This window comes from Paraburkholderia antibiotica (assembly GCF_012927125.1).
GTDB classification, from domain to species: domain Bacteria; phylum Pseudomonadota; class Gammaproteobacteria; order Burkholderiales; family Burkholderiaceae; genus Paraburkholderia; species Paraburkholderia antibiotica.
Genome location: NZ_JABBFZ010000028.1, coordinates 1 through 57,671, shown reverse-complemented (window position 1 = coordinate 57,671; position 57,671 = coordinate 1). Strand labels below are relative to the sequence as shown.

43 protein-coding genes are annotated in these 57,671 nt (G+C 64.1%); 33 read left to right on the top strand and 10 right to left on the bottom strand.

Annotated features, from left to right (window positions below):
- Positions 1-251 precede the first annotated feature (251 nt).
- The 11 genes from HHL14_RS29850 to HHL14_RS29800 all read left to right on the top strand — a co-directional run bounded on the left by HHL14_RS29850 (position 252) and on the right by HHL14_RS29800 (position 11,811).
- Positions 252-1,157 carry an SDR family NAD(P)-dependent oxidoreductase gene (locus tag HHL14_RS29850; RefSeq protein WP_169501216.1) on the top strand — a complete coding sequence of 302 codons (906 nt, stop codon included), beginning with the start codon at positions 252-254 and terminating at the stop codon, positions 1,155-1,157.
- Between the two features lie 14 nt (positions 1,158-1,171).
- Positions 1,172-2,350 carry a phenylacetate--CoA ligase family protein gene (locus HHL14_RS29845; protein WP_169501200.1) on the top strand — a complete coding sequence of 393 codons (1,179 nt, stop codon included), beginning with the start codon at positions 1,172-1,174 and terminating at the stop codon, positions 2,348-2,350.
- Entirely contained in the window at positions 2,347-3,489 is a 1,143-nt protein-coding gene (locus HHL14_RS29840; protein WP_169501199.1) for a lipoate--protein ligase family protein, read from the top strand. Before HHL14_RS29845 ends, HHL14_RS29840 begins: the two co-directional genes overlap by 4 nt.
- A complete protein-coding gene (locus tag HHL14_RS29835; protein WP_169501198.1) occupies positions 3,486-4,277 on the top strand; it encodes an enoyl-CoA hydratase/isomerase family protein in 792 nt (263 codons plus the stop codon). Before HHL14_RS29840 ends, HHL14_RS29835 begins: the two co-directional genes overlap by 4 nt.
- Before the next feature lie 7 nt (positions 4,278-4,284).
- Complete coding sequence (locus HHL14_RS29830; protein WP_169501197.1) at positions 4,285-5,154, top strand: MaoC/PaaZ C-terminal domain-containing protein; 870 nt, start codon at positions 4,285-4,287, stop codon at positions 5,152-5,154.
- 147 nt (positions 5,155-5,301) lie between these two features.
- The gene (locus HHL14_RS29825) at positions 5,302-6,093 is read left to right on the top strand and encodes a citryl-CoA lyase (protein ID WP_169501196.1); all 792 of its coding nucleotides are present in this window, start codon (positions 5,302-5,304) and stop codon (positions 6,091-6,093) included.
- A gap of 165 nt (positions 6,094-6,258) precedes the next feature.
- Positions 6,259-7,101 carry an FAS1-like dehydratase domain-containing protein gene (locus tag HHL14_RS29820; RefSeq protein ID WP_169501195.1) on the top strand — a complete coding sequence of 281 codons (843 nt, stop codon included), beginning with the start codon at positions 6,259-6,261 and terminating at the stop codon, positions 7,099-7,101.
- Between the two features lie 18 nt (positions 7,102-7,119).
- The gene (locus tag HHL14_RS29815; protein WP_169501194.1) at positions 7,120-8,283 is read left to right on the top strand and encodes an acyl-CoA dehydrogenase family protein; all 1,164 of its coding nucleotides are present in this window, start codon (positions 7,120-7,122) and stop codon (positions 8,281-8,283) included.
- Positions 8,284-8,296: 13 nt separating this feature from the next.
- Positions 8,297-9,475, top strand: coding sequence for a CaiB/BaiF CoA transferase family protein (locus HHL14_RS29810; RefSeq protein ID WP_169501193.1), 1,179 nt, complete (start codon positions 8,297-8,299; stop codon positions 9,473-9,475).
- Positions 9,476-9,595: 120 nt separating this feature from the next.
- Positions 9,596-11,002: an MmgE/PrpD family protein gene (locus tag HHL14_RS29805; protein WP_169501192.1), complete on the top strand. Its 1,407-nt coding sequence runs from the start codon at positions 9,596-9,598 to the stop codon at positions 11,000-11,002.
- On the top strand, positions 10,999-11,811 hold the full coding sequence (locus tag HHL14_RS29800) for an HpcH/HpaI aldolase/citrate lyase family protein (protein WP_169501191.1): 813 nt from the start codon (positions 10,999-11,001) through the stop codon (positions 11,809-11,811). The genes HHL14_RS29805 and HHL14_RS29800 overlap by 4 nt, the downstream gene beginning before the upstream one ends.
- A gap of 204 nt (positions 11,812-12,015) precedes the next feature.
- Here the strand turns inward: HHL14_RS29800 and HHL14_RS29795 are convergent, their stop codons facing one another.
- Complete coding sequence (locus HHL14_RS29795; RefSeq protein WP_169501190.1) at positions 12,016-13,749, bottom strand: SulP family inorganic anion transporter; 1,734 nt, start codon at positions 13,747-13,749, stop codon at positions 12,016-12,018.
- Positions 13,750-14,057: 308 nt separating this feature from the next.
- Positions 14,058-15,098 carry a sigma-54 interaction domain-containing protein gene (locus tag HHL14_RS29790; protein WP_230413269.1) on the bottom strand — a complete coding sequence of 347 codons (1,041 nt, stop codon included), beginning with the start codon at positions 15,096-15,098 and terminating at the stop codon, positions 14,058-14,060.
- A 553-nt stretch (positions 15,099-15,651) separates the two neighbouring features.
- Between HHL14_RS29790 and msuE the strand changes: the two genes are divergently transcribed.
- Both msuE and sfnG read left to right on the top strand, forming a co-directional pair.
- Positions 15,652-16,233, top strand: coding sequence for an FMN reductase (msuE, locus tag HHL14_RS29785; RefSeq protein WP_169501188.1), 582 nt, complete (start codon positions 15,652-15,654; stop codon positions 16,231-16,233).
- 36 nt (positions 16,234-16,269) lie between these two features.
- Positions 16,270-17,373, top strand: coding sequence for a dimethylsulfone monooxygenase SfnG (gene sfnG / locus HHL14_RS29780; RefSeq protein WP_169501187.1), 1,104 nt, complete (start codon positions 16,270-16,272; stop codon positions 17,371-17,373).
- A 116-nt stretch (positions 17,374-17,489) separates the two neighbouring features.
- Here the strand turns inward: sfnG and HHL14_RS29775 are convergent, their stop codons facing one another.
- Positions 17,490-17,954 carry a hypothetical protein gene (locus tag HHL14_RS29775; protein WP_169501186.1) on the bottom strand — a complete coding sequence of 155 codons (465 nt, stop codon included), beginning with the start codon at positions 17,952-17,954 and terminating at the stop codon, positions 17,490-17,492.
- A 578-nt stretch (positions 17,955-18,532) separates the two neighbouring features.
- Positions 18,533-20,104, bottom strand: coding sequence for a DUF262 domain-containing protein (locus HHL14_RS29770; protein WP_169501185.1), 1,572 nt, complete (start codon positions 20,102-20,104; stop codon positions 18,533-18,535).
- Positions 20,105-20,931: 827 nt separating this feature from the next.
- On the opposite strand from HHL14_RS29770, the gene HHL14_RS29765 reads away from it, so the two are divergent.
- The gene (locus tag HHL14_RS29765) at positions 20,932-22,311 is read left to right on the top strand and encodes an MFS transporter (protein ID WP_169501184.1); all 1,380 of its coding nucleotides are present in this window, start codon (positions 20,932-20,934) and stop codon (positions 22,309-22,311) included.
- A 260-nt stretch (positions 22,312-22,571) separates the two neighbouring features.
- Here the strand turns inward: HHL14_RS29765 and ppk2 are convergent, their stop codons facing one another.
- Both ppk2 and HHL14_RS29755 read right to left on the bottom strand, forming a co-directional pair.
- Entirely contained in the window at positions 22,572-23,405 is an 834-nt protein-coding gene (ppk2, locus tag HHL14_RS29760; protein WP_169501183.1) for a polyphosphate kinase 2, read from the bottom strand.
- A 5-nt stretch (positions 23,406-23,410) separates the two neighbouring features.
- Positions 23,411-23,830: a hypothetical protein gene (locus tag HHL14_RS29755; RefSeq protein ID WP_169501182.1), complete on the bottom strand. Its 420-nt coding sequence runs from the start codon at positions 23,828-23,830 to the stop codon at positions 23,411-23,413.
- Here HHL14_RS29755 and HHL14_RS29750 point away from each other — a divergent pair.
- Positions 23,829-24,740 carry a LysR family transcriptional regulator gene (locus HHL14_RS29750; protein ID WP_169501181.1) on the top strand — a complete coding sequence of 304 codons (912 nt, stop codon included), beginning with the start codon at positions 23,829-23,831 and terminating at the stop codon, positions 24,738-24,740. The two genes, HHL14_RS29755 and HHL14_RS29750, sit on opposite strands and share 2 nt — an antisense overlap.
- A 466-nt stretch (positions 24,741-25,206) precedes the next feature.
- Here the strand turns inward: HHL14_RS29750 and HHL14_RS29745 are convergent, their stop codons facing one another.
- Positions 25,207-26,313, bottom strand: a complete 1,107-nt coding sequence (locus HHL14_RS29745) for a LacI family DNA-binding transcriptional regulator (protein WP_169501180.1) — start codon at positions 26,311-26,313, stop codon at positions 25,207-25,209.
- A gap of 232 nt (positions 26,314-26,545) precedes the next feature.
- Here HHL14_RS29745 and HHL14_RS29740 point away from each other — a divergent pair, with 232 nt between their 5' ends.
- From HHL14_RS29740 to HHL14_RS29670, 15 genes are all read left to right on the top strand, one after another.
- On the top strand, positions 26,546-27,454 hold the full coding sequence (locus tag HHL14_RS29740) for an SMP-30/gluconolactonase/LRE family protein (RefSeq protein WP_169501179.1): 909 nt from the start codon (positions 26,546-26,548) through the stop codon (positions 27,452-27,454).
- A 69-nt stretch (positions 27,455-27,523) separates the two neighbouring features.
- Positions 27,524-29,332, top strand: coding sequence for a solute:sodium symporter family transporter (locus HHL14_RS29735; RefSeq protein ID WP_329601754.1), 1,809 nt, complete (start codon positions 27,524-27,526; stop codon positions 29,330-29,332).
- Between the two features lie 32 nt (positions 29,333-29,364).
- A complete protein-coding gene (locus HHL14_RS29730; RefSeq protein ID WP_169501178.1) occupies positions 29,365-31,401 on the top strand; it encodes an alpha-glucosidase in 2,037 nt (678 codons plus the stop codon).
- Positions 31,401-32,198 carry a sulfite exporter TauE/SafE family protein gene (locus HHL14_RS29725; RefSeq protein ID WP_169501177.1) on the top strand — a complete coding sequence of 266 codons (798 nt, stop codon included), beginning with the start codon at positions 31,401-31,403 and terminating at the stop codon, positions 32,196-32,198. Before HHL14_RS29730 ends, HHL14_RS29725 begins: the two co-directional genes overlap by 1 nt.
- A 19-nt stretch (positions 32,199-32,217) precedes the next feature.
- On the top strand, positions 32,218-33,969 hold the full coding sequence (locus HHL14_RS29720; RefSeq protein ID WP_329601753.1) for an IlvD/Edd family dehydratase: 1,752 nt from the start codon (positions 32,218-32,220) through the stop codon (positions 33,967-33,969).
- A gap of 25 nt (positions 33,970-33,994) precedes the next feature.
- The gene (locus tag HHL14_RS29715; protein ID WP_230413264.1) at positions 33,995-34,831 is read left to right on the top strand and encodes an HpcH/HpaI aldolase family protein; all 837 of its coding nucleotides are present in this window, start codon (positions 33,995-33,997) and stop codon (positions 34,829-34,831) included.
- Position 34,832: 1 nt separating this feature from the next.
- Entirely contained in the window at positions 34,833-35,726 is an 894-nt protein-coding gene (locus HHL14_RS29710) for an aldose 1-epimerase (protein ID WP_169501175.1), read from the top strand.
- A complete protein-coding gene (locus tag HHL14_RS29705) occupies positions 35,723-36,526 on the top strand; it encodes an SDR family NAD(P)-dependent oxidoreductase (protein ID WP_169501174.1) in 804 nt (267 codons plus the stop codon). Before HHL14_RS29710 ends, HHL14_RS29705 begins: the two co-directional genes overlap by 4 nt.
- Before the next feature lie 99 nt (positions 36,527-36,625).
- Positions 36,626-37,798, top strand: coding sequence for a porin (locus HHL14_RS29700; protein ID WP_169501173.1), 1,173 nt, complete (start codon positions 36,626-36,628; stop codon positions 37,796-37,798).
- A 198-nt stretch (positions 37,799-37,996) separates the two neighbouring features.
- Positions 37,997-39,496: an L-piperidine-6-carboxylate dehydrogenase gene (gene amaB, locus HHL14_RS29695; RefSeq protein WP_169501172.1), complete on the top strand. Its 1,500-nt coding sequence runs from the start codon at positions 37,997-37,999 to the stop codon at positions 39,494-39,496.
- A 216-nt stretch (positions 39,497-39,712) separates the two neighbouring features.
- Positions 39,713-40,885: an NAD(P)/FAD-dependent oxidoreductase gene (locus tag HHL14_RS29690; RefSeq protein ID WP_169501171.1), complete on the top strand. Its 1,173-nt coding sequence runs from the start codon at positions 39,713-39,715 to the stop codon at positions 40,883-40,885.
- Between the two features lie 160 nt (positions 40,886-41,045).
- Positions 41,046-42,245, top strand: a complete 1,200-nt coding sequence (locus tag HHL14_RS29685) for an aminotransferase-like domain-containing protein (protein ID WP_169501170.1) — start codon at positions 41,046-41,048, stop codon at positions 42,243-42,245.
- Between the two features lie 443 nt (positions 42,246-42,688).
- On the top strand, positions 42,689-44,521 hold the full coding sequence (locus HHL14_RS29680; protein WP_169501169.1) for a DUF2138 domain-containing protein: 1,833 nt from the start codon (positions 42,689-42,691) through the stop codon (positions 44,519-44,521).
- A 79-nt stretch (positions 44,522-44,600) separates the two neighbouring features.
- Positions 44,601-45,362: a DUF1175 domain-containing protein gene (locus HHL14_RS29675; RefSeq protein ID WP_169501168.1), complete on the top strand. Its 762-nt coding sequence runs from the start codon at positions 44,601-44,603 to the stop codon at positions 45,360-45,362.
- Complete coding sequence (locus HHL14_RS29670) at positions 45,359-50,290, top strand: alpha-2-macroglobulin family protein (RefSeq protein WP_407945319.1); 4,932 nt, start codon at positions 45,359-45,361, stop codon at positions 50,288-50,290. Before HHL14_RS29675 ends, HHL14_RS29670 begins: the two co-directional genes overlap by 4 nt.
- Positions 50,291-50,397: 107 nt before the next feature.
- On the opposite strand, the gene HHL14_RS29665 is transcribed toward HHL14_RS29670, so the two are convergent.
- On the bottom strand, positions 50,398-50,724 hold the full coding sequence (locus tag HHL14_RS29665; protein ID WP_169501167.1) for a hypothetical protein: 327 nt from the start codon (positions 50,722-50,724) through the stop codon (positions 50,398-50,400).
- Here HHL14_RS29665 and HHL14_RS29660 point away from each other — a divergent pair.
- The 3 genes from HHL14_RS29660 (at position 50,696) to HHL14_RS29650 (ending at position 54,765) form a co-directional block, all read left to right on the top strand.
- Positions 50,696-52,396 carry a DUF2300 domain-containing protein gene (locus tag HHL14_RS29660; protein ID WP_169501166.1) on the top strand — a complete coding sequence of 567 codons (1,701 nt, stop codon included), beginning with the start codon at positions 50,696-50,698 and terminating at the stop codon, positions 52,394-52,396. The genes HHL14_RS29665 and HHL14_RS29660 overlap by 29 nt on opposite strands.
- A 146-nt stretch (positions 52,397-52,542) precedes the next feature.
- Positions 52,543-53,271, top strand: a complete 729-nt coding sequence (locus HHL14_RS29655; protein ID WP_230413265.1) for a YfaP family protein — start codon at positions 52,543-52,545, stop codon at positions 53,269-53,271.
- 390 nt (positions 53,272-53,661) lie between these two features.
- Positions 53,662-54,765, top strand: coding sequence for a YjgN family protein (locus HHL14_RS29650; RefSeq protein ID WP_169501164.1), 1,104 nt, complete (start codon positions 53,662-53,664; stop codon positions 54,763-54,765).
- Between the two features lie 367 nt (positions 54,766-55,132).
- On the opposite strand, the gene rpoD is transcribed toward HHL14_RS29650, so the two are convergent.
- Positions 55,133-57,130, bottom strand: coding sequence for an RNA polymerase sigma factor RpoD (rpoD, locus tag HHL14_RS29645; protein WP_169501163.1), 1,998 nt, complete (start codon positions 57,128-57,130; stop codon positions 55,133-55,135).
- A 173-nt stretch (positions 57,131-57,303) separates the two neighbouring features.
- Positions 57,304-57,671: hypothetical protein (locus tag HHL14_RS32945; RefSeq protein WP_206002587.1), on the bottom strand; the 368-nt coding region annotated here is incomplete at its 5' end.

The following is a 57,671-nucleotide window of genomic DNA, read 5'->3' as shown; positions in this document are numbered from 1 at the left end:
GGGTCCGTTGAAGGGCAGGGTCATTATTGCGCCGCCACACGCTTTCCGACATTAGGCGAATTACGGGTTAATGCTAGCCGAAACGGGGTTTCGGCATATCCAAATTGTCGCGTGCTGGCCGATGCGTCAAGCTGCGTCGGAAGCTGATCGCGCTCGACGCGACATATGCGATACCGAATGCAGCAAAACACGCAGCACAACACCGGACAGACACAAGACAGCGAGGAGCGACACGCATGACGACGCAACGCATGATGGATGGCAAGGTGGTGATCGTAACCGGCGCGGGTGGCGGCATCGGCCGCGATATCGCGCTGCTGATGGCGCGCGAGGGCGCGCAGGTGGTGGTCAACGATATCGGCGCATCGCTCGGCGGCGAGGGCCATAGCGCGGGTCCCGCGCAAAGCGTGGTCGATGAAATCCTTGCGTTCGACGGCCGCGCGACCGCGAATACGGATAGCGTCGCCGATGCGCAAGGCGGTGAACGTATCGTGCAAAACGCATTGGACGCGTTCGGCCGCGTCGATTGCGTGGTCAACAACGCAGGCATTCTGCGCGACCGCTTCTTCCACAAGATGAGCAACGACGATTGGGACGCGGTGCTCAAGGTGCATCTGTACGGTAGCTATCACGTGTCGCGCGCGGTTGCCGCGCATTTCAAGGAGCAGGGCAGCGGCGCGTTCGTGCATATGACGTCGACCTCGGGGCTGATCGGCAATCTCGCGCAGGCCAATTACAGCGCCGCGAAGCTCGGCATTGCGGGGCTGTCGAAATCGATCGCGCTCGATCTGCACAAGTTCGGCGTGCGTTCGAACTGTATCGCGCCGTTCGCATGGAGCCGCATGATCAACTCGATCAAGATCGATTCGCCTGAGCAGGAAGCGCGCGTCGCGAAGATTCGCCAGATGACGCCCGCGAAGATCGCGCCGCTTGCGGTCTATCTCGCGAGCGACACCGCGCGCGACGTGACCGGCCAGATCTTCGCGGTGCGCAATAACGAAATCTTCGTGATGAGCCAGCCGCGCCCGGTGCGCTCCGTGCATCGCGGCGAAGGCTGGACGCCCGAAAGCATCGCCGAGCACGCGATGCCGGCGTTGCGCGCGGGCTTCCATTCACTCGACGTGTCCGCCGACGTATTCAGCTGGGACCCGGTGTAACAGGAGCCGCGCACATGCTCGACCGTCTCAACGCGCAACTGGCGCGTTTGCATACGCATCCGTTCTACGCAGGGCGCTTGCCGTCCCGCGTGGAGAGTGCCGAGGAATTCGCCGAACGCGTGCCGTTGATGTCGCGCGCGGACCTGGTTGCCGAAATGGCACGCCCCGGTTACGGCGCGTTCGCGCCCGCGGTGCCGCCAGTGCGCATCCATCTGACGCCGATGGGCGCATCGCTGGTACCGATCCTGCACAGCGCCGCCGATCTGCGCACGATCGAGGCCGCCTGCGGCCAGCATCTCGACGCGTGCGGCATCGGCCCCGGCGATGTCTGCATGGTCACGTTCGGCTATCACCTGTTCGTTGCCGGGCTGTTCTATCAGAGCCAGATGGAAGCGCGCGGCGTCGCGTGCATTCCGCACGGTCCCGGCGAAACGGAACGTGCCGCCGATATCGCGCGCCGCTGCGGCGTCACGGTGCTGGCCGGCAATCCGTCCCATGCGCTGAAGCTGATCGAAGCGGGCTGCCCGGTGCCGCGCGTGTTCTTCGCGGGCGGCGAGGCTTTTACCGGCAACGAAGCGCTATATCGGCGCGTGCGCGACGCGATGCCGGGCACCTTGCTGATCGACAGCTTTTCGTTATCCGAATGTTTGCCGGTGGCGCGCACGTTTCCGGGCGGCACCGGCGTGCACGTGTTCGACGAGCTGCTGTACGCGGAAGTCGTCGATCCGGATAGCGGCCGACCGGTCGCGGCGGGCGAGCGCGGCGAACTCGTGCTCACGCATCTGCGGAAGGAATTGCAGCCGCTGGTGCGCTATCGCACCGGCGATCTGACGATGCTGCAGCACACCGAGCCGCTATTCGGCCGCACGGTGTCGCTGCCGCGCGTGGTGTTCGGCCGCGTGGATTCGATGGTGAAGATCAAGGGCGTCAAGGTGTATCCGTCCGAGTTGCGCACGCTGCTGCTCGGCGTCGACGGCGTGAGCGGCGCGTGTCGGCTGGTGGTGTCGCGCAGCCTGAGCGGCAGCGATCATCTGCGCCTGCAGATCGAGGGCACGCCCACGCCCACGGCCGCGGCGGTCGACGCGCTTGCCGCGCGCTTCAAACAACAGACCCTGATCAGCGCCGATGTCATCGAGGCGGTTGCGAAGCTCGAAGGCAGCGAGCTGGTTATCGATCAAAGGAGCACAGCATGAGCAGTGGCATCAGCAATGACGCGCAGCGCGCGCCGTGGCGTTTTATCGTCGGTCATCACAGCTATGCGGACTTTTCGATTTCGATCTCGCCGGCCGTCGAGCGCGCGGTGGCCGAAGGCATCGCTCCGCCGACCGTCTATCTGAACATCTTCGACGACGACAGCGTGACGATCGGCGTCAACGAAGATCCGCAGCAGGTGCTGGATCTCGCGTTCTGCCGCGCCAACGGCGTGCTTACGCGGCGTCGCGTGAATGGCGGCGGTGCGATCTACGCGGGCAAAGGCTCCGCGTTTCTCGCGATGTATCTGCCGATCAGCCTCGCCGGCGTGCCGACCAGCGCGGCGGCCGCGTTTCCGACCATCCTCGGCCACGTCGCCGACAGCCTGCGCGACGTGTTCGATCTGCAGGCGTCGTACCGGCCGTTGAACGACGTCGAGATCGACGGGCGCAAGCTGATCGCGACGTCGCTGAAGATCGAAGAGGAGGTGCTGACGTTTCGCATTCTGCTGAACGTGAAGGCGATCAACACCGACATCGCCGCGCGCGCGATGCCGCTCGCGCCCGAGAAAACCCGCGACAAGAAACACAAGGACCTCGGCTCGCGCTACACGTTTCTGGAAAAGGAACTCGGCCGTCCGGTCACGCACGACGAACTGATCGCGTGGGTCAACGCGTGCATGCAACGCACGTTCGGCGACGCCACGTTGCAGGACGGCACGCTGGTGCCGCAGGAACAGGCGCTCGCGCAGCAGTTCGCGCGCGAGCTGACCAGCGACGCGTGGTTCCATGAAAAGAGCGAAGCCGTGCGTTACGAGCCGTTGATGCGCGCGGGCGACCGCATCGGCCGGGGCCGCGAAAAAGCGCCGGCTGGGCTGATCTGGCTGAGCCTGCTGGTGCGCGATGGCGTCGTGCTGCGCGCGATCGTCAACGGCGACTGGCATCCGCGGCCGATCCGCTCGGTCGACTGGCTCGAGGAAGGTTTCGCCGGTTTGCCCGCGACGCGCGAAGCGTGCGAGCCGCACATCCATGCGTTTCTCGCGCGGGCCGATGTCGAGTTCGCGGGCGTCGAGGCCGCGCATCTGCTGAAGGCGCTCGATTTCGCGCTCGCCGATCTCGACCGCGCGGAGGTGGCCGCATGAGCGACGACGCATTGCTGTACGACGTCGACGCGGACACGGGCGTCGCGACGCTGACCTTGAATCGTCCGCGCCAGAAGAACGCGCTCGACGCGTCGATCCGCGTCGCGCTGCGCGAAGCGATCTACGCGATTCGCCAGGACCGTTCGGTGCGTGCGCTGGTGCTGTGCGGCGCGGGCGAAGACTTCTGCTCGGGCGGCGACCTGCGCGGCATGAACGTGCAGAGCGCCGAGGAAGGCCGCAATCGCATCGACGATCTGCACGGCTGGGTCGGCATGCTGCTCGACCTGGACCGGCCGGTGATCGCGGCTGTGGATGGTGTCGCGTACGGCGCCGGTTTCAGTCTCGCGCTCACCGCGGATTTCGTGCTGGCCACGCCGCGCGCGCGTTTCTGCATGCCGTTCATGAAGATCGGTCTGGTGCCCGATTGCGGCGCGTTCTATACGTTGCCGCGCATCGTAGGCATGGCGCGCGCGAAAGACCTCGTATTCACCGCTCGCGAAGTGGGCGCGGACGAAGCGCAGCGCCTCGGCGCGGTGTTCGAGATCGTCGCGCCCGACGCGTTGCGCGCACGCGCGATGCAGATCGCCGCGAGTCTCGCGAGCGCATCGCCGGTCGCGTTCGGGCTGGCGAAGCGGGCGCTGAACCAGTCGCTCAGCGTGGATTTGCGCAGCATGCTCGAGATGGAATCGGCCGCGCAGGGCATTGCGTTTTCGACCGCGTTTCATCGCGAGGCCGTGCAGCGTTTCAAGGACAAACAGGCGCCGCTGTTCCAGTGGCCCGCCGCGTGAGGTCGCCATGGCCATCGACTATCACACGCTGCGCAACTGGCCGTTCGAGGACATCGAACACACCTACACGCAACGCGACGCGATGCTCTACAGCCTCGGTCTCGGCTATGGCAACGATCCGCTCGATCCCGACGACCTGCCGTTCGTCTACGAGAAAGCGCAGCGCGTGCCGCCCACTTTCGCGGCCGTGCTCGGCTATCCGGGCTTCTGGGCCAAGCATCCGGGCACCGGCATCGATTGGGTGAAGCTGCTGCATGGCGAGCAGCGCTTGCGGATTCATCGGCCGTTGCCGGTCGCGGCGACCGTGGTGGGGCGTTCGCGCGTCACGCGTGTCGTCGACAAGGGGCCGGGCAAGGGTGCGCTGGTGCTGATCGAGCGCACCGTCACGGAAAAAGCGAGCGGCGCGCTGCTCGCGACGATCGAACAACTGAATTTTTGTCGCGGCGATGGCGGTTTCAGCGCGAACGGCCAGCCTTCCGACGCGGCCCCGCCCGCTCCGTCGCCGCTGCCCGAACGCGCGCCCGACGCGGTCTGCGATCTGCCGACGCGCCCCGAAACCGCGCTGATCTACCGTCTGTCCGGCGACGACAATCCGCTGCACGCGGACCCCGCCGTCGCGCGCGCGGCGGGTTTCGAGCGGCCGATCCTGCACGGTCTCGCGACGTGGGGCGTGGCTGGTCATGCGGTGCTGAAGACCGCGTGCGCGGGGCGGCCCGAGAAACTCGCGTCGTTGTATGCGCGCTTTAGCGCACCCGTCTATCCGGGCGAGACGATCCGCACCGAGCTGTGGCGCGACGATGGCGCGGTGCAATTCCGCTCGCGGGTGCTGGAGCGCGATGTGGTTGTGCTCAACAACGGCCGCGCGGAATTGCAGTGAAAGTTTCACACGCTGAAACAGGAAGACCTCCCAAAAGACCTCGAAAACGCGTGAACGTCACGCGTTTCTAGCGGATGCGCCGCATCGCGTTGCATCGCATCGAACGAATTCATCGTTGCAGAACCCTTCAGAGGAAGCACGCTCATCATGTCCAGAACACCCAAGCCGCTGATTCATTCGAATATCGCCTACAGCACGCCGGATCGCATCGTCGTGCGCGGCAAGGATCTGCCCAACGAAGTACTCGGGCATATGAATCTCGGTGACTTCGCGTTTCTGCAGTTGACCGGCCGCGAGGCGACGCGCGAGCAGTCGGCGATGTTCAACGCGATCCTGATCACGCTGGTCGAACACGGCATGACGCCGAGCGCGATCGCCGCGCGCATGACCTATGCCGGCGCGCCCGAATCGTTGCAGGCGGCGGTCGCGGCGGGCCTGTGCGGGCTTGGCTCGGTGTTCGTCGGCAGTATGGAGGCCGCGTGCCGGATGCTGTCCGAGGCGTTGCCGTATACGTCGGCCGACGTGAGCGATGCCGACCTCGAACGGATCGCGCGCGACACCGTCGCCGCCTATCGCGAGCGCGGTGCGATCGTGCCGGGCCTCGGTCATCCGCTGCATAAGCCGATCGACCCGCGCACCCCGCGACTCTTTCAACTGGCGGCCGACAACGGCATGGCGGGCCGCTACGTGAAGCTGATGAAGCTGATCGGCGCCGAAGCCGAGCGCGCATCGGGCAAGACGCTGCCGATCAACGCGACCGGCGCGATCGGTGCGATCTGCTGCGAATTCGGCTTTCCGTGGCGCATCGTGCGGGGCTTCGGCGTGATGGCGCGCGCGATCGGCCTCGTCGGTCATATCATGGAAGAAGGCGAAAAGCCGATGGCGATCGAGATCTGGCAACGGATCGAGGACGAAGCGTCCGCGCATCTGCGCGGTTAGGGCTGACGGGGAAGCGGAGCGTCAGCGGCGCGTTAGCGGCATGTCAGTCAAGCGCCTTAACCAAAACCAAACGCCCGCTTCGAAAATGCAAACTTCGCGGAGGGCCGTGCGTCGGTCATAGTAAAGGCCTACAAGGATCAACATCCGTACCTGGGAGACTTTGCCATGTCAGTAGGCTCAGAAAAACTCGACGACTGGCTTAACAAGCAGGCGGTGACCGAGGACCACATCACCGCGTTTCCGCTGCAGGCACTGGCCGCCACCCTCGATCGCGAGGAAAGCGGCGATACGGTGCCGCCGTTGTGGCACTGGCTGTATTTTCTGCCGGTCGCGGCGCTCGCCGAAGTGGGCCCCGACGGTCATCCGAAGCGCGGCGGCTTTCTGCCGCCGGTACCGCTGCCGCGTCGCATGTGGGCCGGCGGCCGCCTCACGTTCCATGCGCCGCTGAAGGTCGGCGAGCACGCGAAGCGCACCTCGACGATCGCCAATATCGAAGACAAGACCGGCCGCTCGGGCCGCCTCGTGTTCGTCACCGTGCAGCATGCGTACGAAGCCGGCGGCGAGCTGAAGCTCGAAGAGGAACACGACATCGTCTATCGCGACGCGCCGCAGGACGGCGCGCGGCCGCAACAGCCGTCGCTCGCGCCCGAAGGCGAAACGTGGAGCCGCACGATCGATGCCGACGAGGTGATGCTGTTCCGCTACTCGGCGCTGACCTTCAACGGCCACCGCATCCACTACGACCAGCCGTACGTCACCCAGGTCGAGGGCTATCCCGGCCTCGTCGTGCATGGTCCGCTGATCGCGACGTTGCTCGTCGATCTGCTGCGCCGCGAATTGCCGCACGCCACGCTGCAAAGCTTCGCGTTCCGCGCGCTGCGCCCGACCTTCGCGAATCAGCCGTTCAAGGTGTGCGGCAAGCCCTCCGCCGACGGCAAGACCATCGACCTGTGGGCCAAAGACCACGAAGGTTATCTGACCATGCGCGCGACCGCCGCGCTTGCCTGAACTCCACGAGACCCGATTATGCAAACCACGCAACACGATTCGTTCCAGGACATTCGCGAGGCCGTGCGCGATCTGTGCCAGCAGTTTTCCGGCGAGTACTTCCGCAAGATCGACGAAGCACGCGGTTATCCGGAGGAGTTCGTCGACGCGCTGACGAAGGCCGGCTGGCTCGCCGCGCTGATTCCGCAGGAGTTCGGCGGCTCGGGGCTCGGGCTTACCGAAGCGTCGGTCATCATGGAGGAGATCAATCGTGCCGGCGGCAACTCGGGTGCGTGCCACGGTCAGATGTACAACATGGGCACGTTGTTGCGGCACGGCTCGGAAGAGCAGAAGCGCAAGTATCTGCCGAAGATCGCGAGCGGCGACCTGCGCCTGCAATCGATGGGCGTGACCGAGCCGACCACCGGCACCGATACGACGAAGATCAAGACCACTGCCGAGCGACGCGGCGATCGCTATGTGATCAACGGCCAGAAGGTGTGGATCTCGCGCGTGCAGCACTCGGACCTGATGATCCTGCTCGCGCGCACCACGCCGCTCGCGGACGTGAAGAAGAAATCCGAGGGCATGTCGATCTTTATCGTCGATCTGCGCGAAGCGATCGGTCACGGCATGACCGTGCAGCCGATTCTGAACATGGTCAATCACGAGACCAACGAACTGTTCTTCGACAACCTCGAAATCCCCGCCGAGAATCTGATCGGCGAGGAAGGGCAGGGCTTCAAATACATTCTCGACGGCCTGAACGCGGAGCGCACGCTGATCGCCGCGGAATGTATCGGCGACGGCTACTGGTTCGTCGATAAAGTCACCGAGTATGCGAAGGATCGCGTGGTGTTCGGCCGGCCGATCGGCCAGAACCAGGGCGTGCAGTTTCCGATCGCGCGCTCCTTCATCAACGTCGAGGCGGCGAGTCTGATGCGGTTCGAAGCGGCACGCCGTTTCGATGCACACGAGCCGTGCGGCGCGCAGGCAAACATGGCGAAGCTGCTTGCGGCGGATGCGTCGTGGGAAGCGGCCAATGCGTGTCTGCAGTTTCACGGCGGCTTCGGCTTCGCGTGCGAGTACGACGTCGAGCGTAAATTCCGCGAAACGCGCCTGTACCAGGTCGCGCCGATTTCGACCAATCTGATTCTCTCGTACGTGGCCGAGCATATCCTCGGGCTGCCGCGTTCGTTCTGAGGCGACGAACATCATGAGACCACTCGACGGTATCAAGGTCATTACGCTCGAGCACGCGATTGCCGCGCCGTTCTGCACGCGGCAACTCGCCGATCTCGGCGCGCGCGTGATCAAGATCGAACGGCCGGGCGTCGGCGACTTCGCGCGCGGTTACGACGAACGCGTGCATGGGCTGTCGTCGCATTTCGTCTGGACCAATCGCTCGAAGGAAAGTCTGTCGCTGGATCTGAAGCAACCGGCGGCGGCGGAAATTCTCGATTCGCTCGTCGCGGACGCCGACGTGCTCGTGCAGAACCTCGCGCCGGGCGCGGCCGAACGGCTCGGCCTCGGCTACGACGCGCTGAGCGAGAAGTATCCGAAGCTGATCGTCTGCGATATTTCCGGCTACGGCTCGGATGGTCCGTACCGCGACAAGAAGGCCTACGACCTGCTGATCCAGAGCGAATCCGGCTTCCTGTCGATCACCGGCTCGCCGGGCGCGCCCGCGAAGGCGGGCTGCTCGATCGCCGACATCGCGGCGGGCATGTACGCGTATTCGAACATCCTGAGCGCGCTGCTGCTGCGTGGACGCACGGGGCGCGGTTGCCGCATCGACGTGTCGATGCTCGAGAGCATGGTCGAGTGGATGGGCTACCCGCTCTACTATGCGATCGACGGTCAGCCTCCGCCCGCGCTCGCGGGCGCCGCGCACGCGACGATCTATCCGTACGGTCCGTTCGCGGCCGGCGACGGCAAGGTCGTGATGCTCGGTTTGCAGAACGAGCGCGAATGGAAGCTCTTTTGCGAGCGCGTGCTCGAACAGCCCGAGCTCGCAACCGACGAGCGCTTCGCGTCGAACTCGAAACGCACGGCGGCGCGCGACGCATTGCGCGAGGTGATCGTCGCGGCATTCGCGACGCTGAGCGCCGCGCAGGTGATCGCGCGGCTCGATCAGGCCGGCATTGCAAACGCACAGATGAATACGCTCGCCGACGTGTGGGCGCATCCGCAACTGAAGGCGCGCGAGCGCTGGCAGGAAGTCGGCACGGCGGCGGGTACGGTGCCCGCGTTGCTGCCGCCGGGTCTGCCGACGGACTTCGATCCGCGCATGGATCCGGTGCCCGCGCTTGGTCAGCATACCGAAGCGATTCTGCGCGAACTCGGTTACGACGCTGCGCGTATCGATGCGTTGCGCGCGGCCGGCACGATCTGAACGCGCTAAGCCTGTTTTGTTTTGCGCCGGCGCAGACGTGCGATGCGTGCGATGCGCGCGTCGCGCCGGCATTTTCAAACGAACCTCATGCACACCGGCGCGACAGCGCGCACGACACTCATGAACGACCATCCCAGTCTCACGCTTGCCACTTTCGCCGCGCAACTCGACTTCGACAGCATTCCGCGCGAGGTCGTCGAGCGTACCGTCAACCTGTACGTCGACTGGCTCGGCTCGGCGCTGGCCGGCAAGGGCGCGCGGCCGGTCGAAACGATCGCGCGGTTTGCACGTCAGGCGGGCGGCGTGCCCGATGCGGCCGGTAACGGTCCCAGCGAAGTGCTGATCGACCGCAGCCGCGCCACGCCGTATTTCGCCGCGATGGTCAACGGAGCGGCTTCCCACTTCGCCGAGCAGGACGATGTGCACAACGGCTCGGTATTTCATCCGGCGACCGTGGTGTTCCCGGTCGCGCTCGCGCTCGCACAGGCGCGGCGCGCGTCGGGGCGCGAGTTCATCGCTGCGGCGGTCGCGGGCTACGAAGTCGGCATCCGCATCGGCGAATTTCTCGGGCGCTCGCACTACAAGGTGTTTCACACCACCGGCACGGTCGGCACGGTCGCGGCAGCGGCGACGGCCGGCCGGCTGCTCGGCCTGTCGCCGCTGCAGATGCTCGACGCGTTCGGCTCGGCCGGCACGCAGGCGAGCGGGCTGTGGGAGTTTCTGCGCGACGCCGCCGACTCGAAGCAACTGCACACCGCGATGGCGGCCGCGAACGGCCTAATGGCCGCGCAGCTCGCCGCCGACGGCTTCAAGGGCGCGACGCATATTCTCGAAGGCGCGAAGGGGATGGCGGCGGGCCTGTCGAGCGATGCCGATCCGGCGCGCCTCGTCGACCGGCTCGGCAGCCGCTGGGCGACCGCGGAGACCTCGTTCAAATATCACGCGGCGTGCCGCCACACGCACCCGGCCGCCGACGCGCTGCTCGCGGTCGTGCAGGCGCATCGTCTCGCGCCGCGCGAGATCGCGAAGGTCGTCGCGCACGTCCATCAAGGCGCGATCGACGTGCTCGGCGCGGTCGTGACGCCGCGCACCGTGCATCAGGCGAAGTTCAACATGGGCACGGTGCTCGGGCTCGTCGCGCATCACGGCTATGCGGGCGTGACCGAGTTCGAGCAGGGCTTCGACGCGAGCGAGATCGCGGCGTTCCGCGACAAGGTCTCGATGGCGCTCGACGCCGAAGTCGACGCAGCCTATCCGGCGCGCTGGATCGGCAAGGTCACGGTGACGACGACCGACGGCCGGGTGTTCGACGGCCGCGTCGACGAGCCGAAGGGCGATCCGGGCAATACGCTGTCGCGCGACGAGATCGCGACGAAGCTGCAGCGGCTCGCGGCGTTTGCCGGCGCGGCGAGCGAAGCCGAGGCGGCGCGGCTGCTGGCGAACGCGTGGCAGATCGCGCAGCAGGCGCAGGTCGGCGCGGTGTTCGAGGCTAGTTCGACAGCGGCGACAGCGGCGGTGGCGGCATGAGCGGCCCGCTGCCTCGCTCGTATCTGTTCGTGCCGGGCAACCGGCCGGAGCGTTTCGATAAGGCCTACGCCGCCGGCGCCGACGCGGTGATTCTCGATCTGGAAGACGCGGTACAGCCGGGCGACAAGCTGGCCGCGCGCGCCGTGGTGCTGGCCGAGGTGGCCGCGCACGCGGAGCGCGCCGCGTGGGTGCGCGTCAATGGTTCGGACACCTCATGGTTCCGCGACGATGTCGCCGCGCTGGTCGGTCAACCCGGCGTGGCCGGCATCGTGCTGCCGAAAGCCGAGACGCGCGAGCAGGTAGACACGGTGCTCGCGCATGCGCATCCGGCCCTCAACGTGCTGCCGATTGTCGAGACCGCGCGCGGCTTCGCGAATCTCGCGGAGTTGTGCGCCGCGCCGCGCGTGCAGCGCATCGTGTTCGGCACGCTCGATTTCCAGGTCGATCTGGGAATCGATGGGGACGGCGAGGAGTTGCATCTGTTTCGCTCGCAGATCGTGCTGGCGTCGCGGCTCGCCGGCCTCGGCGCGCCGGTGGACGGCGTCTCGACGACGATCACCGATACCGACGCGGTCGAAGCCGACGCGCGGCGTGGCAGACGCTTCGGCTTCGGCGGCAAGCTCTGCATTCACCCGAAGCAGATCGACGCCGTGCATCGCGCGTATGCGTGGAGCGACGCGGAGACGGAATGGGCACGGCGGGTGCTGGCAGCGGTGGACGCAAGTCAGGGCGCTGCGGTCGCGGTGGATGGCAAGATGGTCGATATGCCGGTGATTTTGAAGGCGAGAAGAATTCTGGAAGGACGATAATCGTTACTAGTCCGACTTTTTCGGCACGCTCGATTTCGGTGATCAGTCCGCGGTGTTGACGAGTGCGGGCGTGCAGGTGATGGCCAACGACATACTACATCCCATAAGCGTCTATACCGATGCCGGACACAACAGCGTTGGCGAACGGCGCGACCGTACCGATTCAGACGGCGACCACCACGACGTTCCAGGTGAGCGTGTAGATCACCGCCGGCTGTCAGGTGAACAACGGAACTCTGCCGCCACATCGCCGGACATCGTCTCGTAGCTATCGACCGCGCTACTGACCGTCGGATGAAAGCACTCGTCCCCAATCAGATCCGTCAACTCGAAGCGCCTGAGCTTGTCGCGCACCGGATCCTTCATCTCCGCGAAATGCAACGCGATGCCGCGCTCGCCGAGCGTGCGCGTCAACTCCCGCAGCATGTCGGCTGACGTCACGTCGACGCTCGTCACCGGCTCGGCCGCCACCACCACCCGCCGTATTGGCGCCGGCGATGCGTCGACCGCCTCGAGCAGACGCTCCTGAAACTGCTCGGCATTCGCGAAGAACAGCGGCGCATCCCAGCGAAATAGCACCAACCCGGCGATACGTTCCGCGTGCGGGTAGCGTGTCACGTCGTGATAGCCGCGCAGACCGTCGACACGGCCGAGCACCGCGTAATGCGGTCGCCACCCGTCCCACAGAAACTCGATCACCGCGATCACCACCGCGATGCAGATGCCCTGAATCGCGCCGAACACGGCGACGCCGGCAAAGCAGGCCATCGACAGCCAGAACTCCCATTGCTGGATCCGATAGATCCGCTTGAGGTCCGTGATTTCGAAGAGCCCGATCGCGGAGGCGATCACGACCGCGGCGAGCGCGCTGGTGGGCAGAGAGCGCATCAGATTGGGCGCGGCCAGCAGCAGCGTCGCGACCGCTATTGCACCGACGACGCCCGTCACTTGCGTCTTCGCGCCCGATGCTTCCGCGACCGGCGTGCGCGACGAACTGCTGCTGACCGGAAAGCCATGAAACAAACCGGCCGCCAGGTTGGCGGCGCCGAGCCCGACCATCTCCTGATTCGGATCGACGCGGCTATGGAAACGCGCCGCATAGGTTCGCGACAGCACGCTGGTATCCGCGAACGAGATCAGCCCGACCGCGCAGCCGCCGAGCAGAATCTTGACGAGATCGGCGTCGGTGAGCCAGGGCAGCGCGAAGGTCGGGAGTCCCTGGGGAATCTTGCCGAGTACTTTTACGCCGACGCTATCGAGGTGGAACACGGTGACACACAGCGTCGCGAGAATGACGGCGATCAGGATGCCCGGCAGTTTCTCGAAGCGCTTCAGCAACAGGATCAGCACGAGCGTGCCGGCGCCCACCGCAAGGCTGTACCAGTTGGTTTGGCCACTGACGATGGCCTGCACGAGACTCGCGATGTCCCGCAACGGCCCGCGTTCGTCGATGGAAACGGCAAAAAACTTCGGCAATTGGCTGATCAGAACGGTGAACGCGATGCCGTTCATATAGCCGTATCGAATCGGCTTCGACAGAAGCTCGGTAATGAACCCGAGTCGCAGCAGGCCCAGCACGATGCAGAACACACCGGACACGATTGCCATCATGCTGGCCGTCGCGATGGCGCGCGCCGGGTCACCCGCCGCGACCTGCACGACGACCGCGAGAATCGGCGCGGCGAGCGCGGAATCGGGGCCGAGCACGAGGATCCGGCTCGGGCCGAACAGCGCGTACACCAGCAGCGGAACGATCGTCGCGTAGAGGCCGTAGACCCCAGGCACGCCCGATGCCGCCGCATACGCGATGCCGACGGGCACCAGCATCGTGGTCAGCACGAGGCCGGCGGCGAGGTCGTTCGGCAGCCACTTGAGCGGGTAGCTTTTGAGGACCGTCAGTCCCGGTAGCCAGCGCATCCAGCGGCGCGCGCCGACCATGGACTTTCCGCCGTGAGGATCGTGAGGAACTGGGCTGTCCGCTTCCATGTGCCGAATGTTTTGCCGTCGAGGACGCCGCGACACGGGGTGTGGGCGGGGTGGTTATGCGTAGGATAGTCCAGACGTTGCGTTGGCAACAGGGATCGGGGGCGCGTGGTTCGGGTTAGCGGTGAGCGGCGCTCTTCGTCGTCTTGCGAATTGTCGGGGGATGGGTGGGGTGCAAGCTCGTGCGGACAGGTTGTGCGGACAGCACGGCTGGCCTGAGCGTGGGGCGAAGGCGAGTAGTGTGAGGCCTTGTGCGTGGCGGTCTACTTCTGGGCCGAAATTTCCTTCGCACGAATCAGGCGCGCGCGCAGCACATTTCGACTGATGCCCAACAGCCTCGCCGCCTGAAGCTGATTTCGATCGCTGAACTCGAACGCCGCGCGCATCACCGTGTCCTCGATCTGTTCGAACAGATTGTCCTCGGCCTGATCGAACAGATGGCGCAGGGCTTGCTCGAGTCCTTCGAGCGGCGTTGCCGAAGTGGATTCGCCGGCCGTGCGCCGCGCGACGTGCATGCCGAACGACGACATCTGCAGATCGCTTTCACGTAGCGAATCGCTGCGGCACACCAGCAGCGCATAGTGAATCACGTTCTCGAGCTCGCGGATATTGCCGGGCCAGCTATGTGCGCGCAGCTTGCGTTGCGCGCAGGGCTCGATATCGACGGGACCATAGCCCAGACGGTGCCGATATTCGTCGATAAAGTAGCGGGCGAGCGGCAGGATATCGCCGGGGCGATCGCGCAGCGTCGGCACGGCGAGATGCACGACGTTCAGGCGATAAAACAGATCCTCGCGGAAATGACCCGCCGCGACAGCGTCCTGTAGATGCACATTGGTCGCGGCCAGCACGCGTACGTCGATGGGGATGCTGCGGCGCGAGCCGAGCCGCACGACTTCGCGTTCCTGCAGCACGCGCAGCAGCTTGACCTGCATCGACAGCGGCAGATCGCCGATTTCGTCGAGAAACAGCGTGCCGCCATGGGCTGCTTCGAACCAGCCGGGCTTTGCGCAGAACGCGCCGGTGAATGCGCCTTTCTCGTGACCGAACAATTCGCTTTCCACTAGCGACTCGGAAAACGCGCCGCAATTTACCGCTACAAAGGGGCCGTCTTTGCGCGCGCTGAGGTTATGCGCGTGGCGAGCCACCAGTTCTTTTCCGGTTCCCGTTTCGCCGATCACGAGCACGTTCGCGTCGCTCGGCGCGACCATGCGGATGCGTTCGAGTAATGCGACCGATTGCGGGTCGGAGAAGACCTGGGCGGTTGCGCGAATCGACGTGGTGAGCGAGCGCTTGTCGGGCATCGATAGCACGGGCGATGCTTCGGTTCGCTCGATGGTCGGCGGCGCGCGGAATGCGCGATTGAGTTGGAGTGAATCGTTCATGAATAGAAACCCGGCGTTGCTTCCTGAGAAGCACATTCTGACTGCTCACGACAATCTCCGATTCATTTTGTTATGGTAACCAAAGTCGAATTGCTGCTTACGCAGCAGTACTGTTCTCGATACTGTTTCTCTGCCAGCAGGGCGACGGTTCTATTTGCAATCGCGCGGATATGTCGGAGGCTGGAAGATTTTTTGTAAGGGCATGCTCGCTCGCATTGCTGCTCCGGCAGCAACATGCCGAGCATATTGCTTCGCCAGCTTCATACGAAAGACTGCAATGCTTCTACGCCATCGTGATATGCGCGAAGGCCATATGTCGCAAACAGTTATTCCACTTGACGTTGCGGGTGATTGTGGTGCCGTTGGCGTTTTCCCCAAAATGGCGTATCGCTCGCGTGAAACCGGATGGCACGGTATTCGCTAAACAATCCGCACTTCGAAGTCAGGGTTTTTAGGTGAAAGGATTGTTCAAATGCCAAACAGGTTGAAAGTAGTCGCGGTCTCGGGTGGTCTGCAACGACCGTCACGCACGCTGGTGCTGGTGGAGCACATTCTCGCGGCGCTTGCCGATGTACATCCGGTCGATACGCACCTGATTGAACTCGGACAGATCGCGCCGCAGCTTGCAGGCGCGCTTCATCGCGCGCAGGTGTCCAAAGATCTCGACACACATATTGCGGCGATCGAATCGGCTGATTTGCTGGTGGTGGCGAGCCCGGTTTATCGTGGCTCGTATACCGGACTCTTCAAGCATCTGTTCGATCTCGTGCATCACGAAGCGCTATTCGATGCGCCCGTTCTGCTGGCCGCGACGGGCGGAAGCGATCGCCATGCACTCGTGATCGATCATCAATTGCGACCGCTGTTCAGCTTCTTCCAGGCACGCACGCTGCCGGTCGGCGTGTATGCGTCGGAAGCGGACTTCAACGGTTATCAGCTCACGAGCCACGCGTTGCAGGAACGCATTGCGCTCGCGATATCGCGCGCACTGCCCTGGCTGCATGCGGGCCGTGTTCCGGTTCAGTTCTCACCGGCCTCGCGAGTGGCCGCGTAAAACGTTTCGTTATTTCATTCAGTTGACAGGAAAATCATGAGTCAGAACCGTTCACAGGACGACGCCGTTAAGTTCGCCTATTGGGTACCCAATGTCAGCGGCGGTTTGGTCGTTAGTACGATCGAACAGCGTACCGACTGGAGTTTCGAGTACAACCAGAAGCTCGCGCAAACCGCGGAGAAGGCGGGCTTCGAATACGCGCTGAGCCAGATTCGCTTTACGGCCGGCTATGGCGCGGAATATCAACATGAGTCCGTTTCGTTCAGTCAGGCGCTGTTGCATGCCACCACCAAGCTGAAAGTGCTGGCCGCGATTCTGCCCGGGCCGTGGCATCCGGCCGTGGTCGCGAAGCAACTCGCCACCATCGATCACATTTCCAATGGCCGCGTTGCGATTAACGTGGTGAGTGGTTGGTTCAAGGGCGAATTCACGGCGATTGGTGAGCCGTGGCTTGAACATGATGAACGCTATCGTCGCTCGCATGAATTTATTCAGGCGCTCAAGGGCATCTGGACGCAGGATAATTTTACGTTCAAGGGTGACTTCTATCGATTCAACGATTACACGCTGAGTCCGAAGCCGGTGCAGAAGCCTCATCCGGAGATTTTTCAGGGCGGTAGTTCACGCGCGGCGCGTGACAATGCGGCGAGCGTTTCGGACTGGTATTTCACCAATGGCAATACGCCGGAAAACCTTAAAGCGCAGATCGACGATATTCAGGCGAAGGCGGCAAAAAACAATCACAAGGTGCGCATTGGTGTGAATGCTTTCGTGATTGCTCGCGATACGGAAGAAGAGGCGAAGGCTGTGCTTGATGACATCATCCAGCATGCGCACGTGGATGCGGTGAAAGCGTTCGGCGATGCGGTCAAGCAGGCGGGTAAGGCTTCGCCGGAGGGTGAGGGGAATTGGGCCAAATCGAGTTTCGAAGATCTGGTGCAGTATAACGATGGCTTTCGCACGAATCTGATTGGTACGCCGCGGCAGATTGCGGAGCGTATCGTCGAGTTGAAGGCGGTGGGGGTTGATCTTATCTTGACCGGGTTTCTGCACTTCATTGAAGAGGTGGAGTACTTTGGGAAGTGGGTGTTGCCGTTGGTTAGGGAGTTGGAGAGGGAGCGGCAGGTGGAGGTTGTTTGAGCTGGGGTTTGGTTGATGTTGTTGTTGTGAGACTTCGCGGGTTGCGAGGGGTTGCGGTGTGATCGGAGACCTGTCTTTCGACAGGTCTTTGTTTTTTTTAGCTTGAACTTGATTGCTTAGTGCGATGTGGTGACGGGGCGTCGCGTGATGTCCGCAGTCAAGGCAGCGGCGCTTTTCGTGGAGGATCGCTTGCGTCGCGATCCTTTTGCGCAGGCAATGGGTGCTTTCGTTCTCTGCGATGTGTCGGCGAGCAGCGTGGCTGCGTGGCGTGCGGTAATGCGGCTTTGCGGGACACCTTTTGCATCGAGTGCGATGACCTGGAACAGTTCGCGGTCGCATTCGAGTTCCATTTGATACTGCTCCGTCGTGTCCAGCAGCAATTCGAGAAGCTTTCGATGATGCCGTCGTTCGTCGCGTGTAATGGCAGGATTACTACATATTGAGGATACGAGCGTGATCAGGGTTTCCAGTTGCGCCACCTGGCGGTCGCATAGATCGAATGCGGAAAGGGCGAGCTTTTCGTACTGGAGTGCGTCGACGGGCGGACGGGAAGCGGGTTGATTTTTGACGGACGTGGTCATGCGCGATCTTCTCCCAAGTGCTTCGTGGGGTGCTCGCTCGGACAGTCACTTTCGGGGAAGTGGTGAGCGGGCACGATGGCGGGATTGACAGACTGGCGTTTAACCAAAACCAGCGAACCTTGCGGCTCTCCCACCACGGCCCGCCCATTGGAATATAGACGCGCAGAAGCAAGCGCACGGCCTGCGTGGGCAGGCGTGCGGGTTAAACGTTGCAGGCTGTCAAACCTGGTCGCTGGGTGTTTCCCGGCGGCTTGATGATTGTAGAGGCTGGGCTATCTCGCATTTGGATTTTGTGGAGAAAATGGTAGGCGGAAGGAGCAAGCTTGGTGAGGCGGTATGGCCAGTCGTCCGTCCGCGAGTACTTCGCGTAAATTGGTGGACGGCTGACCGGCCATGATCACAGAATTGCGACTGGGCGCTTCTCGATAGATGAGAAGGACGGAAGCTGACTCATTACGATTGCCCTGGAAATCTCGAAATCGAACGCTCCAAGCTTGATGAGAACGGTCGATCAACTGAGCGTTAGGAAAACGGCAGCTTCTCGCGCGGTCGGTCAAGCTGGTACTTAGGGGGAAACGTCAGAGTTTCCCCGTTTTCACTAACGATTGTGCTTTTTCTACGAGCAGATTAGCCCTTGCCTCAATGAACTCTGCGTAAGTCTTGGAGCCGTCTAGCAGCGTCCTCGGTATTAGGGCGCTGTCTGCAATTTGATTCTTTAGATCTGAGGGAATTTTCGGCATGTAAGTCGCTGGGTTTTCGTCACTAATGCTTCTATTGTCTGATGAAGTTAGTAGGCAGACGTTTGCGATGATATTGGATTGGTGAAATTGGATTCCTTGCGTTGCCAAAAATGCTTTCGGATAAATATGATGAAATTCTCGTGCATTGTATGCAGACATAACCGATCCTAGGTCGACTACATTACCATTCAAAAAGCTACGAGGTGTTGCTTGTGCAAGCATGCAAATTGCAGCTTTGGCAATCGTTGAATTAATTCGCCAAGTTTTCTTGAAAATCTCGGAATCAATTTTTGCATCTAAAGCCGAAAATACTGAAAAATCTGTTGCTAAAATTTCCATTTTCTTCAGATCTTCTACAACGGCAGTGTTTGTTCCAGCCTTATATTTTTGAGTGAAGACGCAATGCCAGAACCAACGTTTCAGTCCAAGAATTTGCTCCGCAGTGGGCTTGAGCGTACGGGCGTAAAACGCGACTAGCGGAACAAGCATTATAGGGAAAGGTACGAAGACAACGTTTCTGATTCGTAACTCCTTTTCCAGAAAATCAACTGTGGAGTACATTGCCTGCTTCAACTTTGTCATGCCTTGAATCAGTTGATTTGGAGGTGTATCGACCAAATCCTCCGCGTCAATCGTACCTAGGACAACGGCAGTCAGGCAGCGAAGAACCAGTTCTTCGCCTAGTTCCTCATAACCGCTATCGGACAATCGGTCGAGTAATTCCTTGATTTCATTTACGAGATTGAATTGATCTGACCAAGTCCATGCCGAAAGCAATTCCAATGTCGACAGACTGGTTCCGGACGAGTTAATTCTCTGAAACACCCGGCAGACCTCCTGATTTGATCTTTCTCGAATGGTGACAACAGGGAATTCATAATCTTTAAATCTTTCGGTTAGCGTTGCAATTGTTCGTTGATCTTCAGGCGAAAATCTCGCCAACTCGGGGAGTAGTCTTGTCGTATCAAGAATCGAACGCAGATTGATACTTTTTTCAGTATCGGCAACGCTTGTGTGTACAAAAATCCCCTTTCCCGGAACGAACGAGACGTTAAATCGTTGTGCAAGCTCTGGCTCAGCTGTTTCCGCATCTGAGTTGAAGACGCCGTACAAAGTGGTCAGTCGTTGCTGACCATCGAGGAGATAGTTGACCGGAAAATCTTCGGGCGTTTTGGGAAGTTTAAAGCCGCCTACATCACGCTCATGTCTCAAAGACTCCTTTGTACTCCAAAGGAGAAGGGATCCGACTGGATATCCATGATAAATCGAGTCTAAAAGGCTCATGATTTGCTCATCCTTCCAGACATATTCTCGTTGGAAAACGGGAATTTTTATATTTCCTCTGCTGACGTCAGAAAGTAGTGCGCCCAGACGGGGGTTTGATGGAGTAATCTTATTCGTTGTGCTCATTGATGATATTTTTTGATGTGGTTGCAGGGGTGCTGTGCCCGGAAGAGACGCTAGCGCCGTAATCATAGTTTTTAAAATTTTGTCAGTTTGATTTTTCCATAAAAATTATTGGCGATCTATGCATTGATGCCAAGTGACCGCAGATGGCCGAACGCGGAAATTTGTCAGATTCCAATATACGTCTATCAATCGCATACGTAGGTTTGACGCTCGATCTAAATGGCTTGAGATTGAATTGCTAACCAGGAGCCGTTGCAGAAAAATTCGTTAATGCTGTTATCAGACAGGGATATTATCAAGTGTTGGGCAAGCGATTGGCACCGGTTCAAATGACGGGACTGGGCATCTTCGAATAAGTGTCAGCATGTCTAAACCCCTGCATGTTCCACTTTAACGACAAACTTATCAGAATTCTTTATCTTTTTTAATATTTTCGTTGAAATTTTATGCCGATTGGATTTTCAAGCGTTTTCGTGAAACTGATGATCATCTTTGATTTCAGTGATAACTGACCCCGAGCAAGTAAGCAATTTTGCATATCGCATAACTCCCCACCCTTAACCAAACCAAAACACCCCCCTCCAAAAAACCCAATTCCCACCCCACGCCACATCCCGCACTCTTAACCCCAAACCACGCATCAAAAGACTGAGCAACCTGAACAAGCGGAGCAACCCAAACAACCACTCACCACTAACCACCCTGCATAAAAAAGCTGCCGCCTCACAACCGCCTCACCAAACGCTCCACCAAACAAAAAGCAGCCCGCAGCCCAGCACTTCGCGCGAGCCCAGCACCCTCGCGCAGCCTTAAACAGGAGACACCCCGTGCCCACCGTCAACTCCGGCGCCCGTCTGGACCGCCTTCCCATCAGCCGTTTCCACTGGAACATCCTCGGCCTGATCGGCGCGGGCGCGTTCCTCGACGCCTTCGATATCTACCTCGCCAGCGGCGTCCTCGCCGCGATGGTCAAATCCGGTTTCACCGATCTACGCCTCGGCTCGTTCTTCATCTCCGCCACCTTCATGGGCATGATGATTGGCGCCGGGCTATCGGGTTACCTCGGCGACAAATTCGGCCGTCGCTATTCCTATCAGGCGAATCTCGCGATCTTCGGCATCGCGTCGATCGTCGCGACCTTCGCGCCGAACATCTACTGGCTGATCCTGCTGCGCTTCATCATGGGCGTCGGTCTCGGCGCCGAGCTCGTCGTCGCGGCCGGCACGCTGTGCGAGTTCGTGCCTCCTGCCACGCGCGGTCGATGGACCGCGCTGCTCGCGCTCATCATCAACTCGGGGCTGCTCGGCGCGACGGCGATCGGCTATTGGGTGATCCCGCATCTCGGCTGGCGCTACATGTTCGCGATCGCGGGCGTCGGCGCGCTTGTCGTGTGGTTCCTGCGGCATCGGATGCCGGAGTCGCCGCGCTGGCTCGAAACCGTCGGCCGGCTCGAAGAGGCCGAGGCGACCGTCGCCGCGATCGAGCGACAAGTCGAGGCGCGCGTCGGCAAGTTGCCGCCGGTCGCGCGCGTGGTCAGTCACGAGGTGCCGGCCGCTCCGTTCTCGGCGCTGTTCGCGCGCGGCATGATCGGTCGCACGCTGGTCGCGGCGCTGACCTGCATGGCGATCAACATGTCGTTGTATGGCTTCGTCGCGTGGCTGCCGACGTTCTTCGTCAAGGAAGGGCTGACGATCGTGCAGTCGCTCGGCTTCGTGCTGTTGATGTCGTTCGGCGCGCCGGCCGGCGCGGTGGTCGGCTATCTCGTCACGGACCGCATCGGTCGACGCAACGGCATCGTATTGTTCTCGCTCGCGACGATCCTGCTCGGCTTCATCTACGTGCAGATGCGCGATCCGGTCACGATCGCGGTAGTCGGCTTCGCGCTCGTCACGACGATTTATACGGTCTGCACGCTCGGTCTGTTCGGCTATATCCCCGAGCTGTTCCCGACTGCGTATCGGTTGCGCGGCACGGGTGTCGCCGGCACCTGCGGACGCGCGGCCTCGATGTCGACGCCGTATGTCGCATTGCTGCTCTATACGCAATTCGGCGTGACGGGTGTGTTGGTGATGGTCGGCAGCGTGCTGTTGTTGCTGAGCGTCGCGATTCTCGCGCTGCGGATCGAAACGAGTCAGCAAACGCTCGAAGAGATTTCCCCCGATACCGACGCGATGCCGCAAGCGGAGATGTTGCAAAAGTCGGCTTAACGTGCGTTAGAACAGCGATCGAGACCAGGTGTTCGATGCATTGCGCTGAAGGATGGCCAAGATTTCGCACCGTGCGAGCCGATGCATCAGCAGACTCAACGCGCGGATTACAGGTAGGCTGCGTTGAGGATATGGAAAGCGGTCGAGCGCAGCTTCATCTACGCTCGACCGTTTCCTCCATCTCGCGGATGCCTACGATTAGCGGCTAAGTCTCAACACAGGCACCTGCCCACCGCACCGGATAAAAACCAAACCACGCCTCAATACTTATCAGGCACCCATCTGAACGGATGGTCAGGTTCCTTATAACCCTCTGCCTTTTGCCTGGGCGGAAGCTCGACCTCGGGTAGCGAGATCTCGTCGTAAGGAATCAGGTTCAGAAAATGGGAGATGCAGTTCAGGCGGGCGCGTCGTTTGTCATCGCCCGCGACCACGTACCATGGCGACGTCTTCGTATCGGTCGCGGCAAACATGGCATCGCGAGCACGCGAATAGTCGTACCAGCGCCGGTGCGATTCCAGGTCCATCGGGCTCAGCTTCCAGATCTTGCGGCCATCGGTCATGCGCTCGGAGAATCGGCGGGTCTGTTCCTCCATGCTGACTTCAAACCAGTACTTGATCAGCGTCACGCCCGACTCGATGATGTCGTTTTCCCATGCAGGGCAGAGCTTCAGGAAGCGGTGATACTGCTCGTCCGTGCAGAACCCCATGACTCGTTCGACTCCCGCGCGGTTGTACCAGCTTCGGTCGAAAATCACGATCTCGCCCGCCGCGGGTAGGTGCATGAAGTAGCGCTGAAAATAGATCTGAGTGCGCTCCCGCTCGGATGGCGCCGGCAACGCGACGATCCGGAATGCGCGCGGACTGACCCGCTCGGTGATTCGCTTTATCACGCCGCCTTTTCCGGCTGCGTCTCGACCTTCGAAGATCACGATAATCCTCGCGCCGGTCCGCTTCGCCCAGAACTGCAGTTTCACCAATTCGACGTGCAGCCTGGCCATCTGCTCTTCATACTCCTTCCGCCCAAGCTTCGGCTTCGCTTCTGATTTCGAACTCTCGTGATGATCGGACTTCCTCTCTTTCTTGTGCCCCATGATTTTCACCATCCCATGAATTGACGAAAGGAACACTCACGAAACTCTTCTGCGATCTTTGCGATCGCTCTGGCGAAATGCGGAAATGCGCAACTTGCCGATCCTGTTCGATCAGGGGGATCGCTTATCGCAGCGATGGCCTGTCCGAGGTTCGCGACGACAAGCTCGGCAAACCGCGGGACAAGAGGCCGACCTATCCCCACACCTACTGTGCTTCGGTCGAAGTATAGGCACCCGTATTCGAAATGACAGTACGCCGCAGCAGACGCGAGCCAGTCCATCGCGTCCATCGCGTCCATCGCGTTCATCGCATCGTCGAACCCACAATCCGGGTAACGCCCAAGCCGGCTTCCCGGCCCGATCGCCCCGCGCCCGGTTAAGATGAAAGTTTGTCCCGCCCATGTTTCGCGAGCAGCTTTCATCATGCACTTCGATTTCGTCGATCTTCGTCTGCTCCTTCACATCGCCGACACGCGTAATCTCGCGCGTGCCGCCGAGCGTTCGCACCTGTCCGCGCCGGCCGCCAGCAATCGCGTGAAGAACCTGGAGGAGCAGCTTGGTTTCAAGCTGCTCTACCGCACCAGTCAGGGTGTGACGCCGACGCCGGCCGGCGAGGCGTTCGTGCATCACGCGCGGCTCGTGCTCGAACGCGTCGAACATCTGGCGGGCGACATGCAGGAGTACGGCGAGGGCATCAAGGGGCATGTGCGCATCTGGGCCAACACGACCGCGATCAGCGAGTTCATGCCGGCCGTGCTGAGCCGTTTCCTGCGCGATCATCCGGACGTGAACATCGATCTGCGCGAGGTGCTGAGCGGCGAGATCGTCAAGGGGGTCGCCGACAGCGCGACCGATATCGGCATCGTCGCGGGCAACGTGCATGCGGAGCATCTGGAAATGCTGCCGTATCGCGACGATCGGCTCGTGCTGGTCACGTCGCTCGATCATCCGTTCGCCCAGCTGCCGTCGGTGGATTTCTCGCAGTTGCTCGACGCGAACTTCGTGAGTCTGCCGACGTCGAGCGCGATTCACGCGTTCATCATCAGTGCCGCCGATGCGCTCGGCGCGCGCCTCAAGCTGCGCATCCAGGTCGGCAACTTCGAGGCCGCGTGCCGGATGATCGAGGCGGGCGTCGGTATCGGCATCGTGCCGGAATCGGTCGCGCTGCGGCATCGCAGGACGATGCAGATCGCGCTCGTTAGCCTCAACGATCCGTGGGCCGAGCGCAAGCTGAAGATCTGCGTGCGCAGTCTGAAGGATCTGCCGCCATTCGCGCGGGCGCTCGTCGACCGGTTGATGACGGCAGTGGAGGGGGACGGTGTGGCGCAGCCATGACGTGGTGCCACCGTGCCACGGATGGCGTCGCAGTGCTGATAATTAGCGCGTGCTGGAAGAGTAAGTTGTGGCGAACGCGGTAGAAGGGCGGTCTACTCTCGCCTAAACTCAAAGCTTCACTTCACGTTCCTCAGCGCTGAAGACGCTCGGCCGGCGGAACAGGTTTTCGCGCCGGGAGGTTGCGCGCTCGCCCTCATCATGAAGCCTTCCAGACAGTGGTTCCTCGTTGCGGCGTGGTTGGGCATGGCCGTGGCTCAGCCGGTCCTGGCTGCTGCACCCGATGCATCGTCTTCGGCCGCGAGTGCCGCGCCGCCCGTGCTGTCGGCGCAGTGCGATTCCGTCAGTTTCGCGACGGGCACGCCTCAGAACCGCGCCGCATGCCGGCGCCAATTCGCGCGGCAGATGCGTCCGACCGTGCAGACGTCACCGCAAACCGCAGCGGATTTCGGCTCCTGACGCACACGCGTCAGGACACCTCGCTCGCCGCGACCGCCCGCGTCGTCAGACTGCTCTGTCTGACGACCAGCTGAAACCCCACGTCGACCACCTGCGGTTCCGGCGCGCCGTCCGCGCTCGCGGTGCTGTCGGTATCGCCTTGCGTTTCCAGCCGTTGCAGCAACTCCTGCGCAATCCGTAAGCCGATCGTCGCCGCGTGCGGCTGGATCGTCGTCAGCGGCGGCACGCAGACTTCGCTGAACGGCAGCGCGCCGAAGCCGGTCACCGCCAGTTGATCCGGCACGCCGATGCCGCGCCGCTGCGCCTCGAACAGCACGCCTAAGGCCATCACATCGTTCGAACAGGCGATTGCCTGCAGGTCGGGCATGCCTGCGAGCGCGGCGCCGAGCGCGTCGCCGCCGCTCGTCGGCGATGCGCCGCTTTGCAGATCGACGACGAATACCTCGACGCCTTTCTTCGCCAGCCAGTCGCGCAGGCCGTCGCAGCGCTGCCGCGCGCGCAAGTCGCTGGTCATGCGTGCCCCGGCGAAGGCAATCCGGCGCGCGCCCAGTTCATACAAATGCTCGGCCAGCGTCTCGCCGACCGCGCGATGCGAGAAGCCCACCTGCAGATCGAACGGCTCGCCGCCGAGCTCCCACATCTCGGCGACCGGCGCGCGCGCCTGGCGCAGTAGCGTGCGCGTCGCGTCGTCATGGCGACAGCCGGTCACGACGAGCGCAGTGGGCGACCACGACAGGAAAGTGCGCACGAGGCCCGTTTCGCGCGCGGTGTCGTAGTCGCTCGCGCCGAGCAGCAGCTGATAGCCGTGGCGGTCGAACTCCTTTTGCATCGCTGCGACGGTCGCCGAAAAGAACGCGTTGCTCAGCGACGGCACGACCACGCCGATCGCGCGGGTACGCGCCGCGGCGAGGCTGCCCGCGAGCAGGTTCGGCACATAGCCGAGCACTTCGATGGCCTGCTTGATGCGCGGCGCGATGCGCGGCGACACTGCATCCGGATTGCGCAGGAACAGCGAAACGGAGCTGGCGGAAACACGTGCGCGTGCCGCGACGTCGTCCATGGTGACGCGGTTGGTGCCGCGTCGAATGCGGGTGGGAGCTTTGCTGGTCTGGGACATTCGGCACATTTCGGAGGGGGCCGCCAATGCCACGCGGCGCGATTTGTCATTCTAAACCCGTAGCGCAACGAATTATCCGATCGGGGATAACCCTGATGGCCCTGTCCAGAATCGTAGCGCTATTATTTCGCAGCGCTGCGATTTTCGCCAGAAGAGGATGATCGCGGCGCTCGTCGCCGCTCTATCGTTTCCCTATCGCACCGTTTGCGAGACCTTTTCGTCCCACCCGACCATGACCGCTGAATCCCAGTCCACCGAGTTTCGCTGCGTGCTGGACGCGCGCGCCCAGCTGGGCGAATGTCCGCGATGGGACGAGCGTGAGCGCGTGCTGTACTGGGTCGACATTCTCGCGCCGGCGCTGCATTGTTTCGATCCGGCGAGCGGCGCGACGGCGACGTTCGCGTTGCCCGAATCGATCGGCTGCTTTTCGTTGCGCGAGGGCGGCGGCTTTATCGCCGGTCTGCGCTCGGGTGTCTGGACGCTTGATAGCGATGCGAAGCCGCTGAAGATGCTCGCCGCCAACCCCGAAAATCCGCAAACGAGCCGCTTCAACGACGGCCGCTGCGACGCCGCCGGCCGTTTCTTCGCCGGCACGATCGACGAACCGAAGGCGGGCGGCCACGCCCATCTCTATCGCCTGAACATGACCAAAGCCAGCGCGACGCTCGATGCGCTCAGCGCCGGGCTGATGACGTCGAACGGTCTGGCGTTCAGTCCCGATGGCCGCTGGTTGTATCACTCGGACACGCCGCGCTTCACCGTCTACCGCTCGGCCTACGACGCCGCGACCGGCGCGTGCGGTCCGCGCGAAAACTGGATCACCGTCGAGCCCACGCCGCAGGATCGCGGCCGCCCGGACGGCGCGGCGGTCGACGCCGAAGGCTACTACTGGAGCGCGTTCTACGAAGGCGGCCGGGTCGTGCGTTTCACGCCCGACGGTCGCGTCGACGCGGTTTATCCGCTGCCTGTCACATGCCCGACGATGTGCGCGTTCGGCGGTCCGGACCTGCGCACGCTGTACGTGACGAGCGCCCGCGCGGGCCGTCCCGCCGACGAACTCGCGCGCGAGCCGCTCGCCGGCGGTCTCTTTGCGCTGCGAACCACGGTGCCCGGCCTCGTCGAGCCGCGCTGGCGCGGCTGATTCAAGGATTTGCAGGAAGCAGTCGATTTTTTTGCCTCAAAATCGTAGCGCTGCGAAAATGACGCCGGCATTCGACCGTGCCCACCAGACAGCGCCCGCATTAACCTCAGAAGAGCATCCGAGGAGACGATCATTTTTACGATACTGAGTTTTGCCTTCTTCACCGCGCTGGTCGGCTTTGTGTCCTACCTGTTCACGCGCCGCGCGAAAGACGTCGGCGCGCGCGGCTACTTCATGGCGAGCGGCGGGCTGACCGGCTGGTTCATCGCCGGCTCGATGATGCTGACCAATCTGTCGGTCGAGCAGATGGTCGGCCTGAACGGTGACGCGTACGCGCACAACCTGTCCGCGATGGCGTGGGAGTGCACGGCGGCGGTCGCGACCGTCGCGCTCGCGATGTTCTTCCTGCCGCGCTATCTGCGCGGCGGTTTCTCGACGTTGCCGCAATTCCTCGAAGAGCGTTTCGACGCCACCACGCGGCGCGTGGTCAGCGCGTTCTTCGTGGTCGGCTACATGCTGGTCGTGAATCCGTCGGGTCTGTATCTCGGCGCGATCACGTTTAACCAGGTGTTCGGCGTGCAGGCGCTGCTCGGCACCTCGTATCCGGCGACGATCACGCTGCTGGTGTGGTTCTCGGGCGCGATCGGCGCGATGTACGCGATCTTCGGCGGGCTGCGCGCGGTCGCGGTGTCGGACACGATCAACGGTATCGGTCTGCTGATCGCGGGTCTGATGGTGCCGGTGCTCGGTTTTTACGCGCTCGGCCACGGCGACTTCTTCAGCGGCTTTCACATGGTCGCGACGCAGGCGCCGGAGAAGCTGTCGGCGATCGGCGGCCCGAAGGATTCGGTGCCGTTCGGCACGCTGTTTACCGGGATGATCTTCGCGAACCTGTTCTACTGGTGTACCAACCAGGCGATCGTGCAGCGCACGTTCGCGGCGAAGAATCTCGCCGAAGGGCAGAAGGGCGTGCTGCTGTCGGGCCTGCTGAAACTGCTGGTGCCGATCGTGATGATGCTGCCCGGCGTGATCGCGTTTCATCTGTACAAGAGCAATCCGCTCGCGCGGCCTGACCTCGCGTATCCGCAACTGGTCGCCGATCTGCTGCCGTGGTGGGCGAAGGGCTTCTTCGTCGCGGTGCTGTTCGGCACGGTGATGAGCCACTTCAACGCGGTGATCAACAGTACCGCGACGCTGGTCGCGTTCGACTTCTACAAGGTGTGGAAACCGCAGGCCTCCGACGAAAAACTGATTCGCGTCGGCAAGACCGCGAGCGTCGCGATCGCGGTGGTGTCGCTGCTGATCGCGCCGCTGCTGATGTACGCGCCGGACGGCATCTACACGGTGATGCGTCGCTTCACCGGCTTCTTCAACATTCCGATCATCGCCGTCGTGCTGGTGGGCTTCTTCAACAGCAAGATCGCCGCGCTGCCGGCCAAGGTCGTGCTGCTGCTACACGTGATCGCCTACACGCTGCTGATCTTCGTGTTCAAGGTCGACAAGGTGTACGGGATCAACTTCATTCACATCATGGGCATTCTGTTCGTCTGCGAAGTCGCGTTGATGCTGTTGCTCGGCATCCGCTATCCGCGCGCGGTGCCGTATGAGCCGCACTTCCGCCAGCACGGCGACCTGACGCCGTGGCGCTTCGCCAGCACGATGAGCGTGCTGCTGATGGCGATGCTGGTGAGCCTGTATCTGACGTTCTCGCCGCTTGGCGTCGCGCGGCACGGCGGCGTGACGACCGACTACATCGTGTGGATGGCGATCACCTGGTGCGTGGCCGCGGCGCTGATCGCGCTGTTCCGCCGCCGCGCGGCGACGGTCGCGCAGCGCGGTGTCGAATGGCACGCGACGCCGTCGGAACATCGGCACTGATTACTCTGCAATACGAAGCAAGGACGAAAGTGATGGACTGGCAGACAGAGTCGAACGGTCAGGCAAACGGCAGCGTGGTGCTGCGCGTGGCGAACCGCACGCTGTTCGAGCACACCCCGCAGGCGCCGGCGGTGTTCGTCGGGCACGGCACGCCGACGGTCGAGATGTATCGCGGCAACTTCGATATCAGCGATTACGTCGACGAACGCGTGGCGCTGCGCGATGCGCGCCTCACCCACGACGCCGACGGCAGCGTGCGCATCGAACTCGCCCGTCAGCCGGGCGCGCCGGCCGAGCTGACCGTCGTCGCGCGGCGCACCGCGAACGGCGCGACGCTGGAGCTGACCGGCAACGCGTCGCTGAATCGCGTGTGGTGGCGCGTGCCCGCGCAGGCCGATGAACACGTGTGGGGCTGCGGCGAGCAGATGTCGTATTTCGACCTGCGCGGCCGGCACTTTCCGCTGTGGACCTCGGAGCCCGGCGTCGGTCGCGACAAGAGCACGCATCTGACGTGGCAGGCCGACGTGACCTCGAAGGCGGGCGGCGACTACTACCACACGAACTATCCGCAACCGACCTTCGTGTCGTCGCGCAAGTACTGCCTGCACGCCGAAACGACCGCGTATGCGGACTTTGATTTCCGTCACGACGACTGGCACGAGCTGCAATTCTGGGCGGTGCCGGAGCGACTCGAATTCATCGTCGCCGATACCTTCGTCGAGCTGGTCGAGCGTATCTCGCTGCGCTTCGGCCGTCAGCCGGCGCTGCCGAGTTGGGTGATGGATGGCGCGATCCTCGGTCTGAAGAACGGCCGTGAGCACGCGCAGCAGATTTTCGACGCGAGCCGTGCGGCGGGCGTCGCGGTCAGCGGCTTGTGGTGCGAGGACTGGGCCGGCATCCGTCAGACCTCGTTCGGCAAGCGGCTGTTCTGGAACTGGCGCTGGAACGACGAGCGCTATCCGGATCACGACGCGTGGCTTGCGCAACTGAAGCAGGACGGTGTGCGTTTCCTCGGTTACGTGAACCCGTATCTGTGTAATGACGGTTCGCTGTATGAAGAAGCGCGCGCGGCCGGCTATCTGGCGACGCGCGTCGACGGCGGCGACTACCTCGTCGATTTCGGCGAGTTCGATTGCGGCGTGGTCGACTTCACGAATCCGGCGGCGGCGCGCTGGTTCGAGGAGCGCGTGATTCGCGCTGAAATGCTCGAGCGCGGCCTCGACGGCTGGATGGCCGACTTCGGCGAATATCTGCCGACCGACCTCGCGCTCGCCAACGGCGTCGACGCGATGCTGATGCACAACGCGTGGCCGACGCTGTGGGCCGAAGTCAACGCGCGCGCGATCGCTAGCGCGGGCCGCTCCGGCGACGCGCTGTTCTTCATGCGCGCGGGCTACACGGGCGTGCAGGCGCATTGTCCGCTGCTGTGGGCCGGCGACCAGTCGGTCGATTTCACGCGCCACGACGGCCTGCAGACGGTGATCTGCGGCGCGCTGTCGTCGGGCTTGCTCGGCAATGCGTATCACCACAGCGACATCGGCGGTTATACGAGCCTGTTCGGCAACGTGCGCACACCCGAGCTGTTCCAGCGCTGGGCCGAAATGGCCGCGTTCACGCCGGTGATGCGCACGCACGAAGGCAATCGTCCCGCCGAGAACTTCCAGTTCTGGCAGGACGCCGGCGTGCTCGCGCACTTCGCGCGGATGACGCGTCTGTTCGTCGCGCTGAAGCCCTACGTGCAGGGGCTCGTCGACGAAGCGGCGGCGCGCGGTCTGCCGTTGCAGCGGCCGCTGTTCCTGCACTACGAACACGACGCCGCGACCTACGCGATTCAGGACCAGTACCTGTACGGCCGCGATCTGCTGGTCGCGCCGGTGCATGCGGCGGGCGCCGCCGAATGGAGCGTCTATCTGCCGGCTGGCGATGCGTGGACGCATCTGTGGAGTGGTGCGGATCATGACGGCGGCCAGCGTGTGACGGTCGCCGCGCCGCTCGGCGAGCCGCCGGTGTTCGTGCGCCGTGGCGCCGCGCGGGCCGCGCAATGGCTCGCGCTCGCGAAGGATCTGTGATGAGCGGCGCGCCGTGGTTCCATCACCTGATGTTCGCGCTGTGCGTCGCGCTCGCGACGTTCACGCAGAGCCTGACCGGCTTCGCGTTCGGCCTCGTGTTGCTGGGCCTCGTCGCGGTGTTTCATCTCGCGCCGCTGCCGGTCGCCGCGAACGTCGTCACGGTGATGGTGCTCGCGAACGCCGCGCTGCTGGTGCGCCGGATGCCGCCGTTGCCGCGCGCGATCGTCGCGCCGACCTTCGGCAGCAGCCTCGTCGGCGTCGCGCTCGGCGCGTTCCTGCTCGCGTGGCTGTCCGATAACGCGATCGGCGTGCTGCGCGTCGTGCTCGGTATCGCGATTCTCGCGTGCAGCGTGCTGCTGGTCGTGCAGACGAAGCCGCGTGCGCAGTTGTCGGGCCCGGGCGAATTCGGTTTCTATGGCGTGCTCTCAGGCGTGATGGGCGGCGTGTTCGCGAGCGCCGGGCCGCCGATGGTGTTCCACCTGTATCGCCAGCCGCTCGACCGATTGGTCGTGCGCGACACGCTGGTGCTGATTTTCGCGGTGAACGCGGTGCTGCGGTTGTTGATCGTGCTGCAGCAAGGCCGCTTCGGCGCCGACTCGGTCGCGCTGAGTCTGGAGGCGCTGCCGGTCGTGCTGCTGCTGACGTGGCTCGCGCGCCGTTATCCGCCGGGCTGGTCGCCGAGCGCGGTGCGCCGTGTCGTGTTCGTGTTGCTGGCCTGCGCCGGCGCGAGCCTCGTCGCTCCCGCGGTGACCTCGGCCTTCGCCGCGCAGCATGCGCGGTCCCAACCCTCTTCCTAAGCCTTCGGCTCTCACTATCGTGCAAGAAGACAAGCTCAAGCTCAAACAACTCGCCGATCTGCGCAGCCAGCGCTGGCTCGCGCCCGACGACATGCGCTCGTTCGCGCATCGTCAGCGTCTGCAGCAGATGGGTTTGCGCCGCGAGGAATTCATGTCGCGACCGGTGATCGCGATTATCAATACGTGGAGCGATCTGTCGCCGTGTCACGCGCATCTGCGCGAGCGCGCGGAGGCGGTCAAGCGCGGCATCCTGCAGGCGGGCGGCATGCCGTTCGAACTGCCGGCGATGTCGCTCGGCGAGGTGATGGTCAAGCCGACCACGATGATCTACCGGAACCTGCTCGCGATCGAAACCGAGGAGCTGCTGCGCTCGCTGCCGATCGACGGCGCGGTGCTGATGGGCGGTTGCGACAAGACCACGCCGGGTTTGCTGATGGGCGCGCTGTCGGCGGATCTTCCGTGTATCTTCGTGCCGGCCGGCCCGATGCTGAGCGATCGCCATCGCGGCCAGGCGGTTGGCGCGGGCACGCATACGAAGAAGTTCTGGGACGAATACGTGGCCGGCAATCTCGAGCAGACCGAATGGATTTCGCTCGAAGCGCGGATGACGCGTGCGCCCGGCACGTGCAACACGATGGGCACCGCCAGCACGATGACCTCGATCGTCGAGGCGATGGGCTTCACGCTGCCCGGCGCGACCAGCATTCCGGCGATGGATTCCGCGCATCCGCGCATGTGCTCGGCGAGCGGCGAACGCATCGTCGGGATGGTGTGGGAGGACCTGAAGCCGAGCCGTTTCTTCAATCGCGCGGCGGTCGAGAACGGCATCGTCGCGTATATGGCGCTCGGCGGCTCGACCAATGCGGCGATTCACACGATCGCGATCGCGGGCCGTGGCAACGTGCCGTTGACGCTCGATGAAATCTCGCGCGTCGGCGCGAACATTCCGGTGCTCGCCGACATCTTCCCGTCGGGCGCGCGGCTGATGGAGGACTTCTATTACGCGGGCGGTTTGCCGGCGTTGCTCGCGCAGCTCAAGGCGCGGCTGTCGCTCGACTGCCTGACGGTGAACGGCAACACGCTCGGCGAAAACCTCGCGGCCTTCGAGGCGGGCATGCGTCCGCAAGGCGAAGACGCGATCCGCGCGCTCGATAACCCCGTCACCGAAGGCGCGGCGCTCGCGGTGCTGCGCGGCAACCTCGCGCCGTCGGGCGCCGTGATCAAGCCGAGCGCGGCGAGTCCGCATCTGCTCAAGCATCGCGGCCGCGCGCTGGTATTCGATTCGGTCGCCGAAATGAATGCGCAGATTCACGCGCCCGATCTCGACGTCGATGCGGACACCGTGCTGGTGCTGCGCGGCGGCGGTCCGATCGGCGCGCCGGGCATGCCCGAGTGGGGCAATCTGCCGATCCCGAAGAAGCTGCTTGCCGCCGGCGTGCGCGACATGCTGCGCATTTCCGATGCGCGCATGAGCGGCACCCATTACGGCACCTGTGTGCTGCACGTCGCGCCCGAGGCGGCGGCGGGCGGCCCGCTCGCGCTGATCCGTACCGGTGACGTGATCGAGCTCGACGTCGCGGCGGGGCGCATCGATGTGCTGCTGTCCGACGAAGAACTGGCCACTCGCCGCGAAGCGTGGCGTGCGCCGCCGAAACCGCGCCAGCGCGGCTACATCCGCCTTTACGTCGATCACGTCACGCAGGCCGACCAGGGCTGCGATTTCGACTTCCTCGCCGGCTTCGAAGAACCGGTCGAACCGCCCATCTTCTGATTCTTCAGCTTCCCCAGGATACGTGATGACTCAACGATACAGACAGGACCCCACGCGCAATGCGTTCCGCGATGCGCTGAAAGCACCGGCCGGCACCAGCACGATGCGCGCGAAACCGCTCGGCACGTGGCTGATGGCGAGCTCGCCCGCGAGCGCCGAAGCGCTCGGCCATGCCGGCTTCGACTGGTTGCTGATCGATATGGAACACGTGCCGCTCGAATTCACCGACGTGCTGCATCTGCTGCAGGCGGTGGATTGCGGCGGCGCGGCGCCGATCGTGCGGCTCGCGAAGACCGACCCGACGCTCGCGAAGCGCGCGCTCGACATGGGTGCACCGACGCTGATGTTCCCGTTCGTGCAGAGCGTCGAGGAAGCGCGCGCGGCTGTCGCGTGCACGAAGTTCCCGCCGCTCGGCACGCGCGGTTTCGCGGCGATGCATCGGGCGAGCCGCTACGGCACGTGGAGCGAATTCGGCAAACGCGCGAACGAAGCGACCGCCTGCATCCTGCAACTGGAGACGCCGGAAGCGATCGCGCAACTCGAAGCGATCGCCGCGGTGCCGGGCGTCGATGCGCTGTTCGTCGGCCCCGGCGATCTGTCGGCGGCAATGGGCAAGATCGGCAATCTCGCCGACCCGGAAGTGCGCGCGGCGCTGGCCGATTGCGCGCGCCGCGCGAACGCGGTGGGCGTGCCGATCGGCATCGTCGGACCGACGCCGGCGATGGTGCGCGAGTTCGTCGAGATGGGCTACGACTTCGTCGCGATCGCATCGGACATGGGCATGATGATGCGTCAGGCCAATGCGTTCATCGCCGAGCTGACCGACGCGCAGCCGGCCGAGAATGCGGGCGGCCCGTACTGAGATGAGCGCCGTTCATCCCCTGCTCGAACTGACCAGCGACGCGTGGCGCGTGCGGCTCGCGCCGTCGCTCGGCGGTTCGGTCGTCGATGCGCGCTGGCGCGGTCACGACGTGCTGCGCCCGACCACCGACGAACACCTCGCGGCGGCGCTGGTGCGCAAGACCGCGTGCTATCCGCTGGTGCCGTTTTCGAATCGCGTCGGCTTCGCGCGCTTCGAGTTCGACGGTGAGGCCTATACGCTGCACACGAATTTCCCCGACGAGCCGCACTCGATTCATGGCGTCGGCTTTCAGCGCGAATGGGCGGTGGAGTCGCACAGCGACACCGCGCTCGCTCTGCGTTTGAGCCATACGCCCGATAGTTCGTGGCCGTTCGCGTTCGAAGCGCGGCAGCGTTTTTGCATCGAAGGCGACACGCTCGTGTTGACGATGAGCCTCACCAATCTCGACGCGCGCCGTGCGCCGGCCGGGCTCGGCTGGCATCCGTTCTTCCCGCTGCAGACGGCGCTCGGCAACACGCGGCTCGTTACGCACTGGGACGCGATGCTGGTCAGCGGTCCCGACCGGCTGCCGTGCGAAAGCGTCGCACCGCCGGCACCGCGGCCACTCGACGACACGGTGATCGACAACTGCTTCACCGGCTGGAGCCGCGCCGCATCGATCGACTCGCCGCATCACCGCATAGCGATCGACGCGAGCGAAGCGTTGCGCTGCGCGGTGCTGTTTCGCCCCGAAGGCCAGCCGTTCTACGCGTTCGAGCCGGTCAGCCATCCGAATAACGCGCTCAACGGTGTCGAGCCGGCGATGCACGTGCTCGAAGCGGGTGCGACGCTCGACGCGCGGATGCGGCTCACGCTGTCGCCGCCCACACCCGAATCTGCAAGGACACAGTCATGACATCACGGCCACTTTATCCGGGCCTCGCGGGCCAGCTCGCGTTCATTTCCGGCGGCGCGTCCGGCATCGGCGAAGCGCTGGTCGAAGCGTTCTGGGAGCAGGGCGCACAGGTCGCGTTCTGCGACATCGATAGCGCGGCGGCCCAGGCCTTGTGCGAACGTCTCGCCGCGACCGACAACGGCGACGACGTGAAGCGTCTGAAGCCGTGGTTCGCCGTTTGCGACGTGCGCGACATCGACGCCTATCGCGTTGTGCTCGACGACGCGGCGCGCGCGTTCGGCCCGATCCGCACGCTCGTGAACAACGCGGGCCGCGATACGCGTCACGCGCTCGGCGATCTGAGCGTCGAGATGTGGCACGACATGCTCGCGGTGAATCTCACGCATCACGTGTTCGCGACGCAGCGCGTCGTCCCCGCGATGCAGGCGGCCGGCGGCGGCTCGATCATCAATCTCGGCTCGATTTCGTGGCTGCGCGGGCGGCCGAATCTGATCGGCTATACCGCGTCGAAGGCGGCGATTTCCGGCATCACGCGCACGCTCGCGCGCGAACTCGGCGAACAGAACATCCGCGTGAACGCAGTGTTGCCCGGCGCGGTCGTCACCGAACGGCAAAGCGCGCTGTGGCGCGATGCGAGCGCCGATAAGCAGTTCATCGATCTGCAATGTCTGAAGTTTCGCGTCGAGCCCTCGCATATCGCCGACGCGGTGCTGTTCCTCGCGAGCCCGCAGGCCGCGGCGATCACTGGGCAGAACCTCGTCGTCGATGCGGGGCTCGCGCAGGTGTCGGTGGTGGGGTGAGACGGATCGATTGAAGTGGAGCGATCGAGCTTCGGTTGAAGTTCGATCGAAGTTCGTGGGTGTGATTAAAACAGAAAATACAGGTCTGGAGACGCTTTGATGGCAGCCGAAAAAAATACTTCGCACTACTGCGGTACGCAAAACCGCAACTCGCAACCCGACACTCACCGCACGCGCGGCGGCAAACGCCGTCTGCTCGGCCACGGCCTCAAGCTGTGTACGCTTGCCGCCGCATGCGCGGGCGTGCCGGCCGCGCATGCGCAATCGAGCGTCACGCTGTACGGGATCGTCGACGCGGCGGTGCAGTACGGCAAGTTCAATAGCAATGTGTCGCCGACCGCGATGGCCGCGAGCGGCAACCTGCAGGCGTCGCGCTTCGGCTTCCGTGGCAGCGAGGATCTGGGCGGCGGGTATCACGCGAACTTCCAGCTCGAAACCGGCTTCAATACCTATACCGGCGTGGGCGGCGGCGCGACGATGTTCAATCGGGGCGCGGCGGTGGGTCTGTCGAGCGATCGCTACGGCAGCATCGACGCCGGCAATCTGTATCTGCCGATCTACTGGGTCTACCTCGGTTCGGACGTCGGCACCTACGGCCTGTCGAACCCGGCCGCGATCATGTCGCTGCAACACACGACGACGCTCGGCAAGTCGGGCACCGGCGGCTTCTATTCGAACTCGGTGCGCTACCGCACACCGAATACGCTCGGCGGCTTCTCGGCGGAACTCGGCTATTCGTTCGGCGCGCAGAACGCGAGCGGGCAGACCGCCGACGGCCGCAATCTCGGCATGAACGTGCAGTACGCGAAGAACGGGCTGATGCTCGGCTACGGCGTGAACCGCTACCAGTACTACGAGAACGCGACGACGCTGTCGGCATCGTCGCAAATCACGCAGATCGTCGGCGCGACGTATCAGATCCCCAACTCCAACAACGTGATCGGCGCGAACTATCTGTATTCGAAGCGCACCGACTCCACCGCGTGGTTCGCGTCGTCGTTCATGCTGAACGCGCGGATTCCGGCCGGCCCCGGCGACATCGAACTGGGCGTTGCGCGCCGCATCGAGAACGGCGACGCGCGCGCGATGGCTTATAACGTCGGCTACGTGTATTTCCTGTCGAGGCGCACGCAGCTGTACGGCTACGCCGCGCGAATCACCAACAACAGCCACTCGACCCAGGGCTTCGCGCTGCTCAACTCGACCTATGCGACGGTCACCCCGGGCTTCAATCCGTGGGTCGTCACCGCCGGTCTGCGCACCTCGTTCTAAGCGCCAGCACACAGCGGCGACCCGCTCGCGGCGGGCCGCCGTGCATTCCTCCTCACGCCCCGATGTTTCCTTATGGAAACTCGGGCGCCGCTGTCAACCCGCGTTTTACCCGTTTCGAACCTTCTTGCCGCGGTAAAAACCCGCGTGTATAGTTTCCGAACTTACTCTTGTTTCGTATCGGAAATTAAAGGGGTTCAAATGGACGTGTCCACCATCCTCGCCGATCTCGGCATTGCTCAAGCCGCGCAAGCCGGCGACATCGCGGTTCATTCGCCGGTCAGCGGCGAGCTTATCGGCCGTGTGGCCAGCAACACCGTGGCCGAGGTCGATACGGCGCTCGCGCAGGCCAAGGAGGCGTTCGCCACCTGGCGCAACGTGCCGGCGCCGCGTCGCGGCGAGCTGGTGCGGCTGCTCGGCAACCGTCTGCGCGAACAGAAGCACGCGCTTGGCAGCCTCGTGTCGCTGGAGACCGGCAAGATCCTGCAGGAAGGGATGGGCGAAGTGCAGGAAATGATCGACATCTGCGATTTCGCGGTCGGTCTGTCGCGTCAACTGTATGGTCTGACGATCGCGTCCGAACGCCCCGGCCACCGGATGGCCGAGAGCTGGCATCCGATGGGCACCTGCGTCGTGATCTCGGCGTTCAATTTCCCGGTTGCGGTGTGGTCGTGGAACGCGGCGCTCGCGCTGGTGTGCGGCAACGCGGTGATCTGGAAGCCGTCGGAGAAGACGCCGCTGTCGGCGGTCGCGGTCAACAAGATTCTCGGCGACGTGCTGAAGGAATTCGGCGATGCGCCGGCCGGCCTGACCGCGCTGATCAACGGCGGGCGTGACGTCGGCGAAAAGCTGGTGGCCGATCCGCGCGCGTCGATCGTCAGTGCGACCGGCAGCACGGAAATGGGCCGCAAGGTCGGCGTCGAAGTGGCGAAGCGCTTCGGCCGCTCGTTGCTGGAACTCGGCGGCAACAACGCAGGCATCGTCACGCAAACGGCGGACCATGAACTCGCGCTGCGCGGCATCCTGTTCTCGGCGGTCGGCACGGCCGGTCAGCGCTGCACCACGCTGCGGCGTCTGTTCGTGCACGACAGCGTGTACGAGAAGACCGTCGAGCGTCTGAAGCAGCTGTATAGCCGTGTGCCGATCGGCAATCCGCTCGAAAAGGGCACGCTGATGGGACCGCTGATCGACCGTCAATCGTTCGACCGCATGCAGGAAGCGCTGCAGCAGGCGAAGGCCGAGGGCGGCAAGGTGTTCGGCGGCGAACGCGTCGACGTGAAGGGTTACGAGGGTGGCCACTATGTGCGCCCGGCGATCGTCGAGATGCCGTCGCAAACGGCGGTCGTGCTGAAGGAAACCTTCGCGCCGATCCTGTACGTGCTGCGCTACAGCGATTTCGCCGACGCGGTCGAAGCGAACAACGCCGCGCATCACGGTCTGTCGTCGTGCGTGTTCACGACTGACCTGCGTGAAGCGGAGCGCTTCCTGTCCGCATCGGGTAGCGACTGCGGGATCGCCAACGTCAATATCGGGCCGAGCGGCGCGGAGATCGGCGGTGCGTTCGGCGGCGAGAAGGAAACCGGCGGCGGGCGCGAGTCGGGCTCGGACGCATGGAAGGCCTATATGCGCCGCGCGACCAACACGGTGAACTACTCGTCGGCGCTGCCGCTCGCGCAGGGGATCGACTTCAACCTCGGCTGAGCGTCGAGTGTGAAGTGTGTGAAGTGGCGGGTCGCGGCGGCGAGGCATGGCGGCGCGTTGCATCGAAGCGGAAACGATGCAATCGCGCGATGTCAGCGCGACCTCGATGCACCGCCCTCGCCGCTACCGTGACGCGTGCGCCTCGCACGCTTTTGACTGCAATCCGTTCAGGCCGCCCGGCATGCCGGCGCGGCCGCGTGACTCGTGGAGCAAGACGTGAGTTCGAAAGTCGTGATCGTCGGCGGTGGGGTGATCGGCAGTTCGATTGCGTATTTCTTGCGGCTGTCCGATCCGACAGTCGGCGTCACGGTGATCGAGCGCGATCCGACTTATGCGCACTCGTCGTCGGCATTGTCGGCGGCATCGATCCGGCAGCAGTTTTCCACGCCGCTTTCCGTTCAGATGTCGCTGTACGGCATCGAGTTCTTGCGCTCGATCGGCGAGCGGCTCGAAGTCGACGGCACGCGTCCTTCGATTGATCTGCACGAAGGCGGCTATCTGTTTCTCGCGACGCCCGCGGGCGAGACGACGCTGCGCGAAAATCACGCGCTGCAAAAAAGCCTCGGTGCGGACATCCGCCTGCTCGACACGCACGGTCTGCAAGCGCGCTTCCCGTGGCTCAATACCGATGACCTGATTGCCGGCGCCTACGGCGAAAGCGGCGAGGGCTGGTTCGACGGCTACGGTCTCGTGCAGGCGTTGCGCAAGAAAGCGCAGGCGCTCGGCGCGCGCTACGTCGCCGCGGATGTGACCGCGTTGCAGCGCGACGGCCGCCGCGTCACGCAGGTGCAAACCGCCGACGGCGAGACCTATGCATGCGACGTCGTCGTGAATGCGGCCGGCGCGTGGTCGCGCAGGATCGCGCAGATGCTCGGCATCGACCTGCCGGTGTATGCGCGACGCCGCAGCATCTTCAACGTGACGTCGCCCGCGCGGCTGGAACGCTGCCCGCTGCTGATCGATCCGAGCGGCGTGTACTTCCGGCCCGAGGGCCATTCGTATATCTGCGGCACCTCGCCCGCGGCCGACAACGACCCCGACGACCTGCCGCTTGACGAAGTCGATCACGCGCTGTTCGACGATGTGATCTGGCCGACGCTCGCGAACCGCGTGCCGCAATTCGAGGCGCTACGCGTGCAGAACTGCTGGTCCGGCTACTACGAGTACAACGTGCTCGATCAGAACGCGATCATCGGCCCTCATCCGGACGTCGAGAACTGTCTGTTCGCGAACGGCTTCAGCGGCCACGGTTTGCAGCAGGGGCCGGCCACCGGACGCGGCATCAGCGAACTGATCCTGCATGGCCGTTATACGACGCTCGACCTCGCTTCGCTGAGCTTTGCGCGCGTGCTCGAGAACCGGCCGATCGTCGAGAAGAACGTGGTGTAGCGGCGCGCGTGGCGTGTGTTGCAACGCGCGAGTAGGTCATGCGGAAAACGCACTACCTGGTGCGTAGATATCGTTTGCCGCTGCTTCCGCCGATAGCCACAATCGACGCCGACCTATCGACTCCACGCGGACTCCACGCATCCAACCGGCGGCCCTTACCATGTTCTCGTTCAATCCTGCTTTCGAAGCGCCAACCGGCTCGCCGATTCGCGAGCTGTTCAAATACCTCGCACAGCCCGGCATGATTTCGTTTGCCGGCGGCTATCCGGCGAGCGATCTGTTCGATCGTGAAGGGCTCGACGCGGCGGCGGCGCGCGCGTCGCAACAGCCGACGCTGTGTCTGCAATACGGCCCGACCGACGGCCTCGCGATCCTCAAGGAACAACTCGCGCACCTGATGGCGCGACGCGGCACGCCCTGTTCGCCCGCCGATCTGCTGGTGACGACCGGCTCGCAACAGGGCTTCGATCTCCTGCTGCGCGTGATGGTCGCGCCGGGCGACGTGGTGCTGGTCGAGCAGCCCGCGTATCCGGCCACGTTGGCGGCGTTGAAGTTGCAACAGGCCGACGTGGTGACGGTGCCCGTCGACGAACACGGTCTCGACGTGGCGAAGCTCGCCGCGCGGCTCGAAGCGGGCACGCTGCCGCGCGCGCCGAAGCTGCTGTACACGGTGCCAACCTTCGCGAATCCGACCGGCGCGACCTTGTCGCTCGAACGCCGTCTTGCGCTGCTGAAACTGGCGGCGCGTTATCGCTTCGTGATCGTCGAGGACGACCCGTATGGCGATCTGCGTTTCGACGGCGCGGCGCTGCCGTCGCTGCTCGCGTTGAGCGAACAGGTGCCCGGTTCGCGCGACTGGGTCGTGCATTTTTCGAGTCTGTCGAAGATCGTCGCGCCGGGTTTGCGGGTTGGCTGGATGGTCGCGCATGCGGAGATCGTGCGTCGCTGCGTGATCGCCAAACAGACCGTCGACCTGTGCAGCTCACCGTGGACCCAGGCGATCGCCGCCGAATACCTCGCGAGCGGTGCGCTGGAGCGGCATCTGCCGCGTATCGTCGATGCGTACGCCGCGAAATGCCGCGCGCTGTGCGATGCGCTCGACGCGCATCTCGCGCATGAGCTCGCGTTTCATCGGCCGGCCGGCGGCATGTTCGTGTGGGCGCGGCTGAAGTCGGGGCGCGACGCGTCCGCGTATCTGCGCCTCTGTATCGAACAGAACGTGATGTTCGTGCCGGGCGTCGCGTTTTATAAGGACGATGTCGATACGGCGGCGTTGCGTCTGTCGTTCGCCGCGCCGGGCGTCGTCGATATTGAAACGGGCGTTCGGAAAATGAAGTGCGCGCTCGAACAGTTTTCTTGAGGGAAAATAAAACCTTATTCCCGTTAAGCTGGTAGCTAATGTGCATGAATAACCCGGCGAGCGTATGACGCAGCCGGGTTTTTTTATACCCATGCAGAAAGTCAAGAAAATTTGAAAAAATGGGCGGCGATGAGTGGTTGACCAGGCTGTCTGTGCACTACGTCCAGCAATAATCCGTCTGAATGTCTAGGCCTTTCGCATCAGGTTTTTTCCGATAAATACCACCTGAAATCCATGGGTGAAACACCGTTAAACCGGTTTTTCAAACCCATTCCCATTCCTAATTGATCGACAAAAATGGCTGACTGTTAAATGCCAGTCCTTGCTGGTTTTGGCAGAAAAATATCGGTTATCATCGCGCCTTCAATACCCGGTGGCGCCCGCGTTAATTCTGGCTCGTCATCGGTATTAATTCCGTCGCATCGAACAGAAGAAGAAATCAGATGAAGATGTCGCGAAAAAAGATGGCAATCCTGAGTGTCGGTCTTCTGATAGTGGCCGGCGTGATCGTGCAGGCGGTGTGGCGTCCGTTCGGGCATCGCAAGGCCGTGGAGAACGGCGCGATCGTCCTCGATATTCATCATCCCGATGCGGTGATCGACAGCGAAGCGCTATCGCGTCTGCCGCGCGACATCGTGCGCGTGCCGCTGTTGCGCGACGTGCTGACGCAAGACTTCGTCGACTACTACGAAACCGATACGACGCGGCTGTCCGCCGAAGGCGCGCTGCGGCGTCTCGCGTTCGAGCATGAGCTCGACTGGCGCGACGAACTGGTGCGCCGCGTCTTCGACGAACCCGCGCACGTGCTGCTGTGGCGTTCGCCCGACGGCCGGCTCGGCTACTGGCTGCTGTCGATCCATCGCAATGGACTCGCGAAGCTGCTGCAAGGGCTTGGCAACGTCGCCACGAGCGACACGCAGCTGAGTCAGGTCGCGAAGCTGCCGGGCGACGTGCCGGTGTACGCGCTGAAGCTCGCGGTCGGCCGCACGCTGCTGTTCGTCGCGAAGGACGAGCGCCTCGTCGTGCTGTCCGCGCCGGGCGTGCTGCTCGACGACAAGGGCGCGGTGCTCGGCGAGCGTGCCGATGCGGTGGCCGACATGCTGTCGTCGGGCCGCGACGACGCGGCGCGCGCATATCGGCTCGACGCCGCCGGCGACGCGGTGAAGGGGCATCGCCTGGTGATCTCGGCAAATTATCTGTCGTTCGGTTATCAGGCCTTCTTCTCTGGCATCGACGCGTTGCGCTTCGACTTCGCCACCGATTCAACAACCGCTTCCGCACCGAACGCCAACGCCGCCGCGAGCTGGAAAACCTGGGCGCTGATCGATCCCGGCAAACTGCCGCAGCAATGGAACAGCACGGACCTGTGGCACGCGCTGCCGGCGCGGCCAGCCGCGTGCGCGAGCTTGCCGGCTGACTGGCACGACGCGTCGGCGCTGCTCGCGAAGATTATCGATGGCGGCGCGCAGGGCGCGGCCGCGCTCGGCGAGCAACTGGCGGGACCGGCGGCGGTCTGCTGGTACGCGAAGTCGACGCTGCTCGCGCCGGTGTTCGTCGCGCGCGTGAAGCCGCTCGACGCGACCGCGAGCGCGGCGCTGAAGACCACGCTCGGCAAGACCTTCAGTGACAGCATCGGCGCGTACGAAGCGAAGGCCGCGCTGCACGACGGCATGACCGCGGGCTATCGGCGGTTGCCGGTCACGATGCATCAGCAGGGCACCGACGTCACCGTGTGGCAGCGCCCGGTCAGCGCGCGCTCGGGTACCGCGCTCGCCAGCAAGGCGTCGTTCGCCACGGAGTTATCGGCGGAGCGCTATTTCCCGGTGACGCTCGCGCTCGCGCACGACTATCTGATCTTTTCGCCGGACGGCGGGCTCGTCGACGATACGCTCGCGGTGCTCGGCAAGCGCTATCCGGCGCTCGCCGACACGCTCGCGCCCGAGCGGCTGCCGCGCACGATTCTGACGCTGACGCCGTCGTCGGCCGCCGCGCTGATCGAACGCGAGGCGGGCGCGGCGTTGCCGGCCGATCAGGAAGCCGTGTTCCGCAACGCGGCGCGCACGCACCTGGTGCCGAAGCTGCATGCGCTCGCGCACTATCCGCCGGTGTCGCTGACGCTGCCGCAGAACCTGCCGAGCTCGACGGGCTGGGTGCCGGTGGAGTGGTGGTTCGAACGTGCGCAGCGGGCAGCCGGCTCCACGGAGGGCGTGGCAGGCGCGCTGAGCGGTTCCGACGGACTGCGGGCGCCCGATCAACCCGGCGCCGGGGACGACTGACGTGCGCCGTTTTTTCCCCAACGATGCGCCGGCGCGGCCGCATACGTTGCCGGTTCGCGGCCGCGGGTTCGGGCGCGCGATGTCGAATTTCGCACGGAGGGCAAGCGCCGCTCCGCCTGCGTTCCCACTTGCGACTACCTCTGCTTCGCCACCCAACGCCGGCCGCCGTTTGTGTCTCGCGCGCGCGGCGTCGCTGTTCGCGCTCGCCGGCACCGCGCCGTTCGCGCGCGCACTGACCGGCACCTCCGCCGCAGCCGATCCCGACGCCTTCACGCCGCAGCAATCGGCCGCGTTTCGCGCGTGGTTCGCGCGCATCGTCGATCAGCAATTGCGGCGCGGCCCGACGCCGCGCTGGACCCAGCGCGATTGCGCGGGCCTCGTGCGCTTCGCGGTCGGTGAAACGCTGAAGCCGCACGACGGCAAATGGCTGCGCGCGAACGGCATGAGCGGTCTCGCGGACGCGAGCAGCATGCCGCCCGAGCTGCAACTGTCGGCGGCGCAGCGCTCGATCGCGAACCGCTGGACCCAGCTCGACGGTTCGACCGGTGCGTACGCGTCGGCGATCGCGCTGGTCCAGCGCAACAGCCGCTTCATCGCGCAAGACATCAACCAGGCGCTGCCCGGCGACCTGCTGTTCTTCGATCAGGGCGACGACCAGCATCTGATGATCTGGCTGGACCGCTATATCGCCTATCACACCGGCACCGTGACGCCGACCGATACCGGTCTGCGCGCGCTCGCCGTCTCCGAGCTGATGCAATGGAAAGATTCCCGCTGGCAGCCGCGCGACGGCAATCCGAATTTCGTTGGCGTGTTCCGTTTGAGCTTTCTGACACCATGATCCGATCCATCAAACGCAGCGCGTTCGGTCGCGCGTCGTGCCGCGCGTTGTGCCGCGCGTTGTGCCGTTTTGTCGCGCTGTTCGCGATGCTGACGCTCGCGCTCGCCTTCATGTTCGCCTTCACGTCGTCCGCCCGTGCCGACGATGCCGCCTCCGACAACGCCGCCGACACCAGCATCGCCGCGAACCCGACTCTGCAAACGGCGCCGCCGAGCAACTACAGCGCGCAGAAAGTCGACGGCCAGCCGTTCTTTCTGTTGTCCGACGCGAGCTTCGGCAGCGATCAGCTCGCGCAGGTGCGGCTCGAAGCGCCGGGCCGCGATTTCAAGGACGCGCTGGCGCCGTATGGCGGCGCGGACATCGTCGTGTATCGTGTGGCGAAGCCGCTCGAGTTTCTGAAGGCGCAGAAGAATCTGCATCGGCTGAATGTCGCGCCGAACTATCAGGGCGAAGGGCTCGCGAATACGCTCGCCTATCTGTGGGACCGCTGGCTGACCGAAGCGCGCCGCGCGTGGCAGCGCGTGCTGTCGTTCGCGACGCGCAGCAAGGTCACCGAGGCCGCGCCGCAATTCAGGCTCGGCGAGCAGCCGGGCAAGCCGACGCAGTTCGAGCCGCGCTCGTCGTTCGCGCCGTTGAAGGGCTACGACGTGGTCGCGCGCTTCCGCTATCCGATCTGGGACGCGAAGGTGATTGCGCCGCCGAAGGGCGTGAATCTCGAAGGCAGTAGCAGCAATTTCATCGACCCGAGTTCCGGCAACGTGATGATTCCACTTGGCAAGCTGCCGCCGGGCCTCTATCTGGTCGAGGCGGTGATCGGCAACTATCGCGCGCATACGCTGCTGTTCGTGTCGGACACGGTCGCGGTCGTGAAGGCGGCCTCGGCCGGCATGCTGGTGTGGACCGCGCGGCGCGACAACGGCAAGCCGGTCGCGAACACGGACATCAGCTGGACCGACGGCGTCGGCGTGCTGCAAAGCGGCTCGACCGGCGGCGACGGCGCACTGCTGCTGCAGCACGTAAGCCCCGAGCGCAGCTATGTGCTCGGCGTCGATCCGCAGGGCGGCGTGTTCGTCTCCGAGAATTTCTATTACGACAGCGAGATCTACAACACCAAGATCTATGCGGTCACCGATCGGCCGATGTACCGGCCGGGCGACACGGTGCAGGTGAAGTTCATCGGCCGGACCTTCGAGAACGCGACGCAATCGTCCGCGCCGGCCGCCGCCGATCTCAAACTCGACGTGCTCGATCCGAACGGCGCGCCGGTCGCGGCCCGCAGCGTGCATTTCGCGTCCGATACCGGCGGGGACACCGCGTTCACGCTGCCGTCGGCCGCGACCGCCGGCGGCTACACGCTGCGCTTCGACTATCGCGGTGACGTGTACGGCAGCGCGTTTCGCGTCGCCGAATACGTGAAGCCGCACTTCGACGTGAACCTCGCGATGGACAAGGCCGACTACGCGACCGGCGAGCCGCTGAAGGGCAAGATCCAGTTGCGCTATCCGGACGGCAAGCCGGTGCGTGACAGCCGGATTTCGGTCACGCTGCGCGCGCAGAAGGTGACGATCGTCGACGGCGAATTGCGTTACGCGGGGCTCTTTCCGGTCAAGCTCGAACAGCAGGAGCTGAAGACCGACAGCGACGGCAACGCGAGCCTCACGCTGCCGGCCGCGCAGGAACCGAGCCGCTATGCGCTGACGCTGTTCGCGCAGGATGGCGCCGCGTACAAGGTGCGCGTGACGCGCGAGGTGCTGATCGCGCGCGGCGCGACGCCGTACCGGTTGAGCAGCGCGAAGTCATTCTCGCAGCCGAAGGAGGCGGTCGGCTTCGATCTGCAGCCGCTCGGCGCAGTCGATCCCGCCGCGCATGCGCCGACGAAATGGCAATGGACGCGGCTCGAATCGCAAACGCATGGCGAAGGCACGCTTGGCGGCGCAAAGAACGCAGCCGGCGGCAAGCTGTCGTTCCCGGTGCAGTTCGACGAACCTGGTTCGTACATGCTGTCGGTCAAGGACGACCAGGGCAATCTGCTCGCGGCGACCTCCCACTGGGTGGCCGGCGATGGACTGAAGGCGGTGCCGGGCAGTGTCGAGATCGTGTTCGATCGCGCCAGCTATTCGATCGGCGACACCGCCGAGGCGCTGATCACGTTCCCGCTGCCGGTCGACGACGCGCTGCTGACGCTGGAGCGCGACAGCGTCGAGCGTCGCGCGTTGCTGAGCGCGGGCGGCGACTGGCTGCAACTGCAGCGCGTCGCGCCGTCGCAATGGAAGGCGCGCATCAAGGTCGACGCCGGGTTCGCGCCGAACATGACGTTCTCGGTGCTGTACGTGCACGGCGGCGAATCCGTGTTCCAGAACGCGGGCATCGTGGTCGCGCAGCCGCGCATCGAGTTGAATGTGAAGAGCGACAAGCCGGTGTACGGACCGGGCGATACCGTCACGCTGAATTTCGATAGCACGCTCGGCGGCAAGCCCGAGGCGGCCAATCTGACGGTCAGCGTGGTCGATGAAATGGTCTACGTGCTGCAGCCGGAGATCGCGCCGGACCTCGCCGACTTTTTCTATCATCCGCGCCGCAATAACGTGCGCACTTCGTCGAGCCTGTCGTTCATCACCTACGACCTCGCGCGCGCGCCGTTGAAGGGCGCGCCGGGCGGCCCGCAGCGCGCGAACTACAACGAGCGCGGCGTCAAGGTGCTGGAGCGGCCGCGCCGCGACGAGCAGGACACGGCCGCGTGGCAGGCGAACCTGAAGACCGACGCGAACGGTCACGCGACGATGAGCTTCAGGATGCCGGACTCGCTCGCGCGCTGGCGCATCACCGTGCGCGCGGCGGCGCCCGACGGCATGGTCGGGCAGCGCACCGCGTACGTGCGCTCGGACAAGGCGCTGTATCTGAAGTGGAGCGGGCCCGCGCATTTCCGCGCGGACGATCAGCCGGCCATCGACGTGATCGCGTTCAACCAGACCGATGTCGATATGGACGCGCAGTGGGTCGTCAACGGCGGCGGTCTCGCGCTGAACCAGAAGGTGACGTTAAAGCGCGGCGCGAATTATCTGCGGCTGCCGGGCGGCGCGCTGAAGGCCGGTGTGATCGATGCAACGCTGCGCGCGGGCGGCAAGGACGTCGACCGCCTGCAAACGACGATCCGGCTCGACGCGAACGGCTGGCTCGATCTGCGGCAGAACACCGTTGCACTCGATGGCACCGGCAAGCTCGATCTGCCGGCCGATGCGCAGGACGTCAGCGTGCGTTTCGTCGGCAACGCGGCGAGCCAGTTTCTGCGCGTCGCCGACGATCTGATCGACTATCCGTACGGTTGCGCTGAGCAAACCTCGAGCCGGCTGATTCCGCTCGCGCTCGCTCACGACGCGGTGGGACGCGGCGACAACGCGAACGCGGCCGAGGGGCTCGAGGCGCTGCTGCGCAATCAGCGGCAGCGCCTCGCGTTGCTCGCGGGCGTCAACGGCGCGTTCGGCTGGTGGGGCGATACGACGGGCGGCAGCGCGTTGATCACCGCGTACGCGTATTACGCCGACTGGCTCGCGAGCCGCAGCCTCGGCATCAGTCTGCCCGCGGACAACTGGCAGCACGCGCTGGACGTGTATCGCGATGCGGGTGCGAAGGAGCCGCTGCTGCATCGTGCGCTGGCGCTGTGGTTGTTGCAGCAGATGGGCTTGCCGGTCGCGACGCCGGTGACGGGCGTGGCGGAGGATTTGCAGGGGGATGCGGCGGCGTTGGCGGCTTCGTCGGCGTCGGCATCTGCGGTGGCGGGCAAGGGCGGCGGTGCGGGGGCGAGTGCGACTGCGACTGCGACGGCGCGCGGCAATGCGTACGGCGCGGCGGATAGCATCGTGTTCGCGCAGGCCGACTCGCCGCGCGGCAAGCAGATGGCGACGCTGCTCGTCGCGAGTCTCGCGCGGACGACGAACGCGAGCTTGCCCGCGGGCTTCGAGGCGAGCGTGAGCGCCGCGCGTGCCGCGCTTGCCAATGATCCCGCGCCGCTGGTGCAGAGCCTGTTGTTCATGACGGGGGCTGGTGCAGGCGCCGGCGCAGGTTCCGCCGAGGCCGGCAACGCGCCGACCGATCCCGCCGCGTTGCTCGCGAAAAGCAGCGCCGCTTTTCCGACGATCGATCGTGCGTTGACGCTGCTGTGGTTGCGCAAGGCGCTCGGCGGCGATGCGGCGGCGAGCGTGAATGCGACCGCAAGCGCGTTGCCGACTCTGCAAGGCGCGGGCTGGGTGCGCGCGACGACGCCGACTGGTGCGCCGCTTTATCGCTGGAACGGCGCCGCGTTGCCGGTCACGCTCGATGCCGCCGCGCCGCGCACGGACGTCAGCGCGCTGGTGTCGTACCGCAGCCATACCAGCGAGGACAGCCGGCTCAACATCACGATTGCGCGTCGGCTGTATAAGCTCGAACCGGTCGCGGCGGCGTCTACGTCTGCTGCCGATCCGAAGAAGGCTTCCGACGCCGCTAGCCAGCTGGGCCGCGCGACGTTCAGCGCGCGTCTGGTGAAGCCGGGCGACGCGATCGACAGCAATGCACTGTACGTCGACGAAGTCACGCTGACGCCGCGCTCCGGCAACGCCTACCACTACGGTTTGCTCGACGTGCCGCTGCCGCCGGGCGGCGATGTCGAGGCGACCAGCTGGGGCGTGTCGATCGACGGCCTGCCGGGCGCGAAGGACGGCAGCGGGCCGCAGCCGTTCCAGCGCGCGGCGTCGTACGAGATGGGCGAGCTTGCGTATCACCAGCCGGTGCCGTTGCTCGACCGGCCGGTCACGCTGCGGCAACTGGTGCGCTTCTCGTTGCCCGGCACGTTCGCGCTGCCGCCGGCGCGCTACTTCCGCATGTATCAGCCGGACGCGAAGGCGTTCGAGGGCGGCCGGAGCGATCGGATGACCGCGTGGCGGATTCAGTAGGCGGGGGCGGCGATGCTTGGGGCGCGGAGGCGGATAGGTGAGCGGTTGGCTGCGCGGTGGTGGCGCCCATTTGCTGTGGGCGGCGGCGCGAGCGTGGGCGGCGTGCGTTATGCGCGCGATGCGGGGTCTGCCTGGGCTGCAGCGTTGCCGTTGGCACTTGCGGTGGCGGTTATCGCCGCTATGCGGGCGTCGGCTTTGTCAGCGCGGTGGTTGTCACGCATCAGTTCGACGCGCCGCAACCGGGACGTGCAATCGGCGTGGGCTGCGCAGGCTTCCGTTTCGGCGTTGGCATGGGCGTTGATTTCCGCTTCGGCCTTTGCATTGATCGCGGTCCCCGCGTCAGCTTCGCCCTCGGTATCGTCTTTGCCCTCGGCGGCGGCTCCCGCTTCGTCCGCATCAGCACGCATGCCCGCCGCGAACAGCCACGTGGCCACGCGCACAGCGTCGCCACCGCCGCTGCGCTTCGCCTGGCTGCGCGACAACCGGCCCCAGCTCTGGCAAACCGATGCGAGCGGCGCCGCGCCCGCACTGTCGCCGCAAGCCGCGCAGCCATTGCCCGCGACGCTCGACACGCCGCTCGGCAGCGTCTGGAAGCTGTTCGTCTACGGCTACCTCGTCGATCGCAACAGGGCGACACCCGATTACGTCTGCAACGGCGGCGACCCCGACGAAGTGTATTGCTGCATGACAGGCGGCCACGTCGATCGTGAGCACGCGCTCGTGCAATCGTGCGGGCTGTTCTTCGATCCCGCGCGTCTGCATCTCGATGCCGCCGACTGGCGCCGCTACTGGAGCGCCGTGCACGCGCCCGCATGGCTGCGCGACCTGCACGCGATGACGCCCGCGCGCCGCGTGCCCGTCGCGGAACTGCTCGCCGCATTGCAGTCGATGCCCGCGCGGCCGCGCGAGGCGGCGGCGAGCACGCTGGTGTCGGTGCTGACGAGCGGGCGCGGCGAAGGCACGGTGTCGCTGTACGGCGGTCTGCTGCGCGCGAAGACGTGGACGATGCCCGATCCGTCGCGGCCGGGCGCGTCGCTTGGCGGCGCGGCAGGCTGGCTCGCCGATGGCACGCCGGTGTGGCTCGGCGGCCCGGGCGGCAGCGCGCGCGTGCTCGCGGCAGCGGCGCCGCGCGTCGCGCCGCTGCTCGCATCGATCGTGGTGCCGGACGACGGCGCGTGCGTGCTGGTCGATTTCTTCAGTCGCTATCCGGTTCGCGAAGTGCTCGCTGATGCGCGTGATGATGCGTCCGGCAAACGGGGCTCGCAGGCCGCGCCGGACGGTCCGCTGCGCGGCGAGTTTCGCGTCGGTTTCGTCAACGGTAACTGGGCGCGCGTGACGAGCCGGGGCGAGTTGCGGCTCGATCGCGATGCGGCTGGCGCGCCGCGCATCGTCGGCCGCTTCGGCATGAACGATTACGTGGCGCGGGTGGTCGAGCGCGAAGGCGACACGCGCGAGCCCGAGGCCGCGAAGGCGCTCGCGGTCGCCGCGCGGACCTACGTCGTGCAGCACGGCCGTCACGACCAGGGCTGTTTCCGTATCGACGACAGCAGCGGCACGCAGCGCGTGCTGCCGCGCGTACCGTCCGCCGCCGCACGTCGCGCGGCCGATCTGACCGACGCGCTGGTGCTCGCCGGCGTGCCGGTCCAGTATCACCACGACGAAGCCGCGCCGGGGCAGATGAGCTGGCTTGCCGCGAAGGCCTCCGCGCAAGGCGGTCGCAGCTTCGACGCGATCCTCGCGCGCACGTGGCCGCAGGCGACGCTGACGTCGTTCGAAAGCCCGCTCGCCGGCGACTGCGTCGCGGTGGCGGGCGCGCAGGCCTGGCTGCAACGCAACGCGCCGCTGTGGGCGCGCCGCATGGAAGGCGCGGCCGGCTACGAGACGCCCGACCTGCCGGCCGTGTGCGCGGTGCGCGAAGGGCGGCCGTATGCGGATGCGCAGCGCAATCGCGTGTACGTGTACCGCCTCGTGAGCGAGGAGGACCGCATCGCGCTCGCGCACGAATACGTTCACCTCGCGTTCCAGCATCATCCGCGCGGACTCGACGAAGCGTTCGTCGAGCGCACCGCGCGCACGCTGATTCGTACCGACAATCCTGTTCAATGAGCGATGCAATGAGCAATTCAATCTGTGATGCGACGGTACGGAATTTCTTCCGCGTGGACGGTGGCCGAGGACCGGCGACGATGCGAAGCGCCGCGCCCGCGTGGCTGAAGGCGGCGTGCTGCTGTCTGCTTCTCTGCCTGCAGGCTATGCCTTCCGCGTCGGCCGCCGACATCGACTTCACCGCGCCGCTCAACGGCTGGCGCAACACCAGCGGCGACAACGAGCGCTACACGCAGGACGTGCACTATCCGGCGGTGTCGGTGGCGACGCCGGAAGGGCAATCGAAGTTCGCGCTGATCGAAGGACAGATCCGCAATACGCCGAAGAAGAAGGGAACCTCGGTGGGCACGCTGGTCGTGAACGGCACGCCGCTGCCGCAGCGCGTCGAGGAAGACGGGCGCTTCTCGCGGCCGTATGCGTTTGCGTCGGGCAGCAACAGCGTCGAATTGCGCGCGCCGGACGGCAGCCGCAAACGCGTGCAGTTCTACGACGCGTACAGCGGCAAAACGCAGACGAAGCTGCGTGTGCTGCTCGCATGGGACACCGACGGCACCGACCTCGATCTGCACGTCGTCTCGCCCGACGGCGTGCACACGTGGTATGGCGAGCGCGTCGCGCCGAACGGCGGCGCGCTCGACGTCGACGTGACGACTGGCTATGGGCCGGAGATCTATTCGTCGGCGGCACCGTTGAAGGGCACCTACCTCGTGTTCGTCAACTACTACGGCAGCGGCAATAGCGGCAGCGACATGACGGTTGCCCAGATCACGATCATCACGAACGAAAACACACCGAACGAAAAAAGCGAAACGATTCGTGTGCCGATGCGTAAGCCCGGTGAACTGACGCTCGTCAAGACGTTCGTGATGCCTTGAAGTCTTGACGCCCTCGCGTATCGATATGCGATTGCATTGATGCGGCATAAATCCGGCGATGCACTTTATTACGGAATTATGCAAATTGGCTAAGTTCGCGTTTCGATAAATCTCGTAATGTCACTCCAGATTTATATGCGGAAACGCCGTTTATAAAGATGGAAAAGCGTGTAATTATCGTACCCGCTGTCCGGCAGCGGTTTGCCTGATTTCCTGTATGCCTGAAAGGCAGGCTGGTGGGTTGGGTTGTGAGGAGACCACACCGCTCGAGCCGGTTTCGCACGGGGAAGCACCACTGCTAGCCCGCCGTTTATGCGTATGCATGTCGTACGCATAAACGTATGCATTTGCGGGCCACAAAAACGTTGGATGATGAGAAGAGGGCACCAAATGAATTCACCCGACCCGAAGCGGTCGTTGCTGATCTACGACGGCACGCTCGGCGATCTTTACCGCATATTTTTTAAAAATATGCTGCTGGTCATTCTGACGCTCGGCATTTACCGTTTTTGGGCGATCACGAATAACCGTCGCTATATCTGGTCGCATATGCGATTTCAGGACGAGCGGTTCGAATACACCGGCACCGGCGGCGAATTGTTCAAGGGCTTTCTGCTCGCGTTTGCGGTTGTGTTCGGCGCGGTGCTTTCCGCGGGGGTGCTGAGCGCGGTCTTGCGCGTACTGACGAAAAGCGTGCTGCTGGCCGAACTGCCGGTCATCGTGTTCTACCTGGTGATCATCGTGCTTGCGGCGGGGGCGTTTTACAGCGCGCAGCGCTATCGGCTGAGTCGCACGCAGTGGTGCGGCATTCGCGGCGGCATGAGCGGTTCGGCGTTCAGTTACGGTGTGTGCGCGCTGCTGTACGCGCTGCTGTGCATCGTGACGCTTGGCCAGGCGACGCCGTGGATGTCGATGCGTCTTGCGGAGCGCCGCATCAATGCGAGCAGTTTCGGAAATCTGCCGTTTCATTTCAAAGGTCGCGCAAGAGCGGTGTACGGACTGTTCGCGGTGACCTTCGCCGGCTCGGTCGTGCTGCTTGCCGTACTTTTCACGGTCTTTCTGAGGAGCGCGCTCGCGTCGATGCATATCGGTCCCGTGTCGGCGTCGGATACGGCACAGTCGCTGGCGGCGTACGGTCCGATATTCCTGTTTTACGCGCTGCTCTTCATCGGCGTGATGCTGATCCGCAGCTTCTATGTCGCGGCGCTCGCGCGCCATGTGATGGGCAATACCGCGCTCGGTTCGCAACTGCGGTTCGGCAGTGGGGTGACCGTGGGGCGTCTGCTCGCGTTGCAGTTCGGCAATCTGGCGATCATCGTGTTCACGTTGGGCTTCGGCATGCCGATCGTGCGGCATCGGCTGATGCGCTTTGCCGCGGCCACGCTGCAGGTGTCCGGCGTCCTCGATCCGCAAACGCTGCATCAAAACAGCATGGCGATGCCGATGACCGGTGAGGGCATGCTGAATCTGCTCGATCATGGTGGGGCGTTCTGAGAGTAGGTGTGGCGGCGCCGTTGGCACGCGGCGACGCGCTCGAGACCTACTGAGAGCGCGAGCACAAAACTCAATGCGCTCAGTGAGTTAGCGCGCTCATGCGCAGGTTGTCCACAAGCTTGTTCCCAGTTTCTGTGGACAACGGCGCAGACGCGGGCTGCCTGAGTGCAAGCTGGCGCAGACGAGCAAAGACACGCGCTGTGGTCGATCCACATGCGTTTTCGGGTGTGACTGAAGGGGCGGGGAGAACAGCGGAGGAGAGCAGCGGGATTGACCGTCGACCGGTTTGTCCCGCTGCTTGCAAGCGGTGATGCGGAGATGATGCGTGCGCTTGCCATACGTACACACGGCAAGCGCAAAGAGGCGCTTAACGGTCGAGGAACGACTTCAGGCGGTCCGCGCGGCTCGGGTGCATCAGCTTGCGCATTGCCTTGCTCTCGATCTGACGGATCCGCTCACGCGTGACGTCGAACTGCTTGCCGACTTCCTCGAGCGTGTGGTCCGACTTCGTGTTGATGCCGTAACGCATACGCAGCACCTTCGCTTCGCGCGGCGACAGCGAGTCGAGCGCGTCGTCGATCGCGGCACGCAGGTCGGCCTGCATCGCAGCGTCGGCCGGCGACGACACGGCTGCATCTTCGATCATGTCGCCGAGCGTCGCATCGCCGTCGTCGCCGACCGGCGTTTCCAGCGAGACCGGCTGCTTCGCGATCTTCAGAATGCCGCGCACCTTCTCCTCGGACAACTCCATACGCTCCGCGAGCACCGCCGGGTGAGCTTCCTGGCCGGTCTGCTGGAGGATTTCGCGCGAGATGCGGTTCAGCTTGTTGATCGTTTCGATCATGTGCACCGGCACGCGAATCGTGCGCGCCTGGTCGGCGAGCGAACGCGTGACGGCCTGACGAACCCACCACGTCGCGTACGTCGAAAACTTCCAGCCGCGACGGTATTCGAACTTGTCCACCGCCTTCATCAGGCCGATGTTGCCTTCCTGGATCAGGTCGAGGAACAGCATGCCGCGGTTCACGTACTTCTTCGCGATCGAGATCACGAGGCGCAGGTTCGCCTCGATCATCTCGCTCTTGGCCTTGCGCATCTTCGATTCGGCCGCGACCATCTGGCGGTTGATCTCTTTCAGATGCTTGAGCGGCAGCGAGACGGTCGCTTCGATGTCGATCAGCTTCTGCTGCTCGGACTGGATCGCCGGCAGATGACGCTCGAGCGCCGCGCCGTAGGTCGACGAGCCGGTGCGGGCTGCGCGCTCGGTCCAGCCGAGATCGGTTTCGTTCGCGGTGAACGTCTCGATGAACTTCTCGCGCGGCATGCCGGCCTTCGAGACGACGATCTGCAGGATGTTGCGCTCGATCGCGCGCACTTGTGCAACTTGGTGCTGCACGTCGCCGCACAGACGGTCGATGGTGCGGGCGGTGAAGCGGATCTTCGCGAGGTGCTGCTGGATTTCTTCGCGCGCGCGCAGATAGGGCTTCGAGTTGACGTCGCCGCGCGTATGCGCTGCGCTCATCTGTTCGTACAGCATGCCGACCTGGGCGAAGATTTCGAGGCAGTCGCTGGTGAGCTGCTTCAGACGTGCTTCGTCTGCCGCCGACGAATCGGCCGGGGCAGCGTCGTCTTCTTCCTCGTCTTCGTCGTCCGAATCCACTTCAGTGTCTTCGTCGCTGTCGGCGTCGGCGCTTGCTTCGTCTTCCGCGGCGACCATTTCCTCATTGAGGCCGTCGACCAGTTCGTCGATGCGCAGTTCGCCGTCGGCAACCTGCTGTGCGCTCGCGAGGATCGCGGAGATCGCGAGCGGGCACGCGGCGATGGCTTGCACCATCTCGTGCAGGCCGTCTTCGATGCGCTTTGCAATCGCGATTTCGCCGGCGCGCGTCAGCAGTTCGGTGGCGCCCATCTCGCGCATGTACATACGCACGGGGTCGGTGGTACGGCCGAACTCCGAGTCGACGGTCGACAGCGCGACTTCGGTTTCTTCGTCGGCCTGGTCGTCCGAGACGACGGCGGGCGAGTTCGAGTTGAGCAGCAGCGTTTCCGCATCCGGCGCCTGCTCGTAGACCTGCACGCCCATGTCACTGAACGCACTCACGATGCTGTCGATCGCGGCGGTTGCCGTGAAGTTGTCGGGCAGGTGGTCGTTGATCTGAGCGTGGGTCAGGTAGCCTTGCTCCTTGCCCAGCTGGATCAGCGCGCGCATCAGGCGCTGACGTTCTTCGGCTTGCTGCGGCAGCAATTCGGCTGCCGAGGGGATCGCTTTGCCGGCGCCTTTGCCCTTGGCCGCTCGGCCGGAGGGGAGTTTGGCGGTAAAGGCGGCGGCTTCGTGTTGCGAATCTTCGCGATCAAAAGGGTTCACGTAATTTCCTCTAGAGGCTTCGCTATGAGACGCAAGACGCTACCGTCAGGCGTTTCGAGCAGGGCTCAGCATCACCTGATGTGACTCAACGCGGTTGTTGGGCTGTGCTCTGGGGAGCAAAAAAGATGAGCCCGCTCGAAGCGGGCCGATGGACATGCGAAATTTTGCGCGGCTCATATTATATACGAGCTTGTGTGTTCACGCTCATGGGTACACATGAATTCATCGTGTGTGTTGTTGCCCGGTAGGTTGCTGCTGGTTGTCGCGCGGATGTCTGGATGCATGCGCGCTGTTGAGCAGATGGAGGCGCACTGGCCGTTATACAAGGGCTCGCTGTGTTTGTGTTCATTGGTGTCCACTATATGGAGGCGGCACCTTTGTCGCGTGGTCTCGAAAGAAATTTGCAGAAAGGCCTTGACGTGATGCGACCGGCTCTCCATAATCTCGTTTCTCTGCTGCAGACGCAGCGACGCAAACGAAGCGGTGCCGGTGGTTGTAGGTGCTGTGATTTGCGAACGATCTTTAAAAACTAACAGCCGAT

Bases quoted from the DNA above. Each gene is read 5' to 3' on its own strand.
- HHL14_RS29830 (WP_169501197.1), top strand. From the start codon at position 4,285: ATGGCCATCGACTATCACACGCTGCGCAACTGGCCGTTCGAGGACATC.
- sfnG (WP_169501187.1), top strand. From the start codon at position 16,270: ATGAGTCAGAACCGTTCACAGGACGACGCCGTTAAGTTCGCCTATTGG.
- HHL14_RS29800 (WP_169501191.1), top strand. From the start codon at position 10,999: ATGAGCGGCCCGCTGCCTCGCTCGTATCTGTTCGTGCCGGGCAACCGG.
- HHL14_RS29850 (WP_169501216.1), top strand. From the start codon at position 252: ATGATGGATGGCAAGGTGGTGATCGTAACCGGCGCGGGTGGCGGCATC.
- HHL14_RS29705 (WP_169501174.1), top strand. From the start codon at position 35,723: ATGACATCACGGCCACTTTATCCGGGCCTCGCGGGCCAGCTCGCGTTC.
- HHL14_RS29840 (WP_169501199.1), top strand. From the start codon at position 2,347: ATGAGCAGTGGCATCAGCAATGACGCGCAGCGCGCGCCGTGGCGTTTT.
- HHL14_RS29845 (WP_169501200.1), top strand. From the start codon at position 1,172: ATGCTCGACCGTCTCAACGCGCAACTGGCGCGTTTGCATACGCATCCG.
- HHL14_RS29670 (WP_407945319.1), top strand. From the start codon at position 45,359: ATGATCCGATCCATCAAACGCAGCGCGTTCGGTCGCGCGTCGTGCCGC.
- HHL14_RS29825 (WP_169501196.1), top strand. From the start codon at position 5,302: ATGTCCAGAACACCCAAGCCGCTGATTCATTCGAATATCGCCTACAGC.
- HHL14_RS29685 (WP_169501170.1), top strand. From the start codon at position 41,046: ATGTTCTCGTTCAATCCTGCTTTCGAAGCGCCAACCGGCTCGCCGATT.
- HHL14_RS29740 (WP_169501179.1), top strand. From the start codon at position 26,546: ATGACCGCTGAATCCCAGTCCACCGAGTTTCGCTGCGTGCTGGACGCG.
- HHL14_RS29810 (WP_169501193.1), top strand. From the start codon at position 8,297: ATGAGACCACTCGACGGTATCAAGGTCATTACGCTCGAGCACGCGATT.
- HHL14_RS29730 (WP_169501178.1), top strand. From the start codon at position 29,365: ATGGACTGGCAGACAGAGTCGAACGGTCAGGCAAACGGCAGCGTGGTG.
- HHL14_RS29805 (WP_169501192.1), top strand. From the start codon at position 9,596: ATGAACGACCATCCCAGTCTCACGCTTGCCACTTTCGCCGCGCAACTC.
- HHL14_RS29745 (WP_169501180.1), bottom strand. From the start codon at position 26,313: ATGTCCCAGACCAGCAAAGCTCCCACCCGCATTCGACGCGGCACCAAC.
- HHL14_RS29770 (WP_169501185.1), bottom strand. From the start codon at position 20,104: ATGAGCACAACGAATAAGATTACTCCATCAAACCCCCGTCTGGGCGCA.
- HHL14_RS29650 (WP_169501164.1), top strand. From the start codon at position 53,662: ATGAATTCACCCGACCCGAAGCGGTCGTTGCTGATCTACGACGGCACG.
- HHL14_RS29820 (WP_169501195.1), top strand. From the start codon at position 6,259: ATGTCAGTAGGCTCAGAAAAACTCGACGACTGGCTTAACAAGCAGGCG.
- HHL14_RS29725 (WP_169501177.1), top strand. From the start codon at position 31,401: ATGAGCGGCGCGCCGTGGTTCCATCACCTGATGTTCGCGCTGTGCGTC.
- HHL14_RS29680 (WP_169501169.1), top strand. From the start codon at position 42,689: ATGAAGATGTCGCGAAAAAAGATGGCAATCCTGAGTGTCGGTCTTCTG.
- HHL14_RS29715 (WP_230413264.1), top strand. From the start codon at position 33,995: ATGACTCAACGATACAGACAGGACCCCACGCGCAATGCGTTCCGCGAT.
- HHL14_RS29815 (WP_169501194.1), top strand. From the start codon at position 7,120: ATGCAAACCACGCAACACGATTCGTTCCAGGACATTCGCGAGGCCGTG.
- HHL14_RS29775 (WP_169501186.1), bottom strand. From the start codon at position 17,954: ATGACCACGTCCGTCAAAAATCAACCCGCTTCCCGTCCGCCCGTCGAC.
- HHL14_RS29750 (WP_169501181.1), top strand. From the start codon at position 23,829: ATGCACTTCGATTTCGTCGATCTTCGTCTGCTCCTTCACATCGCCGAC.
- HHL14_RS29795 (WP_169501190.1), bottom strand. From the start codon at position 13,749: ATGGTCGGCGCGCGCCGCTGGATGCGCTGGCTACCGGGACTGACGGTC.
- HHL14_RS29675 (WP_169501168.1), top strand. From the start codon at position 44,601: ATGTCGAATTTCGCACGGAGGGCAAGCGCCGCTCCGCCTGCGTTCCCA.
- HHL14_RS29700 (WP_169501173.1), top strand. From the start codon at position 36,626: ATGGCAGCCGAAAAAAATACTTCGCACTACTGCGGTACGCAAAACCGC.
- HHL14_RS29835 (WP_169501198.1), top strand. From the start codon at position 3,486: ATGAGCGACGACGCATTGCTGTACGACGTCGACGCGGACACGGGCGTC.
- HHL14_RS29790 (WP_230413269.1), bottom strand. From the start codon at position 15,098: ATGCCCGACAAGCGCTCGCTCACCACGTCGATTCGCGCAACCGCCCAG.
- HHL14_RS29660 (WP_169501166.1), top strand. From the start codon at position 50,696: ATGCCCGCCGCGAACAGCCACGTGGCCACGCGCACAGCGTCGCCACCG.
- amaB (WP_169501172.1), top strand. From the start codon at position 37,997: ATGGACGTGTCCACCATCCTCGCCGATCTCGGCATTGCTCAAGCCGCG.
- HHL14_RS29655 (WP_230413265.1), top strand. From the start codon at position 52,543: ATGCCTTCCGCGTCGGCCGCCGACATCGACTTCACCGCGCCGCTCAAC.
- ppk2 (WP_169501183.1), bottom strand. From the start codon at position 23,405: ATGGGGCACAAGAAAGAGAGGAAGTCCGATCATCACGAGAGTTCGAAA.
- msuE (WP_169501188.1), top strand. From the start codon at position 15,652: ATGCCAAACAGGTTGAAAGTAGTCGCGGTCTCGGGTGGTCTGCAACGA.
- HHL14_RS29755 (WP_169501182.1), bottom strand. From the start codon at position 23,830: ATGATGAAAGCTGCTCGCGAAACATGGGCGGGACAAACTTTCATCTTA.
- HHL14_RS29710 (WP_169501175.1), top strand. From the start codon at position 34,833: ATGAGCGCCGTTCATCCCCTGCTCGAACTGACCAGCGACGCGTGGCGC.